The sequence below is a fragment of the Mesorhizobium sp. M1409 genome, from assembly GCF_040317535.1.
In the GTDB taxonomy this organism is placed as follows: domain Bacteria; phylum Pseudomonadota; class Alphaproteobacteria; order Rhizobiales; family Rhizobiaceae; genus Mesorhizobium.
The window spans coordinates 56961-99315 of record NZ_JAMYKV010000022.1 but is presented as its reverse complement, the minus strand read 5'-3'; the positions used below and the strand labels follow the sequence as shown (position 1 = coordinate 99315).

Genomic DNA, 42355 nt, shown 5'->3' with positions numbered 1-42355 from the left:
GAAATCCCCATAGCCATCGACTGTGGCCCGCGGGTTCCTTCCTCGGGGACTTTCGTACGCCTGCCGGCGCCCGAAACTCTTCACGATAGCGGAATGACGGCTTTAACGTTTGAAGAATGATTGCGGACGTTCAGCCCGACGGGACCAAGGTCTGCTCCCGGGTCTAGCCACCCCGTCTCAATGGCGTCCCGGACCGCCCGGTGGATCTGCGTCGCCAGTGGCGGGTGGCGGGGCAGCCACAGGGTGGACATTTCAGCGCACATGGAAAATGATCACGTTGCCATGCACAATACTGCAGTGCTCTGATCTCGACGAGAAGCCTGAGCGTAGAAGCGGATCAACCGACCTCCCGGGTCCAGCGAATGGGGGACGCAAATGGACAGCCCAAGGAATGGGCAATTGCATCGCGACGCGGGCGGGCGAACCTGTCGATCGGCCGGCTGGCTTGCCCGCGCCGCCGTGTCGGCGGCATTCCTGCTCGGCATGGCTTTCAGCAGCACAGCGTTTGCGCAGGACCAGCAGCTACCCGTGGTGACGGCGGCCAAGCCGGTGGTCCGTAAAATCGTCGAAGACGACGAGTTCGTCGGGCGCTTCGAAGCCGTCGACCAGGTCGCCGTCCGTTCGCGCGTCAGCGGCTATCTGGACAAGGTCAGCTTCCAGGACGGCGCACTGGTCAACAAGGGCGACCTGCTCTTCACCATCGACCAGCGTCCGTACCAGGCGGCTTATGATGCCGCAAAGTCGCAAGTTGACGTCGCCAAGAGTCTGCTCGAATTCTCCAAGATGCAGCTGGATCGCGCCGACGAACTCGCCAAGACCGGCAATATCTCAACCGCGACGGTCGACGACCGCCGGCGGGAATACCTTTCGGCGCAGGCGCAGATGCAGGGCGCGACGGCTGCGCTGACGACGGCCAGCCTGAACATGGAATTCACCGAGATCAAGGCGCCCTTGTCCGGCCGCATCGACCGCCGGCTGGTGTCGGTCGGCAACCTCGTGCAGCCGGATTCCACCTTGCTAACGACCATCGTTACGCGCGATCCGATCGACTTCTATTTCGACGTCGATGAGCGCCTGTATTTCAGCTACGCTCGCGACGCGAAGCAGCGTGGCGGCAGCATGCAGGAGGGCGCCGGCGGGCTCGAGGTGGTGGTTCGCGTCGCCGACCGCGCGGAGGCGGTATTCAAAGGCAAGCTCGATTTTGCCGAGAACCGGATCGACAACGCGACCGGCACCATGCGGGTGCGTGCAAGCTTTCCCAACGCCGACGGCATTCTCCAGCCAGGCATGTTCGGGCGCATCAACGTGCCGGGGTCGCTGCCGCATAGCGGCGTGCTGGTGCCCGACGAGGCGATCGGCGCCGATCAGGATCGGCGTATCGTGTTCCTGGTGGATGAGGCCGGGACGGTGTCGGCGAAGCCCGTGCGCACCGGCCCGCTTCTCGACGGCTACCGGGTGATCCGCGCGGGCCTGACCGGCGACGAGACGATCATCGTCAACGGGCTGATGCACGCCAGGCCCGGCACCAAGGTGAAGGCCGAGATGGTGACGTTGCCGCCCAAGGTCGAGACCGCCGGGTTGCAGCAATGAGGTTCGCACATTTCTTCGTCGACCGTCCGATCTTCGCATCGGTCGTTTCGATCGTCCTGCTGATCCTCGGCGGGATTGCTTATACCCAGCTGCCGGTCGCGCAATATCCCGAGATCGCGCCGCCGACCATCGTCGTTCGCGCGCAGTATCCGGGCGCCGACGCCGAGACGGTCGCAGCGACGGTGGCAACGCCGATCGAGCAGGAGATCAACGGCGTCGAGGGCATGCTCTACATGTCGTCCTATTCGTCGGGCGACGGGGCGATGGCGCTGACCATCACCTTCAAGCTGGGCACCGATCTCGACCAGGCGCAGGTGCTGGTGCAGAACCGCGTGTCGGTCGCCGAGCCGCGCCTGCCCGAAGAAGTCCGCCGCCTCGGCATCACCACCACCAAGAGCTCGCCCGACCTGATGATGGTCGTGCACATGCTGTCGCCCGACAATACCTACGACCAGCTCTACGTCTCGAACTACGCCCGCTCGCGGGTGCGCGACATACTGCTCAGACTAGATGGCGTCGGCGACCTCATCATCTTCGGCGAACGCGAATATTCGCTGCGCATCTGGCTCGATCCGGAAAAACTGTCCGCCCTGGGGATGACCTCGGGCGATGTGGTGCAGGCGCTGCGCGACCAGAACGTCCAGGTGTCGGGCGGCTCGATCGGTGCGCCACCGACCAACACCGGCACGGCGTTCCAATACACGGTCACCACGCAAGGCCGCTTCAACGACGCACGCGACTTCCGATACGTGATCGTCAAATCGACCGACGACGGCCGCCTGATCTCGCTGCAGGACGTGGCGCGCATCGAGCTCGGCGCCAAGGATTACGTCACCAACTCCTATCTCAACGGCAAACCGGCGGTGGCGCTCGCCATCTTCCAGCGGCCGGGCACCAATGCGCTCGCCGCAGCCGCGGAGATCCAGGACAAGATGAAGGAGCTTTCCCAAGACTTCCCGAAGGGATTGAGCTACGACATCGTCTACAATCCGACCGAGTTCGTCGCCGAGTCGATCCAGGAGGTCTACAAGACGATCCTCGAGGCGATGCTGCTGGTCATCATCGTCATCATCGTCTTCCTGCAATCGTGGCGCATGGCGATCGTGCCGATCGTGGCAATCCCGGTGTCGCTGATCGGCACGCTGGCGGTGCTTTACGCCGCCGGCTTCTCGCTCAACATGCTGACTCTGTTCGGCCTCGTTCTGGCGATCGGCATCGTCGTCGACGATGCGATCGTCGTGGTCGAAAACGTCGAGCGCAATATCGCCAGTGGGCTGGCGCCCAATCCGGCGTCGCACCTGACCATGGACGAAGTCGGAACGGCCGTCATCGCGATCTCGCTGGTGCTGATAGCCGTGTTCGTACCGACAGCCTTCATCCCCGGCATTTCCGGGCAGTTCTATCTGCAGTTTGCGATCACCATCGCGGTGTCGACGGCGATCTCGGCATTCAATTCGCTGACGCTTTCGCCGGCGCTGGCCGCACTACTGTTCAAGCCGCACCACGCCGCGGCGGCGCCGCCGCGCTTTTTCCTGGCGCGGTTCGGACGGGCGCTCGCCGACGGCTTCAATCGCGGCTTCGACAGGGTCGCCCACTGGTATTCGAGCATCGTCCGCGTGCTGGTCGGCTCGTGGATAACGATCGCCGCCATGCTGGCCGTTTTCGCGGCCCTCATCTACGCCACGGTCTACATGGTGCAGGCTGTGCCGCGCGGTTTCATTCCGTCGCTCGACCAGGGCTATGCGATCGTCGTCGTCCAGTTGCCGGATGGCGCCTCGCTGTCGAGGACCGACGCGGTCATCCAGCAGGCATCGCAGATCATCCAGAAAACGCCAGGCGTCGACTACGCAGTCGCCTTCGCCGGTTTCTCCGGCGCGACCTTCACCAACGCCAGCAACGCGGGTGTGATCTTCGCCAGGTTCAAGCCGTTTCACGAGCGACTGAAAGCCGGCCAGTCGGCGACCCAGGTCATCGGCAATCTGTTCGGCAGCCTGCAAAGCATCAAGGAAGCCTTCATTATCGCACTGCCGCCGCCGCCGATCCGCGGCGTCGGCAATGCCGGCGGCTTCAAGCTGCAGATCCAGGAGCGCAACAGCGCCGACATGCGGCAGATCCTGGCGCTTGCCTACGAAATCGCCGGCAAGGCCAACAAGACGCCGGGGCTGACGGGCGTGTTCACCACCTTCTCAGCGTCGAGCCCGCAATTCTTCCTGGCGATCGATCGCGACAAGGCGCGCATCCTGAATGTGCCGATCCCCAACATCTTCGAGACGCTGTCGATCAATTTGGGCACCGCCTACGTCAACGACTTCAACGCTTTCGGGCGCGTCTACCAGGTGCGGGCGCAGGCCGACCAGGCGTTCCGCCTCGATCGCGCCGACATCTTGAAACTGAAGGTGCGCTCGGCGACCGGCGCGCTGGTTCCGCTCGGCACATTGATCGAGATCCGCGACGTCACCGGCCCGGCGCTGGTCCAGCGCTACAACATGTACGTCTCGGTGCCGCTGCAGGGCAACGCCGCGCCCGGCGTTTCCACGGGTGACGCCCTGGCATTGATGGAAGGGATCACGGCAAAGACGCTGCCGGCCGGTACCTCCTATGAATGGACCGAGCTCGCCTATCAGGAGCGCAACACCGGCAATGCCGCTGTCTATATCTTCGGACTGTCGGTGCTGTTCGTGTTCCTGGCGCTGGCGGCGCAATATGAAAGCTGGGTGCTGCCGTTCGCCATTGTGCTGGTGGTGCCGCTCGGCGTGCTCGCGGCGCTGCTCGGCGTGTCGTTGCGAGGGCTGGACAACAACATCCTCGTGCAGATCGGCCTCATCGTGCTGACCGGGCTTGCCGCCAAGAACGCGATCCTGATCGTCGAATTCGCGCGGCAGGCGCAGGAACGCGGGCTGTCGGCTGCCGAGGCTGCCGTCGAAGCCTGCAGGCTCAGGCTGCGGCCGATCCTGATGACCGCCTTCTCGTTCATCCTCGGCGTCGTGCCGCTGATGATCGCAACGGGCCCGGGCGCAGAAATGCGCCAGTCGCTCGGCACCGCGGTGTTCTCCGGCATGCTCGGCGTCACCTTCGTCGGCCTGTTCCTGACGCCGGTGTTCTACGTCACGCTCAGGTCGCTGTTTTCACGGCGCATGCCCCGTGCCGAGGCCGAGCCTTCGGGGCCGGCAGAGGCGCCAACGGAGACGGCCGCCGAGTAGGGTTACGAATTCGCCGCGTCGGGCGCGGCTTATCACTCCAGAAAATCGGCGCGGCGCGGCAACGGCCACGATCTGCGCGACCTCGGCGTCGAGGTGCGGCGGAGACCCTGCTCGGTCTGATCCAGCCCAACAGCCGCATCCAGTTCAGCGAGACGATGCCGGGCGGCGAGGCCAATGCGATCTTTTATCTGGTCGACCAGGCGGGGCTTGAGGGCGCAACCGCGACCTCCGGAGTCCTCGCTTGCGATGTCTGCTTTCAGGACGCGGAGAAGCTGATCTCTACGGCCGAGATGGGGCGCAAAGCTGCCGCCATCTCTGCGGTGCCCACTTTTGTTCTGTAATGGCGGAAATTGGCGCGCCCGAAGAGATTCGAACTCCTGACCCCCAGATTCGTAGTCTGGTGCTCTATCCAGCTGAGCTACGGGCGCGCAACAGGCCATGCTTTCCATGACCCCGCGATCCGATCGTGAACGACCGGTCGCGACGAGACGTGTTCCCTAGCGACTGAATTTCGGAAAAGCAAGCCGATCCGGCAAAAGTTTTGCACAACTGCTTTCGCGAGTGCAGATTGAGGTGTGTTGAGATTCAGCTCAGGCCGAGTCGAAAACGGTGGGGTCCGAGAACCGGAGCGGAGCGTACTTTTGGTACGTGAGCACCGGAAGCGCAGGAAACCGCCGTTTGCAGGCCGGCCTCAGCTGAATATCAATATATCTCATGCCGGGCGGCGCAGGCCGTTGCTGCGCGCCTGGTCGAGCCGGACCGGCTGGTCGGGAATGGTGACCGCGAATGTGGTGCGCCCGCCAATGCTCTCGACCAGCTCCACCGTGCCGCCATGCGCCCGGATCAGTTCGTGCGCGATCGCCAGCCCAAGGCCGGTGCCGCCGCTGCGGGCCGAGCCGCGGAACGCCGCGAACAGGTTCTCCCGCGCCTTGGGCGGTAGGCCCGGTCCGGTGTCGCTGACGGCGATGCGGCTGACACTGCCCAGGCGCACGGCCGACACCGCCAGGCGCCGCACGAGGGCGCTCTCACTGTCTGCCGCCATCGCCTGCACGGAATTCCGGCACAAATTGGTGAGCACGCGGAACAGCTGATCGGAATCGGCGTCCACCTCGAAGGTCGGCTCGACGGAATTGACGAACTCGATGCCCTGCCCGATGTCGAGCAGGCCGTGCACGTCCTCGACCAGCTGGCGCAGCCTCAAGCGCCGGCGCGCCGGTGGCGGCTCCTGCGTGCGGCCATAGGCGAGCACGCCTTCTGAATAGGACACCGCTCGGTCGAGCGCGCGAAGCAGCTTCGGCGCGAAGGCCTGCACGGTCGGGTCCTTGACCAGGCGCAGGCGGTCCGACATTAGCTGCGCCGAGGCCAGGATGTTGCGCATGTCATGGTTGATCTTGGAGACGGCAAGGCCGAGGTCGGCAAGGTGCTTCTGCTCGGAGAGCATCTTTTGCAGGCGCTCCTGCATCTGCGACAGTTCGCGCTCGGCAACGCCGATCTCGTCGGCGCGGGCGGCCGGGTGGATGATGCGCCCGGGATCGTCGGGGGCTTCGGAAAACGACAGCATCGAGCGCGTCATCGTCCGGATCGGCCCGATCATGATCAGGTCGATCGCGGCATAGACCAGCATTGCGGTGAACAGTGAGATCAGCAGCGAGACGAAGGCGACATTGCGCGAATATCGCAGCATCGCATTGCGCAGGCTGTTGTCCGGCATGATCAGCTCGAACTCCTTGTCCGAGTCGCCGACAGGCCCGAAAACGCGCAGCATCCGATCGCCGCCGAAAAACAGCGTGTCGAGCGCGCCGGTCATGCCTTTGATCATGCCGATGCCGGCGATATCGATGTGTTCGTCGACCTTCGGCGGCATTTCGGCAACCACCAGCAGCCGCGAAACGCCGCCGTCGCGCACCGCGATCGCCTTGGCGCCGATCGCCATCAGCACGTCGTTCTGGGCGGCGCGTGACAAAGAGGTGGATTCGCCCTGCACCAGCACGATCGACACAGCCGCCGCCGTGCTCAGCCGCTCCTTCAGCCAGTTCAGCCGGTAGCTGGCGATCCAGGGCAGGAAGATCAGCACTTCCGCCAGCAGCACGAAGATGATGGTGAGCAGCAGCAGCTTGGTCGACAGGCCGCGCGACAGCGGCACCGTGCGCACGATGGTTGGCGCCGCCGTGCCGATCCCTTCCTGCGCTTGTGTGGTTTCGCTCATGCGGTCCATGTCTTCACAATCACTTGATCAACGCAGATTAGGCGATTACGGCTTTTTTGCCAATTTCATCCTTGCCGGAAACATAAACCGACTTGGACGACGCCGGGGTTTCGGTCCGACGACGCCGGATTGACTTCCAAAAGCCTTCTTTCTATAAGCCCGCACACGCTCGGGCCATTCGTCCCGGCGCGGTTTCGATCGCGCCAAAAACGGCCCGGCAAAGCTCCTGTTACACAGTGACAGAATCAAGAAGGGCCGCACCCCGCGGTATTAAAACAAATGAAGCGTACCTACCAACCGTCCAAACTCGTCCGCAAACGTCGGCACGGCTTTCGTGCCCGCATGGCCACCAAGGGTGGTCGCGGCGTCGTCGCAGCTCGCCGCAATCGCGGCCGCAAGCGGCTCAGCGCCTGAACGGAAGACGAGATCGTTGCCCGCAACCGGCAAGCCAGTGGGACCAAATCCCAAGCGGCTTCTGAAGCGCGCGGAATTCCTGGCCGTCCGTCGTGGCGAAAAGCGACGTGGGCGGCTTTTTCTCGTTGAGGTTCTCGACCGCGGTGACGGCCAGTCGCCGCGCGTCGGCTACACCGTCACCAAGAAGGTCGGCAATGCGGTTGTCCGCAACCGCGTCCGCCGGCGGCTGCGAGAAGCCGTGCGTACGCACGCGGTATGTGACATGGCGCCTGGCAATGACTATGTCATCGTCGGGCGCGAAGACGTGCTTACCATTCCGTTCGGCCAGTTGAAGGCCGAACTCTCCCGCCGACTGCGCGGAACACGATAGGCCAAAGGCTTTCGATGGAAAACAACCGGAACTTCTTCATCACCATCGCGCTGTCGGTGCTGATCCTGGCCGTATGGCAATATTTTTATGTGTTGCCGCGCGGCGAAGCCCAGCGCGAGGCGGCCCGCGTCGAACAGCAGCGCGTCGAGGAGCAGAAGAAGGCGGCCCAGGGCACCAATCCCGGCACTGACACCGGAACCCCCGCTGCTCCTGGCGCCATTCCGAACGCACCCGGCACAGATGCCGTGACGCCGGCCGGCCGCGAACAGGCGCTGGCCACGACGACCCGCGCCAAGATCGATACGCCGAGCCTCGAGGGTTCGATCAACCTGACCGGCGCCCGTCTCGACGACCTCAAGCTCAAGCACTACACCGAGACGGTCGACAAGAGCTCGCCCGAGATCAGCCTGCTCAACCCGGCGGCACTCCCCAATGGCTATTACGCCGAGATCGGCTTCGTCGGCAACGACAAGACCGGCGCGGTGCCTGGTCCCGAGACTGTATGGGCCGTCGACGGCAATGCGACGCTGACGCCGACGACGCCGGTCACGCTGACCTATTCGAACGACAAGGGCCTGACCTTCAAGCGCACCTTTTCCGTCGATACCAACTACATGTTCACGGTTTCCGACACGGTGCAGAATTCGGGCACGGCCGCGGTCTCGCTGTCCAATTACGGCCGCGTCACCCGTTTCGACAAGCCGCTCGTCGCCAGCACCTATGTGCTGCACGAGGGCTTGATAGGCTTCACCGGCACCGAAGGCCTGCAGGAACACAAATACGCGTCCATCGAGAAGGACAAGCAGGCCACGCCGGGCAAGTCGACCGACGGCTGGCTCGGCATCACCGACAAATACTGGGCGGTGACGCTGGTGCCGACGGAGAAGCAGCCGTTCCAGCCGCGCTACGCCTATTTCGAGGACGGCCGCCACCGGTACCAGTCCGACTTCCTGACCGACCCGATCAACGTCGATGCCGGTCAGTCGGCGACCGTGGAGAGCGAAATCTTCGCCGGCGCCAAGGAAGTCGGCAAGATCAATGCCTATGCGGAAGACCGCCACATCAAGCGGTTCGACCTGTTGATCGATTGGGGCTGGTTCCACTTCATCACCAAGCCGATGTTCTGGCTGATCGACACCCTCTACAAATTCTTCGGCAATTTCGGCTTGGCGATCCTCGCCACCACCGTCATCGTCAAGGCCATCTTCTTCCCGCTCGCCAACAAGTCCTATGCGTCGATGGCGAACATGAAAAAGGTGCAGCCCAAGATGCTCGAGATCCGCGAGAAATACGCGGACGACAAGATGAAGCAGCAGCAGGCGATGATGGAGCTGTACAAGACCGAGAAGATCAACCCGCTCGCCGGCTGCTGGCCGGTGGCGCTGCAGATCCCGGTCTTCTTCTCGCTCTACAAGGTGCTCTACATCACCATCGAGATGCGGCACGCGCCGTTCTTCGGCTGGATCCAGGATCTGGCGGCACCCGATCCGACCTCGATCTTCAACCTGTTCGGCCTCGTTCCGCTCACGCTGCCGCACATGCTGATGATCGGCGTCTGGCCGCTGATCATGGGCGTCACCATGTTCCTGCAGATGCGCATGAACCCGACGCCGCCGGACCCGACGCAGGCGGCCATCTTCACCTGGATGCCGGTCATCTTCACCTTCATGATGGCGGGTTTCCCGGCCGGCCTCGTCATCTACTGGGCCTGGAACAACACGCTGTCGATCCTCCAGCAAGGCGTGATCATGAAGCGCCAGGGCGCCAAGATCGAGCTGTGGGACAATCTGGTCGCGCTGTTCCGGAAGAAACCGTCACCGGCGGAATAGCGGGGGTGCCTTTGCGGGCTCAAGAAGCCTCGGGTTCACGCGCCCGGGGCTTTTTCATTGGTGGGACATCCCATTCCGACCGATTTCCAATATCCGGCGAAACTTTGGCGGCCGCGCCTCGAAACTGCGCATCGCCATTCCCCGCGGCATGCGCTTGGGCACGCCTTTGGGCAGGTGCCGACTGCTCGAGGAGATCGCTCCTTGATGGCGCTGTCATCGACCTTGGCCTGCGTGCCGCAGCAAATGAGCAGAGCCGCCATGGAAAGCTCGCTCGTCAGCCGATTGGTGCTATAGGGCGGATCACGCTATTTTGAATAGGCGCGTGCGAACTTCGCTCGGCGCCAGGCGGCCAATTCTTTGACGGACTTCGACATGGACGGACCCAACCCAGACATCAAGCACCCGATCCCGATGCATACCCGCGTCGGCTTCCTCAAGGCACTGGTGAACGCGCCGAACATCGAGATCGGCGATTACACCTATTACGACGACCCCGACGGGCCGGACAAATTCGCTGAAAAATGCGTCCTGCATCATTACCCGTTCATTGGCGACAAGCTCATCATCGGCAGGTTCTGCGCCATCGCCGAGGGTGCGCGCTTCATCATGAATGGCGCCAACCACGCAATGTCCGGCTTTTCGACCTACCCGTTCAACATTTTCGGCCATGGCTGGGAAAAGGGTTTTGACCCGGCGACCTGGTCGAAGGAGGTTCGTGGCGACACGATCGTCGGCAACGACGTCTGGATCGGCATGGAGGCGGTGATCCTGCCCGGGGTGGACCTCGGTCATGGCGCCATCATTGCCGCGAAATCGGTGGTCACGCACGACGCCCCGCCCTATGCAATCGTCGCCGGCAACCCGGCCAAGGTGGTGAAGATGCGTTTCGACGACCGCACGATCAGGCGGCTGCTGGCAGTGGCGTGGTGGGACTGGCCGGTGGATAAGATCAGCCGCAACCTCGACGCTATCCGGGGTGCCAATATTTCTCTTCTGGAGGCAGCAGCTTGAAAGCTCTGAACAGCAGCACGATCGGCACCGAACTGTTTACACGGGGATGGATATTCATTCGCGGCGTGCCGGCAATGAAATTCCTGCCGCCGGAAGGACCGCCGGAAATCGCTTTTGCCGGCCGCTCGAATGTCGGCAAGTCGTCGCTGATCAACGCGCTGGTCAACCAGAAGGGGCTGGCCCGGACCTCCAACACCCCGGGGCGCACGCAGGAGCTCAACTATTTCGTGCCGGATGGGTTTTCGGGCGAGGGTGCCGACCTGCCGCCCTTGGCGCTGGTCGACATGCCGGGCTACGGCTACGCCACCGCGCCGAAGGAGAAGGTAGACGAGTGGACCAAGCTGGTCTTCGACTATCTCAAGGGCCGCGTCACGCTGAAGCGGGTCTATGTGCTGATCGACGCCAGACACGGCATCAAGGCCAAGGACGATGAAGTGCTGTCGCTGCTCGACAAGGCGGCGGTGTCCTATCAGATCGTGCTGACCAAGACCGACAAGATCAAGGCTGCGGGCGTGCCGCGGCTGATCGAGGAGACGCTGGCAAAAATCAAGAAGCGGCCGGCGGCGTTTCCGTTCGTTCTGGCGACATCTTCGGAAAAGGCCGAGGGCCTCGAGGAATTGCAGGCCGCCATCGTGCTTGCCGCCAATGGCGGATAGAAACGGCTTTCCCGGGAAAGCCGCATAGCGCCTTCCCTTGGGAAATGCGCAGCAACAAAAAGCTAAGGCTTGGCCTCGATGGCAATCGTCTGATGGCCTTCTTCCGCCACGAGCCTTTCGGTGCCGTAAGCTTTCAGGAACATGCCGACGCCTGACCTGACGATGTGGTCGATTTCATCCTGGGTCGGGGCTTTGGTGCGGTAGGCGAAGATGCACTGGCGGAACAGACCGGCCAGGCACAATTCAGTGAACTGATAGGCGGCGAGATCGACATCGTCGATCCGCAGCAGGTCGCGCTCGATGGCGGCATTGAGAAAGGCCGCGACCTTGTCGTGACCGCGCTTGGGACCGCGTTCGTAAAAACGCGCGCCCATGTCGGGTATCCGGTCTGATGCGCCGATCACCGTGCGCTGTGCCTGGATGACCTTGGCCGAGGTGATCTTGAGGGCCAGCACCTTGCCGAACTTCACCAGCGTCTCGCGCAGGTCGTCGGATTTGTCCAGCACGTCGTACATGTTCTTGAAGATGGTGCCGCGCTCTTCCTCGATCAGCGCTTCGAACAGCTCTTCCTTGTTGGCGAAGTAGACATAAATCGTGCCCTTGGAGACTCCGGCCTCGCGGGTGATGTCGTTCATCGACGCCGCTTCGAAGCCCTTGTCGATGAAGACGCGCCGGGCGCCATCGATGATCTGACTACGCTTGACCGGGTCCTGCCCCGCCGCCGGGCGACCACGGCGCAAGCTGTCCAGCAGATCGCCACACTGGTCGGTTTCGACGTTGGGCGGAGTCTCGGCCATTAAGGTCACACCTCGAAAATAATTCGAACCGTCCGGTTCGATTGCACTTGATATGGTCTTCTTTACGCGCTATGTCAACGTCCTGATCGAACCGAACGGTTCAGTCCTATTACATTAGAGAGATGTCATGTCCTCGAACGCGTCAACATCAGCCGAAGTCCGTCCCTTCCCCAACGCCAAGGTCGCGCCGGCGACGGAGGCACCTGAAATACCTGTCCAGCCCGCGGTATCGCCGCCACCGGTAGAGGTTCCGGCCAAGAAGAAGCGCTCGGTGCGTTCCTTCCTGCTGCCCATCATCGGCGTCGCCTTGCCGGGCGCCGGCGCCTGGTACGGTTACGACTACTGGACCACGGGTCGCTTCATGATCTCGACGGACGACGCCTATGTCCAGGCCGACATGGCGTTCATCTCGCCCAAGATTTCCGGCTATGTCGATCAGGTCAAGGTCAGCGAGAACCAGCTGGTCAAGGCCGGCGAACCGCTGCTCGTCGTCGACGACGGCGACTACAAGATCGCCGTCGCCCAGGCCGAGGCGCAGATCGCCACATTGAGCAAGACGCTCGACCGTATCGACGCCCAGACCGACGCGGCGCGCGCCTCGCTGCAGCAGGCGCAGGCGCAGAAGGTCGCCGACCAGGCCTCCGCCGACAATGCGGCCAAGGTCGCGGCGCGCGCCTCGCAGCTGCTCAAGACGCATGTCGGCACGCAGGCGCAGCTGGACGACGCCCAGACGGCGGTTCAGCAGGCCGACGCAGCCCTTGTCGGCGCCGACGCGCAGATCGCCGCGGCGCAGGCCAATATTGGCGTGCTGCAGGCACAGCGCGCCGAATCGGCAAGCACGCTCGCATCCTTGCAGCTCAGCCACGACAAGGCCTTGCGGGATCTCTCCTTCACCGTGCTCAAGGCGCCTTATGACGGCGTCGTCGGCAACCGTTCCGTGGAGCAGGGCGATCTCGTCAGCCCCGGCCAGAAGCTTGCCGTCATCGTGCCGATGGACAAGCTCTACATCGTCGCCAACTTCAAGGAGACGCAGCTTGCCCGGCTGGTGCCGGGTGAGAAGGTCAAGATCTCGGTCGATGCGACCGACGGCGAGGATTTCGAGGGAACCGTCTCGTCGCTGGCGCCGGCTTCCGGTGCCGTGTTCTCGCTGCTGCCGCCCGAAAACGCCACCGGCAACTTCACCAAGGTCGTGCAGCGCGTTCCGGTCCGCATCGACGTACCCGCCGACGCACTGAAGAGTGGCAAGCTGCGCGCCGGCCTCAGCGTCGTCGTCGCCGTCGACAGCCGCACCGCCCCATCCGTGTCGGCGTCGGCGTCGGCGGCCGCGTCGAACTGAGCGGCTGCCGGGGAGCAATGCCATGGCAACCGCAACCCTGACAGCAGGAGCACCGCCGGCAAGGCCTGCTGTGCCCGACACCATCTCGACACGGCGCGTCATCGCCTTCCTGGCGATGGTGTTCGGCATGTTCATGGCCATCCTGGACATCCAGATCGTCTCCGCCTCGCTGGCCGAGATCCAGGCCGGCCTGAGCGCCAGTTCCGACGAAATCCCGTGGGTGCAGACCGCCTATTTGATCGCCGAGGTTGTGATGATCCCGCTGTCGGGCTTCCTCAGCCGGATGCTGTCGACGCGCGTGCTGTTCACGATTTCGGCGGCGGGTTTTACCGCTGCCAGCGCCCTTGCCGCGACCGCCACCAACATCGACCAGATGATCGTCTACCGCGCCGTCCAGGGCTTCATCGGCGGCGGCATGATCCCGAGCGTCTTCGCTGCCGCCTTCACCATCTTCCCGCCGTCGCGCCGCGCCGTCGTGTCGCCGATGATCGGCCTGGTGGCGACGCTGGCACCGACCATCGGCCCGACCGTCGGCGGCTATATCAGCCATGCCATGTCCTGGCATTGGCTCTTCCTGGTCAATGTCGTGCCCGGCATCCTGGTGACCACGGCGGCCTGGACGCTGATCGACTTCGACAAGCCCAATCTCAAGCTGTTCAGCAAGTTCGACTGGTGGGGCCTCGCCGGCATGGCGGCCTTCCTCGGCTGCATGGAATATGTGCTCGAGGAAGGCCCGAACAACGACTGGCTGCAGGACCAGGGCGTCTTCATCTGCGCCATCGTCATGACCATTGGCGGGGTGCTGTTCTTCTGGCGCGTGTTCACCGCCGAGGAGCCGATCGTCGATCTGAAGGCCTTCACCAATATCAACTTCGCCTTCGGCTCGCTGTTTTCCTTCGTCATCGGCATCGGCCTCTACGGCCTGACCTATTTGTACCCGGTGTTCCTCGGGCGCATCCGCGGCTACGATTCGATGATGATCGGCGAGGCGCTGTTCGTCAGCGGACTGGCCATGTTCTTCACTGCGCCGATCTCGGGCATCCTGTCGAACAAGATCGACCCGCGGCTGATGATGATGATCGGCTTCTTCGGCTTCGCCACCGGCACCTGGTGGATGACCCACCTGACCGCCGACTGGGATTTCTACGAGCTGCTCATCCCGCAGATCCTGCGTGGTTGTTCGATGATGCTGTGCATGGTGCCGATCAACAACATCGCGCTCGGCACGCTGCCGCCGGAGCGGTTGAAGAATGCGTCCGGCCTGTTCAACCTCACCCGCAACCTTGGTGGCGCCGTCGGCCTCGCCCTGATCAACACGGTGCTGATCGACCGCAATGCCTTCCACTACGCAAGGCTCTCCGAGCATGTGCAATGGGGCAGTGACGCCGCGCAGTCCAAGCTGCGGAACATGACGCTCAATTTCGAGCAGACCCCCGGCCTGAACGCGACAAATGCCGCGATCTCCAAGCTGTCGGGCATGGTCCATCAGCAGGCGGCGCTGCTGTCCTTCATGGACGTGTTCTTCATGCTGACAATGCTGTTTGCGACGCTCGGGCTGTTCACCATGCTGATCCGCAAGCCGGTCGCGGCTGGCGGCGGTGGAGGCGGCCACTGATACCAAACGTGGACATCGTTTCGGGAAGCTCCTCCAGTCCACGCCCGAAATGTCTGACCGCGCAAAAAACTCCGGGCCGCAAGCCCGGAGTTTTTTGTATTCCAGCGGATGGTCTCAGGCCGTGGCCGGCTTGAAGGTCAGCGCCACGCCGTTGATGCAGTGGCGCAGGCCGGTCGGCGCCGGGCCGTCGTCGAAGACGTGGCCGAGATGGCCGCCGCAGCGGCGGCAATGCACTTCGGTGCGGGTCATTCCAAGCGACCTGTCCACGGTCTTGCCGATGCCATTGGCGATCTCCTGCCAGAAGCTCGGCCAGCCGGTGCCGGAATCGAACTTCGTTTCCGATGGATAGACCGGCAGGTCGCAGCCGGCGCAGGCAAAGATGCCCTTGCGGTGTTCGTTGAGCAACGGGCTGGTGCCGGGATATTCCGTGCCTCCCTTGCGCAGCACGTCGAATGCGGCCGGCGACAGGATGGCTTTCCACTCGGCTTCGGTCTTGGTGACCTCGAACTTTTCGGCGGCCTGCGCGGCCTGCGGATTGCTCATGCGCAGCACCGTTGCCGCGGCCCCGACGACGCCGATGGCGGCGACACCGCTCAAAAGAAAGTCGCGACGGTTCATGACCAATTCCTCCTGTTGTCTCTTTGCCAAACTATACCGCCGTGCGGAAATCAAAAGCCGGTGACGGTGGCCCTCGAACGAACACCCCGCGCCGTTCCACATCTGGATGTGGACGGCGCGGAGCGCGCGGGTCGATTGCGGATCCCGGGAGCGGGATCATGCAATCGACGGAGGCCTTGCAGCCAGTTCGTCGGCTGCAAGTCCGTTGTTACATCTTGGGCAAAAGAACCTTGTCGATGACGTGGATGACGCCGTTGGACTGTTCGACATCGGCGATCGTCACATTGGCGACATTGCCGTTCTCGTCGGTGACGGTGACCTTGCCGCCGTCGACCTTGAGCGACAGCTCGCAGCCGCCAACAGTCTTGACCTTGTGGGTGCCGCCATCAGCCTTGGCCATCGAGGCGACGTCGGCTCCCATCGCCTTGGCGCCGATGACATGGCAGGTCAGGATTTTGGTGAGCTTGTCCTTGTTCTCGGGCTTGAGCAGCGTCTCGACCGTGCCGGCCGGAAGTGCCGCGAAGGCTTCGTTGGTCGGCGCGAACACCGTGAACGGACCGGCGCCCTGCAGCGTCTCGACCAGGCCGGCGGCCTTCACGGCGGCGACGAGCGTCGTGTGGTCCTTCGAGTTCACGGCGTTTTCGACGATGTTCTTGTTGGCATACATTGCGGCGCCGCCGACCGTCGGATTTTTGGCATAGGCGACGGTTGCAAGGGTGGAGACGGCGATCGTACCAGCGACCAAAAGGGTGGCGAATCTGCGCATGATGTAATACTCCTCGGGTTTTTCTCTTCCCATCTTTGGGACGAGAGGAGATACGGAACAGGAATGCGCAAGTTTCAGGAATATTGTGATTTTTTTATTTATCTAGCTGCCAGGTACATTTCCGAATGCAGCCGGTTTCCGACGAATATGCTCACTAAGGCATGCGCAGCAAAATGATAGACTTCAGGTAAGCTATTTGAGTTGGCAGACGCAAGAGCCGGTCAGATGCTCTTCAGATCGCCCGCGGCGACCACCGGTCCGGTCGGCTGACCGGTCGGCGAACCGCCAGACGGCTCGAGGCTGACCGCAAGCACCGCGCCCTGGGCGAGCTTCTGCTGGCTTGCCGCCGGGACGATGATGCGCGCCGTAGCACCTGCCGGAATGACACCCATCGACACCGGCGGGTTCTTGCCTTCGATCATCCACAGCTCGAAGTCCTTGCCGGCGGCGCGCTCACCGGAGACGTGCGACAGGCCGACCTCGTGATGCGCGGCGTCGTAGACGGCGAGATATTTGACATCGCTGCCTTCGGCGGCCAGTGAGGCGACGAGGCGCGGTTGCGCGAGCGGCGGGTTCAGGATGGGCACGGCAATGTAGATCGCGAGCGCTGCGACCGCCGCCGCGGCGAGGCCGCGCCAGAAGGCCAGACTGGACCACAATCCACTGCGCGGCTCGACGGATGTCGCAGCGCTGGACGCAAACAGCCTGCGGTCGATCGCCAGCTTGATCGAAGCCGGCGGCTCGATGTCCTGATAGGCGGCAGCAAGCGGCGAAAAATTGACCTCCCAGCCGTCGACAAGACGGGCGAAGTCGGCCTCGGCTTCAACGCGGCGTGAGGCGATCTGGCGTTCGTCGGCAGCCAGCACGCCGAGAACGTATTCGGCGGCGAGCAGGTCGTCGCCTCCACGTTCCGGTCCTGTGTCTTCTGCCAGCGTCATCTTTCCAGACATTCTCTGAGTTTCAACAGGCTGCGGCGCAGCCATGTACGCATCGTGTTCAGCGGCACGCCGTGACGCTGCGCCAGTTCGGCATAGCTTTCGCCCTTGAGATAAGCACCCCGGACGGCCGCCGCCCGGTCCTTCTCCAATTCATCGAGACAATGGTGGATGCGTTCGGATTCGTCTCCCGCCACCGCCATCGCTTCAGGCCCCGGCGCCGGATCGGCCACGTCGAGTGCGGCATCGATGTCGGCGACAGGCTTGCGCCGCGCTCGGATGCGATCGATCGCATGGTTGCGCGCGATCGCCACCAGCCAGGAGATCGGGCTCAGGTCGGAGACGGCAAAACGATCCGCCTTCGTCCATATCTTGACGAAGACTTCCTGTAGAGCTTCTTCCGCATCTCCCCGGTCGTTCAATACACGAAGGCAGACGCCGAAAAGTTTCGCGCTGGTCTGCCGGTAGAGCAGATCGAACGCGGCCCGATCCTTCATCGAAGTCCGGACGATCAGCTTGGTGATGTCCTGCGGCGTCATCGCAGGCAAATTAGGCAATTGCGATGTATTTGCAACGGCGGAAATAACCTTGTGCACGCCTAAGCTTTGCGTGTCGCCAGCCCGGATCCGCCCGTCGATTGCTAATGAAGTCGCCACTGGCTAGCTTGCTGTAATGGCGGGGAGCGCGCATGTCGGTTGAACAGATACTATGGTCGCAAGACGCAACCGGCCTCGCCGATCTGGTTCGCAAGGGCGAGGTCTCGCCCATCGAGCTGACCGAGGCCGCGATCGCCCGCGCCGAGGCCACCCGTCCCGACATCAACGCCACGGCCGAGCCGCTCTATGATGCCGCCCGCGCCCGCGCAAGGACCATCGACCGCTCGCTGCCGCTGGCCGGCGTCCCGTTCGCCATCAAGGACCTCGGCATCGCCATCAAGGGCGTATCGACGCATGGCGGCAGCCGCATTCCGGCATGGCTGGCCGACATCGATTCGGCGCTCACCGACCGCTATCTCGCCGCCGGGCTCATTCCGATCGTCACCTCGACGTCGCCGGAGCACGGGCTGCGGCTGATGACCGAGTCCAAGGCCTTTGGCATCACCTGCAATCCGTGGAACACCAGCCATACCAGCGGTGGCTCGTCGGGTGGTGCGGCGGCACTGGTCGCCGCGGGTGTCGTGCCGGTGGCGCACGCCTCGGATGGCGGCGGCTCGATCAGGGTGCCCGCCGCCTGCACCGGGCTTGTCGGCCTGAAGACGTCGCGCGGCCGCATACCGCTGACGCCCCTGGTGAGCGAAAGCTGGTACGGCATGGTGGTCGACCATGCGCTCACCCGTTCGGTGCGCGATAGCGCGTTGCTGCTCGACCTCACCCACGGTCCCGACCTTTTGTCGCCCTATGCCGCGCCGCCGCCGAAAGGCACGTTCACGGCGGCCGCGGCGCGCGATCCCGGCAAGCTCAGGCTGGCCGTGTACCGCAAATCGCCGCTTGGCCTGCCGATTTCGGATGAGACGCTCAAGGCGCTCGACACGGCGGTCGCGCTCGCCCTCGAAGGCGGCCATACGGTCGAGGAGATCGACCTGCCCTTCATAGGGCGCGATTTCCTCGCCGGCTTCTGCCGGACGGTTGCCTCGGCCGTCGCCGGCACGATGCGTGCGGAAGCGCTGCGCGTCGGCCGTTCCGTTACGGGTGACATCGAGCGGGCGACGCGCGTGCTCGGCAGGTTGGGCGAGATGGTATCGGCCGGCGAGACCTATGCCGACCTGCAGCGGCTGCATGCCGCTTCACGGCAGCTGATCTCGGAGACCGCGCTATATGATGCCGTGCTGATGCCGATCATTGCCCACCCGCCGCTCGCCTGCGGCGCCATGGATCCGAAAGGCGCCGACGAGCTCATCGAGAACCTGCTCGACAAGCTTCACCTGACGCGCTTGCTGAAGCTGAAGCCCTTCTTCGGCCAGCTGATGGACAAGAGCCTCTGGTTCACCCATTGGCCGGCGATCCAGAATGTCAGCGGCCAGCCGTCGATCGCACTGCCGGTCCATGTCACCGATGCCGGCCTGCCGCTCGGCATCCAGGCGGCGGGCCGCCCGGGCGACGAGGAGACGCTGCTGTCGCTCGCCGCGCAGATGGAGAAGATCTCGGGTTGGCTGGGCCGCAGGGCGCCGCTGAAGGTGCCGTCATGATGACGAGGTCGTGAGGCGCTCGAATATGACAGCAAAGCCATTTGCGGGCGGCGCCAATTCCCGCTAAGACGCCGCCGTCTTTACCGCTCTCCAGGGAACCAAGCCGATGACGGAAATAACCGCCACCGCCGAAATGCAGGCTGCCCTGCTGTCGCGGGCGCTGCCCTACATGCAGCGCTACGAGAACAAGACGGTCGTGGTGAAATATGGCGGCCATGCCATGGGCAATATCGAACTCGGCAAGGCGTTCGCCCGCGACATCGCGCTTCTGAAGCAATCCGGCGTCAACCCGATCGTCGTCCATGGCGGCGGTCCGCAGATCGGCGCCATGCTGGCCAAGATGGGCATCGAATCCAAGTTCGAGGGCGGCCTGCGCGTCACCGACCTGAAGACGGTCGAGATCGTCGAGATGGTGCTGGCCGGTTCGATCAACAAGGAGATCGTCGCCCTGATCAACGCCGAGGGCGAATGGGCGATCGGCCTGTGCGGCAAGGACGGCAACATGGTCTTTGCCGAAAAGGCCCGCAAGACCATGATCGATCCGGACTCCAACATAGAGCGTGTGCTCGATCTCGGCTTTGTCGGCGAGCCGGTCGAGGTCGACCGCACCTTGCTCGATCTTCTGGCGCGCTCCGAAATGATCCCGGTGCTGGCGCCGGTGGCACCCGGCCGCGACGGCCACACCTACAACATCAATGCCGATACCTTCGCCGGCGCCATTGCCGGCGCCTGCCAGGCGACGCGCCTGCTGTTCCTCACCGACGTGCCGGGCGTGCTCGACAAGAACAAGAAGCTGATCGACGAGCTGACCGTGGCCGAGGCCAAGGCGCTGATCAAGGACGGCACGGTCTCGGGCGGCATGATCCCCAAGGTCGAAACCTGCATCGAAGCGATCGAGCGCGGCGTCGAAGGCGTCGTCATCCTCAACGGCAAGACGCCGCATTCGGTGCTGCTCGAGCTGTTCACCGAACACGGCGCCGGCACGCTGATCGTGCCCTGAACGGCACGGACTGGAGACTCATTCGGCAGGAAGTTGCATGCCGGTACCGCGCTGCGGCGCGGGTTCAGCCGGCTTGCGCGCCGGGCGTCGAACGGTCATGGACTCCTCTTCGGTGTCCTGCGGCGCGCCCCAGAATTCAGCAAGCGTCGGGCCGTCTTTCACCCTGATGTCGCGGACCAGAAAACCCCACACCTCACGGAACCAGACGCGGCGGCCCATCTGCGTGTACCAGCGCATCGAGTGGCGCTGCTCGGGATCCTTGTGGAACAGGATGCGCGCCAGCGCCTTCGGCCGCGACTGCACCGCCAACTCGATCAGCTTGACGCTGAAGAACAGCATCCAAGGCTTCAGCCGCGTCATCAGCAGCACCTGATGCTTGTAGTCCCACAGCCGGGCGTCCCTTTGGATCACCTTGCGGTCCCGCGCGATCCTGAAGAACGGCGTCCAGCGATGCGGCGTCACATAAAGCGCCTGGATCTGGTCCGGGTCGTAGGCGATCAACTGGCGAAAGCCACGCCACAGGTCGCGAAACCCCTCCTCCTCGAAGCCGGCCACCCAGGTCGCCATCGACAGAATGCCGTTGAGGCGCAGCAGCCTTATCGCCTCGCGGTCGGATGAGGTGCTGCCGCCCTTGCGGATCAATTGAAGCGTCTGTTCGTCGGTGTTTTCCATGCCGAGCAGCCAGCGGATAACGCCGGCCTTGCGGTAGAGATGCAGGATGTCGGCATCGCGCACGATGTCGTCGGCGCGGGTCGAGCCGACGATCAGCACCGGTACGTTCTCGGCGATCAGGGCGTCGAGAAAGGCGCGCCAGGCCTTCTTCGAAACCGTCGGATTTTCGTCGGCGAGGTTGATCAGCTCGACGCCGTGCTGGCGGTGCAGCCAGGCGATCTCTTGCGCGAATTCGACGGGGTCGCGATGCCGCCAGCGGGTCCAGAAGCCGCGCTGGCCGCAATAGTTGCACAGATGCGGACAGCCGCGCGAGAACTGCATGACCACGGCACGCTTGCCGCCCCAATAGCTGTAGCGCCCGTGATCGATCAGCTCCCAGCCGACACGGTAGGCATCGAGCTCGGCAATGGTCATGGCCGGCTGCGTCGCGAAGGGACGGCGCAGATCGTCGCGATAGGCGATGCCGGCCACGCTCGCCGGCGGCTGGTGCATTTCCAGCGCCTCGACCAGCGCCACGACGGTCGCCTCGCCCTCGCCGCGCACGATGAAGTCGAAGACGTCCGTTTCAGCCAGGATGTCACGCCAGTGATAGGTCGGAAAGACGCCGCCATAGATGATGATGGTCGCCGGCTCGCGCTCCTTGATCATCTTTGCGATCAGCAAAACGGTCGGGTGCGCCGAGGTCGAGCCGGAATGGCCGATCAGGACGAAGTCGGGATGGTCTTCCAGGGCATCGCGAACGACCCTATCGAGCGGCATCGGCCCGAATTCAGCGTCGACGAGCCGCACCTGATGGCCGGCATCGATCAGCGGGCCGCCGAGCGCCAGCAGGCCGAGCGGCGGCAAGTGGTCGTCGGGCACGCGGCTGCCGATGGCGGTGTGCGGCGGATTGATCAGGACGATTTTCATGGCGGACCTCCTGGGCAGTTGGTCCGCGCAAACTGGCTGGCGATGTGGACACGCGCTTGGCCCGTTTCAGCAGTTTGCGTGCAGCTTTCCCGCAGGAATACGGAAGGCAGGCACCATCACCGCTTGAGGTGTGCGAGCGGCACGTGGCCGGGTCCCTTGATGTTTTGCAGCACGAGCTGGGTGTGGACGTCGCGCACGCCGTCGAGCCGCATCAGCCGGTGCATGACGAAGGCGTTGAGCTCGTCGACCGACGGCACCATGACATGCAGCAGGAAATCGTGGTCGCCGGTCATCGTCCAGCACGAGGACACCTCATCCATGCGCTGGACGGCGGCGATGAAACTTTCGGGCGAGCCGTCGCTGTGGCTGACAAGGCGCACCTGGATGAACACCTCGACCATCAGCCCGACCGCGCGGCGGCTGATCACCGCGGCAAAGCCCTTGATGATGCCTGCATCCTGCAGCGCCTCGAAACGCCGCGCGCACGGCGTCGTAGACAGGCCGATCTCTTGCGCCAGCTCGGACACAGGCTTGCGTCCGTCGCGTTGCAGGACGTCGAGCATCTTGATCTCGAAATCATCGAATTGAGGCATTTTCACTCCGTATTGGTTTTTTGTGAGGGAATATTATCCAGAATATCACGCTTAAGCGACCATCAAAACCGATTTGCCTCGGCAAATCCGGTTAATCTTTCAGACCATTCGCCATTCATGATTGCGAGGAGAAAAACCATGACGACGATGAGCGTTGCCGAATACGCCCGCGATTGCGCTGCCCAAGGCCTTCGCGGCGACTATTCGGTCTGCCGTGCCGATTTCACCGTGGCGCAGGGTTACGATTACAGCGCCGAGGAGCAGGCGGTGTGGCGCACGCTGTGCGACCGCCAGACCAAACTGACGCGCAAGCTCGCGCACCACTCCTATCTCGACGGCGTCGAGAAGCTCGGCCTGCTCGACCGCATCCCCGATTTCGAGGAGGTCAGCGCCAAGCTGCGCAAGCTGACCGGCTGGGAGATCGTTGCCGTGCCGGGTCTCATTCCCGCGGCCCCTTTCTTCGACCATCTCGCCAATCGCCGCTTCCCGGTCACCAACTGGCTGCGGACCAGGCAGGAACTCGACTACATCGTCGAGCCGGATATGTTCCACGACTTCTTCGGCCACGTGCCGGTGCTGTCGCAGCCGGTGTTTGCCGACTTCATGCAGATGTATGGCCGCAAGGCCGGCGACATCATTGCGCTGGGCGGCGACGAGATGATCACCCGGCTCTACTGGTACACGGCCGAATACGGCCTGATGCAGGAGGCCGGCCAGCCGCTGAAAGCCTTTGGCGCCGGCCTGATGTCGTCGTTCACCGAATTGCAATTCGCGGTCGACGGCAAGGACGCCCACCACGTGCCCTTCGACCTGGAAACGGTGATGCGCACCGGCTACGAGATCGACAAGTTCCAGCGCGCCTATTTCGTGCTGCCGTCGTTCGACGCCTTGCGCGATGCCTTCCAGACCGCCGACTTCGAGGCGATCGTCGCCCGCCGCAAGGGCCAGCCGGCACTCGATCCGGCGACGGTCTGACGCCTCAGCCGGCCTCGGCCTTCAGCCGCGCCAGCTGGGCGCGCTGCAGGTCGAGGGCGGCGTTGACGAAGCGCGATATCATCCGCCGCGACCATCACGGGCGCCGGCATTGTCCCTCAAATCCCAAAAAATTGCCGTGGAACCGTCAGACGGTGACCACCTTGCTCAGATGGTCGCCCAGCCGGCAGGCCAGTGCGGTGATCGTCGTCGTCGGATTGCATTGGCCCGATGTGCAGAACACCGAGGAGCCGCCGACATAGAGATTGTCCATGCCGTGTACCTTGCAATTGGCGTCGACGACACTCTTGATGACGTCCGTGCCCATACGTGTGCCGCCCATGTGGTGATGGCCCGCCGTCTCGTCATTGGTCGGGTAGTCCTGACCGTTGGCGATCCAGTCGGCAATGCGCACTCGGCCGAGATTCTTCTCGATCAGCGTCGTGCCGAACAGTCTGAGCCCTTCGAGCAGGGTGCGGCGTTCCACCTCCGATTTCTTCCAGTGCAACTCGATGCGCGGCACGCCGGTATGGTCGACATCGGTCTTCGACAGCTCGACCCGGTTGGAGACCAGCGGCGCCTGTTCCCAGGCGACATAGAGCTGCGCCGCGCAGCGCAGATTCTGGCTAAGCTTTGAAGACATCCATTCGGCCATGTTGGGTGCCGTGCAGGCGAGATCGGCGATCAGGTTCTTGACGCCGGGATACGGCGTTTCGATCAGCCTGATGCCGAAATTCATGATCCGCAGGCGCTCCATGGCGGCAAGCGTCGGCGAGAAGAAGGCCTCGTTGGCGGCATCGACCTCGAACGCACCATAATCGGCCAGGATGGCGTTGCCGCCCTCGAAGGTCGGGTGCTCCATCCAGTAACGGCCAAGCGTGGTCGCATTCGGCACGACGCCGCCGTTCGAGCGCTGGTTCGACCACAAAAGCAGCCGCGAATTCTCCAGTCCGCCCGTGCAGACAATGAAATAATCGGCGCTGAAGAAGCCGGCATCCTGCCCGTTCGACCACAGCCTGGCGCCGGTCACGCGTCGGCCGTTGCCGGCAAGTTCAGTGGCACAGGTGTTGAGCACCACGGCGATGTTGCTGGCTTTGTCGAGTTCGTCGCCGAATTTCTCGGCGAAGCGCACAGCCGGGCTCTTGATCAGCTGCACCCAGCGAATGTCGTCGGAGATCGGCATGTCCGGCCGGAGGGCCGGAAGGTCGAGAATAGCGCGCACTTCCGGCAGATAGGGCTCGATGTCGGCGCGGCGGATCGGCCAGCCCGTATCGGGCACCCAGGCCTTCGGCTCGAAATCCTGTTTGTCGAGCACGCGGCACCAGCCGGCCCAGTGGTTGGAACTGCCACCCATGAACCGCAGCCGGGTGATGTCGAGATCGAAATAGAAATCGCCGACCGTGGTGCCACGGTAGAAATCCTGCGACTCGTCGCTGAACTCACGCGAGCCGGCCTCCATCACCACCACCGGAATGCCGGCGGCGCCGAGCTTGCGAGCAATGGTTGTGCCGGCCGGGCCGGAGCCGAGGATGCAGACCTTGGGGGTGAAGTTCGCGGCGCGATACGCTGCGTAGCTGTCGAAGATCATGCCAGGTCGCTCCGCTTCAGGATCCAGCCATTGACCTCGACGATCTCGTTCGGGTCGGCCCGGGATGGATCGGCGCGGGATGGATCGGCATGCGAAGCATCGGCGTCAGGCAGCTTGCGGAACAGTGACAATGCGGGCAGTGCGATCATCAGCGCCTGCATGAGCGTGCGGCGTGATATTCTTTTGATGAAGAAACTCATGACCGGTCTCTTGGATGGGGGCCTCGGCTACGCATGGACGTTCCGGAACGACAGTTTCCCTGAGCGACACATGCATCGCTGCGGAAGCCAGTATCGTGCCAAGCTTCACTACAAAGCAGCGAAAACCCCGCGTAGACGGTGCAACCGAGTACAAACAGGGTTAGAATTTCCTTAACGGTCCAGCGTATCGGCCGCCTGATCAGGCCGCTTCGGAAATGTCCGTGTCGAGGATCGTCAAGTTGCGGCCCTGGTGCTTGGCCTGGTAGAGGCGCCGGTCGGCGGCGCGCATCAGATCCGATACGCTGACATCCTCGCCACAGACGGTGCCGCCGATGCTGACGGTGAGCGGAATGGTCCGCTCGTCGACGGGCCGGAAGCGGATCAGCTCGACTTCACGGCGAATGCGCTCGGCGATGCGCTTGGCCTCCTGCTCGGTGGCGCCGATCAGGAAGGTACCGAACTCCTCGCCGCCGATGCGGCCGAGCACATCGCCGCTGCGCACGCCGCGCTGGATCGCGCTGGCGATCAAAAGCAGCGCGTCATCGCCGGTCAGGTGGCCAAAATTATCGTTGATTTTCTTGAAGTGGTCGGCGTCGATGATCAGCAGCGCGCCGCGATCGGACTTGCGGCGCGAACTGTCGAGCGCGGCAAAGAAGCTTTCCCGGTTGAGCATGCCGGTCATGTCGTCGCGGCTCGCCTTTTCGGCGAGGCGGCGATGCGCGGCGGCGAGCTGGGCATGCGCGCGAGCTAGCTCGCGATGCGCGTTTTTCAGCCTGTCGCTTTGCCAGAAAGTGCTTGCGCTGGCGGCCCATGTCAGCACCAGCGGACAGAGCGTGGAGGTCAGCCAGATCGTGCGGTTGACCGGAAATCCCATCGCCGGAACGATGATCAGCGTCAAAAGGAGAGAGGCCGCCACAGAGGCGAAAGCAACGGCGGCGGATCTCAGAATTATGCTGTTCATCGCTTGCTCCCACAAGACCGTCTCTGTGCCAGCAAGCCCTGAAGGCCACCTTTCCCGGATGCATAAAATTTGAATCGTGAGGCAATTTACGCAACCTCAGCGAGCAGAAGTTGTGGATAAAGTCTCTTTCAGGCTGCCCGTTTCATGCCATAAGGAGCGCATGACCACGCTCCCCGACCCCGCCCGCTTCGCCCATGTCACCGATTGGGTGTTCGACCTCGACAACACGCTTTATCCGCATCATTCGAACCTGTTCTCGCAGATCGACGTCAAGATGACCGCCTATGTCGGCGAACTCCTGGCGCTGCCGCGCGACGACGCGCGCAAATTGCAGAAGGAACTCTACCGCGAATATGGCACGACGCTGAACGGGCTGATGACGCGCCACGGCATCGACCCCGACGATTTCCTCGAGAAGGTCCATGACATCGATTACTCATGGCTGGTGCCCGATCCCGTCCTCGGCACCGCCATCCGCCAGCTTCCGGGCCGCAAGTTCATCTTCACCAATGGCGACCGCAGGCATGCCGAACGCACCGCGCGCCAGCTCGGCATTCTCGACCATTTCGACGCCATCTTCGATATCGTCGCCGCGGGGCTCAATCCCAAGCCGGCACGCCAGACCTACGAGAAGTTCGCCGAACTTCATTCCGTCATCGGCCACAATGCGGTGATGTTCGAAGACCTTGCCCGCAATCTTGCGGTGCCGAAGTCGCTGGGCATGACCACGGTGCTTGTCGTGCCACGCAATTTCGAGCCGACCTTTTCGGAAATCTGGGAGCGCGACCCGGCCAACGAGGATGATGTCGATTTCGTCACCGACGATCTCGCGACGTTTCTCACGGCGATTGTGGAGGAGGGGGTAGGGAATTGAAGAATTGAAGAACTGACGAATTGGGGAATCGATCCGGAACGCAGAGACCGCAATCCCCCTCATTCCTCAATTCCCCAGTTCTCCGATTCCCAGCCCTATTCCCCTAACTTATAGAAGCGGCTGATGATCCCCCAGGCCTCGTCGGCGGTGTCGACGAAATCGATGATATCCTGGTCGCCGGGGCTGATCGTGCCTTGCTCGGCGAGGAAGTCGAGATCGATCGCCCGTTTCCAGAAGGATTTTCCGAACAGGATCACCGGCACGCGCTCCATGCGTCCGGTCTGGATCAGGGTCAGCGTCTCGAAGAACTCGTCCATCGTGCCGAAGCCGCCGGGGAATACCGCGACAGCCTTGGCGCGCATGACGAAATGCATCTTGCGGATGGCGAAATAGTGGAAGTTGAAGCAGAGCTCCGGCGTCACATAGATGTTCGGCGCCTGCTCGTGCGGCAGGACGATGTTGAGGCCGATCGACGGCGCGCCGACATCGTCGGCGCCGCGGTTTCCCGCTTCCATCACGCCGGGTCCGCCGCCGGTCACCACGACATATTCGCGGTAGTGTGATGTGGCCGAATGCTGCGAGCAGAGGCGGGCGAATTTGCGCGCCTCCTCGTAGTATTTGCTGTTTTCCTCGAGGTTCTTTCTCTGCGTTTCGTTCTTGGCCGCCCAGGCCTCGCCGCCGGGCTCGGGCAGGCGTGCGCCCCCAAACAGGATCACCGTCGAACGGATACCGCGCTCGGCCAGGATCATCTCAGGCTTCAAGAGTTCCAGCTGCAACCTGACCGCGCGCAATTCGCGCCGCGTCATGAAGTCTGGATCGTTCCAGGCGAGCCGGTATGTTTCGGCACGCGTCTGCGGCGTATCCGGCACGCTCTTCGACCGCTCCAGATCCTCGTCCGAATGCGGCAGCGGGGTCCACCCCGCCTTTTCCATAGGAGTCATAATTGCCTTACCCGTCCAAATTTTTCAGTTGCGCCGTCCCATGGCGCAGCCGCGATTGACCCTCATTGAGCCTTAACATAAGCAGGTTCCGCAAAAGTGTCCGACGGTTTGCGACAAGAACCTGCTACAGCAAAGACCCAGGCAGGCAAAGCCTGCCAGCGGTCCGCGCGCCTTTCAAAACAGGTTAAGGCGCAGCCCCTTAACAGCTTGGTAATGGAGCGAATTCATGTCGAAGCCCGATCTTGCGAGCCTCGAAAAGACCATTGAGACGGCCTTCGAGGAACGCGACACGATTTCGACGACGACGCGCGGCGAAGCGCGCGATGCCATCCAGTCGGCGCTCGACCTGCTCGACCGTGGCACCGTCCGCGTCGCCGAGCGGCAGGCCGACGGCAAATGGCATGTCAACCAGTGGCTGAAGAAGGCCGTGCTGTTGTCGTTCCGGCTCAACCCGATGGAAATCATCAAGGGCGGCCCGGGCGAGGCCGTGTGGTGGGACAAGGTGCCGTCGAAGTTCGATGGCTGGGGCGCCGTCGACTTCGAGAAGGCGGGCTTCCGTGCCGTGCCGTCGTCGATCGTGCGCCGTTCGGCCTATGTCGCGCCGGGCGCCGTGCTGATGCCGTCCTTCGTCAATGTCGGCGCCTATGTCGATACCGGCACCATGGTCGACACCTGGGCCTCGGTCGGCTCCTGCGCCCAAATCGGCAAGAACGTGCATCTGTCCGGCGGCGTCGGCATTGGCGGCGTGCTGGAGCCGATGCAGGCCGGCCCGACCATCATCGAGGACAATTGCTTCATCGGCGCGCGCTCTGAAGTGGTCGAGGGCTGCATCGTGCGCGAAGGCTCGGTGCTCGGCATGGGCGTCTTCATCGGCCAGTCGACCAAGATCGTCGACCGCGCCACCGGCGAGATTTTCTATGGCGAAGTGCCTCCGAATTCCGTCGTCGTCGCCGGCTCGCTGCCTGGCAAGCCGTTTCCGAACGGAGAGCCGGGTCCAAGCCTCTACTGCGCCGTCATCGTCAAGCGGGTCGACGCCAGGACCCGTTCCAAGACCTCGATCAACGAATTGCTGCGCGATTGATCTTTGCGCAAAGCGGGCGCACCTTCCGCCGGCGCGACAATCCGTCGCGCTGGTTCAACATGGAGGGGTGACATGGACTGGAAATATCTGCTGACGAGTTTCGACGGCCGCATCAACCGGGGCAAGTTCTGGGCCGCGATTGGAGTTTTCATCGTCATTGGCATCGTTGCCTTTATTCTCGATGCGATGCTTGGCACACGCATCACCACGGCCAGCGGCGCCCAGATCGGCATCGTCGGCATTCTCGTCGCTCTGGCCTCGATCTATTTCGCACTCGCAGTCTACGCCAAGCGCTGGCATGATCGCGGCAAGTCGGGCTGGTGGAGCCTGATCATGCTGGTGCCTTTCATCGGCCCGATCTGGTTTCTGGTGGAATGCGGCATTCTCGAAGGCGCCAGGGGCGCCAATCAATATGGACCGGATCCGCTTGCCTGACAGATCACTCACCTGGCTTTTCTTCAAAATATCGGGCCGCGTCAGCCGCGCGGCCTATTTTCTTGGCGGGTTGCTCGTCGCCATCATCCAGGCCTTCCCGCTCTATCGCTTCACGCTGGTGCCGGAGGGCTCGCCCGAGAGCAACATGTGGTCGTTCATCTTCTTTGTCGCCTTCATCGCCTCGCTGTGGTCGAACATCGCGCTGGCGGTTAAACGGCTGCACGACCTGGACAAGCCGGGAATTGCCGCGCTGATCCTGTTCGTGCCGGTGGTCTCGATCGTCGCCTTCCTTGTGTTGTGCCTGTTTCCAGGGCAGCCTGGGCCCAACCGCTATGGCCGGCGCACCAACGAGCCGGCGCAACACTGAGGACCGATCGGACATGCGCTACCGCACGCTTGATCCGAAACTGATCGTCGGGACCGCCGAGCGGCTGGAAGAGCGGATCGCCGACCGTTTCCCCGATGCGGGATTGCGTGGCGTCGCCGCCGAACTGGTCTCGCTGTCACGCGATCTGGCCAAGGCGGCCAAGGTGCTCGAAGCACCGATCTGGTGGCTGCGCGGGCTCATTGGCGCCGCCTTCGTCGCGGGTGTGCTGGTGTTCCTGTTCGTCGGTACCATATTGCCGATCGACCGCATTTCGGGAACCCACGATGCCCTGCAGTCGGTGCAAGGCATAGAGGCTTCGATCAACACCGTCATACTCGCTGTGTTGGGCTTACTTGCCCTGATCCGCACCGAGGAGCGTATCAAGCGCAAAAGAGTCTTTCGCCAGCTGCACGGCCTGCGTTCGCTGATCCATGTCATCGACATGCACCAGCTGACCAAGGATCCGGCGGCCCTTTCGGCCGATTTCAGGCCGACGGTGCATTCGCCGGCGCGCATCACCAATGCCGCCGACCTGGCGCGCTATCTCGACTATTGCTCCGAAATGCTGTCGATCACCGGCAAGATCGCCGCGCTGTTCGCGCAGTCGGTCAATGACGACATCGTCATCGACGGCGTCAACGACATCGAGAACCTGGCGTCCAACCTGTCGCGTAAAATCTGGCAGAAGATCACGTTGATCGACGGCCGGCCGGCGGTACAACAATCTGTTCCGGCGCCAGGCCCGGCGAGCCAAGCCGCTCCGATTCCGCCGCGCGCACCAGCGCGGTGATCCGCTTGACCATCGGCGCCGGCGTGCCGGCTTTATCCGCCAGCCGCAGGATCGCGCCCTGCAAGTCGTCGATCTCCGTCGGCCGGCCGCGCTGCAAATCGTCCCACATCGACGAGCGCGCCCGCGGGTCGATCGCCAGCATGCGCCGGGCCAGCAGTTTGAACAGCCAGTCCGGCAGCCTGAGCACCTTCGGCAGCAGGGATGGCCGCAAGCCGGCAATCCGCGCCGGCTCGATGCCGGATGCTTTTATCGCCTGCAGCGCCTCGTCGATCTGACGGGCCAGGATCAGCCGCCAGCCCCGATCGGCCAATTCGGTTGCCAGCGGCAAGTCCGACAGCGCCACCAGCGCGTTGTTCAAATTCATCAGCAGCTTGCCCCACAGCACGGCCTTCATGTCGCCATGGGCTTCGACCGCAAACCCTTCGACACCGAGCAGGCCGACCAGGCCGGCGTCGCCGTCTTCGACCATCACCTTGCCGTCGCTGGCGCGGTGAACGCGCAGCGGCAGTTCGCCATCCGGGGACTGCACGACATTGAACGGCACCATGCCGGCCAGCACCGTTCGCCCGGCTAGCCCGGCGCGCAGCCTTTCGGCATTGTCGACGCCATTCTGCAGGCTCACCACCACCGCATCCGGGTGGGCATGGGCCTTGATGAGGGTTGCCATATCCTGCGTCGCGCCGCTCTTGACCGTGACCAGGATCACGTCGGCCTGCGGCAGGGCAGCGGCCGGATCGGCGGTGACGGCAAGCGCCTCCGGCTTGATAGAGCGATCGCGGCCCTGGAGGTCGCTGACCCGCAACCCGCCCTGCCGCAACGCCGCATCGACACGCGGCCGGGCCAGCAGAATCACCCGGCGCCCGGAGAGCGCCAGGCAGCCGCCGGCATAGCAGCCGATGCTGCCGGCGCCGGCAATGACGATTCTTTTGTCCTGGTCTGCCATCCTGTCGCCCGCACCGGGTCGCAGCTATACGACATGAAAACCATAATATCGGCGGTATCGCCAGCCATGAGGCTGGCCCCTATGTCTGGCCGTGACAGGCCCTCCGCTTTCGACTATCGCTTTTGCCATGACGCTGCCGACCGATCCCGCCGAAAACCTCGCCGCCCTTATCCGTTGTGCTTCGGTAACGCCCAACGAGGGCGGCGCGCTGACCGCGCTGGAGGCGATGCTGAAGCCGCTCGGCTTCCTGGTCGATCGGCCGGTGTTTTCCGAAGACGGCACGCCCGATATCGAGAACCTCTATGCGCGACGGTCCGGCAACGGCCCGCATCTGATGTTCGCCGGCCACACCGACGTGGTGCCGGTCGGTGACGAAGCCGCCTGGACGCATCCGCCCTTCGCCGCCGAGATCGCCAATGGCGAGATGTATGGCCGTGGCGCGGTCGACATGAAGGGCGGCATTGCCTGTTTCATCGCCGCCGTGGCACGCCATGTCGAGACCAATGGCGGCCCGAAAGGATCGGTCTCGCTGCTGATCACCGGCGACGAGGAAGGCCCCGCCATCAACGGCACGGTCAAGCTGCTCGAATGGGCGGCTTCCAGGGGCGAGAAATGGGATGCCTCCCTTGTCGGCGAGCCGACCAACCCCGATACGCTCGGCGACATGATCAAGATCGGCCGGCGCGGCTCGATGTCCGGGGCCATATCAGTCAATGGCCGCCAGGGCCATGTCGCCTACCCGCAGCTTGCCGACAATCCGGTGCGCGGCTTGATGAGCCTGGTCGACGCCTTGCTGCATCCTGTGTTCGACAAGGGCACCAGGGATTTCCAGCCGACCAATCTGGAGATTACCTCCATCGATGTCGGCAATCCGGCCACCAATGTCATCGCGGCCAGGGCGACCGCGACCTTCAACATCCGCTTCAACGACACCTGGACGGCCGAGACCCTGCAGGCCGAGATCCACAACCGGCTCGACCAGGCGGCCAGGCGCAAGAAGTACCGGCAGGCCAAGAAGACTCCGGTCGACTATGAGCTCGTCTGGCGCGACAGGCCGAGCCATGTCTTCCTGACCCGCGACGACAAACTGATCGAAACGCTCTGCGGCTCGATCAAGTCGACGGTCGGCAAGGAGCCGACGTTGTCGACTTCCGGCGGCACGTCCGACGCGCGTTTCATCAAGGACTATTGCCCGGTGGTCGAGTTCGGGTTGGTCGGCAAGACCATGCACATGGTCGACGAGCGCGTCGCCATTGCCGATCTCGAAACGCTGACGCAAATCTATCAGCGCTTCATCGAAGACTGGTTCGGACAGGACTGAGCAACATGCTTTCGGCGGACGAAACCCAAGCTTCGCTGACGGGCGCCTGGCGGCTGATGCTCGGCAAGCCCGACGGATTGCGCCTGCTCGACCTGTCGGCCGATGGTTTCTGGAATTCGTTTTTCGCCATTGTCGTTGCGGCACCGGCGCTGATCGTCGGCTGGGTCGGCATCGCCAATGAGATCGGCGATCCCGACGCTTTCGTGGGGCGCTTCAGCATGCTGGTGCGTCTGGCGACGGTCGACATCGGCTCCTGGGTGCTGCCGCTGATCGTTCTGGCCCTGGTTGCGCCGCGCGCCGGGATTGGCGGCCGCTTCGTCCACTATGTCGTCGCCAGCAACTGGGCTTCGGCCATCACCGCCTGGCTGATGCTGCCCTCGGCGCTGATCAGACTCTTCCTCTCGTCCGCGAGCCAGGTTTCGAGCCTTGTGTCGCTGCTTTTGTTTGCCCTGTCGATGGTTCTGACCTGGCGCATGACCAACGCCACAATCGGCAGGGGCGCAGCGACCGGCACCGCCGTTTTCGTCGGCATGTTCATCGCCTCGCTGTTGGTGCTGTTCGGGCTGCAGACGCTGCTCGGCATCACCGTGCCGGACGATGTCGGGGCTCAGAGCCTTTCCGGGTTCGTCTCCGGGTAGTCGACCTCAGGATAATCGACGCCCCGATAATCGACGCCGATGAGAAACAGCCCGTCGGGTGGTGCCACCTGGCCGCAGGCGGCGCGGTCACGCGCCTCGAGCGCCGCTTTCATGTCGGCCGCGGTCCAGCCGCCGTCGCCGACGCGCTTGAGGGAACCGACCATCGAGCGCACCTGATTGTGCAGGAAGGAGCGCGCCGAGGCCCTTACCTCGATCACGTCATCTTGCCGGCTCACATCGAGCCGCTCCAGCGTCCTGATCGGGCTGTTCGCCTGGCACTGGGTCGAGCGGAAGGTGGTGAAGTCATGTCGCCCGAGCAGGACCTTTGCCGCTTCGTGCATGGCGACGGCGTCGAGCCGCTTCGGCACCCACCACACCTTGCCCTTGTCGAGCGCGGCCGGCGCGCGGCGGTTGAGGATGCGGTAGAGATAGTGGCGGCCGGTGGCCGAGAAGCGCGCGTCGAAACCGTCGGAGACGACCGTCGCCTTGAGGACGGCGATGCGCGCGCCGGCCGCCTGCAGATGGGCGTTGACGGCATCGCGCACCTTGTCGGTGGGCCACGCCTTGGCGAGGTCTACATGCGCCACCTGGGCGGTCGCATGCACGCCGGCATCGGTGCGGCCGGCGGCGCGCAGCCTGACCGCTTCGCCGCAGAATTTTTCGATCGCCTGCTCGATCGCCTGCTGCACCGAAGGCTGATCCGCCTGGTGCTGCCAGCCGGCAAACAGGCTGCCGTCATATTCGATGTCGAGGCGAAAACGCGGCAATTTGCACTCGCCTAGGCGGCGAGTGCCGAGCCGAAGGCCGAGGCGTAGACCAGTCTGCCGGCTTCCGGGGCATCGCCCCAGGCCAGTGCCTGCAGTGCCTCGCCCTGATACTCGCTCTCGAACTTTTCGGCGCGTGCATGGCTGTAGCCGAAACGGCTGTAATAGGCCGGATCGCCCAGCACCACGGCCAGCGTCTCGCCGCCATCCCGGAGACGGATATGTGCCTCGCGGATCAGCGCGCCGCCGATGCCGCTGCCATGGAACGAGGGCTCCACCGCCAGCGGTGCCAGCGCCACGGCCGCGAAGTTCTTGCCGCCGCTCTGGACGAACAGCCGGGAAAACAGGATATGGCCGACCACCTGGCCGTCGTCTTCCGCCACCAGTTCGGCAACGGCGTCGCCGCCGGTCACCAGCGCGTCGACCAGCCCGGCCTCCGCCTGCTGGCCGAAAGCGTGCTCCTCGACGAGGCGAATGGCCTCGCGATCTCGCGGCGTCGCCGCGCGTATCGACATCATGCTCATGAGAATTTCATTCCCTTTTCGATCTTGGCCCCGCGCAGGAATTCCGACGCGGCGGCGGGCCTTCCGCCCGCCCGTTGAACTTCGACCAGCCTGATCGCGCCTGTCCCGCAGGCGACAGTCAGCCGGTCATCGAGAATTCCTCCCGACTCGCCCAAATCTTCCGAAAGCGACAGGCCTTGCGGTAGCGTCGAGCGAAGCAGTTTCAGCCGTTCCGGGCGGCCGCCAATTCCTATCTCCGACCAGGCGCCGGGAAAGGGCGACAGGCCACGAATATGATTGTGGACCTCGCTCGCCGAGCGAGTCCAGTCCACGCGCGTCTCGGATTTATCGATTTTCTTGGCGTAGGTCACCCCATCCACAGCTTGTGGGGTAAATGTCAGGGTGTTCCTTTCCAGTCGCGCTAGCGCTTCCACCATCAGGGCTGCGCCGACACTCATCAACCGATCATGCAGATCGCCGGCAGTCATATCGGGTTCGATGGTACATTTTTCAACCATTCCGACCGGGCCAGTGTCCAGGCCCCCTTCCATGCGCATCACCATCATGCCGCTTTCCAAGTCACCGGCCATGATGGCGCGCTGGATCGGCGCGGCGCCGCGCCAGCGCGGCAGAAGCGAGGCATGGCCGTTGATGCAGCCAAGCCGGGTTGCGTCCAGAATCGCCTTCGGCAGCAGCAAGCCATAGGCGACGACCACGGCGACATCGGCGTGCAAGGCACGGAAGGCGGCCTGCTCGGCCTCGCTCTTGAGCGATGTGGGCGTGCGCGTCTCGATGCCCAGCCGCTCCGCCTCGCGCTGCACCGGCGACGGCGTCAGTTCCAGTCCGCGCCGTCCGGCGGCGCGCGGCGGTTGCGTATAGACGGCGGCGACATCGTGACCGGCCTCGGCAATGGCGTGCAGCGTCGGCACCGAAAACTCGGGCGTGCCCATGAAGATGACGCGAAGGGGCATTTTTCTTTCGATATCCTGTCTTCTGCTCGCGCCGTGAGCCGGCTCAGGCACCCGCTTCAAACGGGTTTATGATCTTCAGGTCAAGGCCGTCAAAGTCGCGGGCGACCAAGTTCGCTTTTCCTTTCCGCTTCGATTTTGTCCATGATCTCGGCGTATTCATCGCCAATTGCGCTTTCAGCGACGAAAGCCGAGCGAATTGTGTGCCGCCAGTTCGATTTCGCGTTTCAAAGGCTCGGGAATGTCTCTGATCAGGAAGTCGGCCATCGGCATCTCCATTTGGTGCTGTGCCGCCGACATCAGGCCTGGAGTGGACTCCAGCCCTATCCCACCAGCTTGCCCGGCGCCTTGTCCCTGGCGAGCTTCTTGAATTTCTTCACCACCATGTCGCGCTTCAGCTTCGAGATGTGGTCGATGAACAAGACACCATTGAGGTGGTCGATCTCGTGCTGCAGGCAGGTCGCCATCAGGCCCTCTGCCTCCAACTCCTGCAATTTGCCGTCGCGATCGAGATATTTGACTCGCACGGCGGACGGGCGTTCGACCTCGGCATAATAATCGGGGATCGACAGGCAGCCTTCCTCGTAGACGGACCGCGCATCGGCGCTCTCCAGGATTTCCGGGTTGATGAAGACGTGCGGCGCCGGCTCTTCGTCTTCCTTGGCGAGATCGATCACCAGCATGCGCAGCGGCTCGCCGATCTGGATTGCGGCCAGCCCGATGCCGGGGGCGTCATACATGGTCGCCAACATATCGTCGGCCAATTTGCGCAAAGGTGCGTCGACGCGCTCCACCGGCTTGGAAACCTGGCGCAGGATGGGGTCGGGAAGGATGATGAGCGGCTTGATCGGCATGGCGTTCCACCTAAGACCTCCAGCGAAAAGCGTCAACCGCCGGGCTTGAGGCTCGTTCACGTTTTGATCTGTGTCAGCCGTGCGAATCATCTATGCTGTCCACATGAATGATCTGACCACCATCCTTTCAGAACCTGTCGCCCGGCTTGGCGCCACCACGATCACGCTCGGCCATGCGCTGGCCTTCGGCGCCTTTCTGTTCCTCAGCCTGTTCGTGGCGCTCGTCATCGCGCTATGGCGATCGGCCAAGGCGCGCGCCGTCGCCGCGGCCGAAGCCGCCGACCATGCCCGCGATGCCGAAACAAGGATGGCCGGCATTCTGCAATCGCAGGCCGAGATGCAGGGCCGCATGGGCGCCATCGCCGAAGTGTTCGGGGCACGGCAGGCGGAATTGACGCAGTCGATCGGCCAGCGTCTCGATGCCATGACCGGCCGCCTCGGCCAGACCATGACCGAGCAGACCAAATCGACGCATGAAAGCCTGGCCAAATTGCAGGAGCGGCTGGCGATCATCGATGTCGCGCAAGGTAACATCCAGTCGCTCGCCGGCCAGGTCGTGCAGTTGCAGGCGATCCTCTCCAACAAGCAGACGCGCGGCGCCTTCGGCCAGTCGCGCATGGAGGCGATCGTCGCCGACGGCCTGCCGCATGGCGCCTATGAATTCCAGGCGACGCTGTCGAACGGCAGCCGGCCCGACTGTCTGGTGAAGATGCCGAACGGCGCCCCGTCGCTTGCCATCGACGCGAAGTTTCCGCTGGAAGCCTGGAATGCCATCCGCGCCGCAGACGGCGCCGACTTGCAGAAGGTCGCCTCGCAGGCCTTCCGCCGCGACATCGAGATCCATGTCCGCGATATATCGGAAAAATACCTGATCCAGGGCGAGACCCAGGACACCGCCTTCATGTTCGTGCCGTCGGAATCGGTGTTCGCCGAGATCCACGAGAATTTCGAGGCGATCGTCCACAAGGCGCATCGCGCCCGTGTCGTCATCGTCTCGCCGTCGCTGCTGATGCTGTCGATCCAGGTCATTCAGGCGATCCTCAAGGACGCCCGCATGCGCGAACAGGCGCACCTGATCCAGGGCGAGGTCATCCGGCTGATGGAGGACGTTGCGCGTGTCGACGAGCGTGTGCGCAAGCTGCAGGTCCATTTCGGCCAGTCGGCCAAGGATATCGACGACATCCTGGTTTCGACGTCGAAGGTCACCAAGCGCGGCCAGAAGATCGAGGCGCTGGAATTCGGGGCGCAACCCGACGGCGATGCCGCCGCGGACGCAGCGTCACGGGCTCCCGCTGCGAAGGTCGACGCGGGCCCCCGCGTCGCCGATTCGAAAACCGGACAGCTCAGACTAAGGGTCGTCGAAGGCGACGACTGAGCGACGGCGCCGGATCCGCCCCTACTGCTCTTCCGTGGTCGTCATACCCGGGAATTCCGGCAGCCAGGGCAGCGCCGAGCGATGCCAGCTCTGCCTTCTCGGGACCAACTGTTCACGTTGCCGCGCCGTGCCGACCCGGATGCCATAAACCTTCGGCCCGTCGCCAACCGATGTGGCGTAGAGATGCGAGCCGCACTCGCCGCAAAAGCCCTGCGCGCGCTTGGCGCCGCTCGATCCTGTCTTGATATAGACCTTTGGCGCACCCTTGGTGATCCGGTACTGGCCTTCCGGCGCGCCCACGGTCACGCGAAAAGCCGTTCCGGTCAGTTGCTGGCAATCGATGCAGTGGCAGATTCCGGTGTTCTCCGGGTCGACCTCCGCCTCGTAGGTGATGGCGCCACAATGGCAGCCGCCGTCGATTTTCATCGTCGTTCCTCCAAAGTCTCTTTGATCTTAGCAAGGCAAGACCGTGAGGCAATGGCGCGGCGCTAGTCCAGCGCCGGATCGGACGCGGTCTCGATCAGCTTGCTCCGCTTTTCCCATGTGCCGGTGGTCTGCGGCTTGACGAATAGCCGCGTGATCTCCGGCATCTCCTTTTTCAGCCGCGCCTCCAGGCGCTCGACGCAAGCTTCGATCTCCGGCGCCGTCAGATGATCCTCGAACTCGATACTCAGGCCGGCAACGATCTCCGCCGGCCCCATATGGACGGTCAGGACGCCGTTCGCCTGCCGCACCGCCGGATCCTGCTGGGCGATCGCCAGCACCTGTCTCTGCACTTCGGGCGACGCCGGCTCGCCGATCAGCAGGCCCTTGCTTTCGCGGGCCAGGAAAATCGCCGTCGCGCCAAGGATCAGCCCAATACCGATCGAGGCGGCGCCGTCGAGTTCCGGCTTCTTCAGCAGTTCGGCCGCCAGGATGCCGGCAAAGGCGACGATCAGGCCGAGCAGGGCGGCACTGTCCTCGAACAGCACGGTATAGACGCTCGGATCCTTGCTCGATTGCACTGCCCGCAGCCAGCCCTGCTCGCCCTTCTGCTTGCGGAACTCCTTTAGCGCCACCAGCCATGAGCTGCCTTCGAACAGGAAAGAGAGGCCCAGGACGATATAGTTCACCTTGACGTTGGCGACCGGTTCCGGCGCCATGATGTGGATCACGCCCTCGTAGAACGAGACCCCGGCGCCCACGGCAAAGACGAGAAGTGCGACGATGAAGCTCCAGAAATAGAGTTCGCGCCCGTGACCGAGCGGATGCGTGCGGTCAGCCGGACGGGCGGCGCGATGCATGCCGTAGAGCAGCAAGCCGCCATTGCCGGTATCGACCATCGAATGCACGCCTTCCGACAGCATCGCCGAGCTGCCGGTGAAGAAGGCGGCGGCAAACTTGGTCAACGCGATGGCGAGATTGCCGGCCAGCGCCGCGTAGATCACCCTTTTTGAGCCGCCATGCCCAGCCATGGTGTGTGTCCCGTTAGATAAGCACCCAGCCTAACGGCCAGACGGCAGAAGCTCCACAGGCATCACAACGCACGAACCGCGGGCTCATTCAAGGCTGGCGTCCGTCAAAGACATTGCTGGTTAGAGATTGGCTGGCGGAAGACGGGGCTAGTCGACGATCTCTTCGGTCCACACCTTGAAGGCGGCGAGCGTGCCCGGCCCGAAAATATGGGTCAGCGGCACGTCGGCGGCGTCACGGCCGGAGGCGATCAGGATGCGGCCGATGCGCGGCGCATTGTTGCGCGGGTCGAAGACATGCCAGCGGCCGCCCAGATAAACCTCCATCCAGGCGCAAAAATCCATGCTCGCCCATGGCTTCGGCATGCCGATGTCGCTGATGTAGCCGGTGCAATAGCGCGTCGGGATGTTGAGTGCCCGGCAGAAGGTGACGGCAAGATGGGCGTAGTCGCGGCACACGCCGCTCTGTTCGCGATAGGCCTCCGCGGCGGTGCGTGTCGGCCGCGCGTTGCCGTAGTTGAAGACGATATGATTGTGGACGAAGTCGCAGACCGCCTGGACGCGTGGAATGCCAAGCGGCGTATGCCCAAACAGTCGCCATGCCTCGCTCGCCAGAAGGTCGCTCTCGCAAAACCGGCTGGGCAGCAGAAACAGCAGTGTGTCCGCCGGCAGGTCGCGCACCTCGTGCTGCCAGGCCATCAGGTCGCCCATCTCGAAGGTGCCGGGATCGCGGATCACGGCATCGGTGCCGAAGGTGAAACGCCCGGGCGGCGCAACGAACCGGTTGCACCAGTTGCCGAAACTGTCGCGGTAGCTCTCTATCGGCACCGGCGGTTTGGAGATCAGGAAATCCGGCCGCTCGAGATCGGAGGCACGCGAATAGTGGACATTCAGCATTGCGATGAGCGGCGTTTCCTGAGGAAAGTCGAAGCTCATCTCGCAGCCGATGTGGATTCGCATTGTCGTCCTGACGGCCTGCCTGACGATCACCCGGCGACGGCACGGGTTGATGCTGCAGTGCGAAAATGACCATGGCACGGACCGCCAGGGTTTACGAGCAAATTAGAGCAATTCCAGGAAAAGTGTGAAGCGGTTTTCCCGGGAAAACGCATAGCGTTTTCCCTTGGGAATTGCGTCAAAACAAAGAGTTAGAGCTATTCACCGTTTCCAGGAAACGGTGAATAGTTCTAGAAACCGGTTGAAAGCGATCCGCTGACGGTGACGGCAGTCGCTAACCCCTTGCAGTCGGGCGGTTCTCTTGTTTCACTTCGCTTCCCGCAATCGGAGGAACGAATCATGGCTAAAGGTGCGATGAAGGCAGGCAAGGAAGCCCGCAAGCCGAAGAAGGACGCCAAGAAGCCCGCCCCGGCTCCGGCCCTCAAGGCGCCGCCGGTGAAAGCGATGAAGCTCAAGGACAAGTAGGTCCGGCCAATTCGCTTCGGAATGGGATTTGCGACCGGCAACGGTGTGCCGGTCGTCGTTGATCGAGCGCCCGAAATTCTTATTTTGGCATGGCGGGGACGACCTCGCGCCTTCCCCGAAATCCGGTCGGGACGACCCGTCATTGGTCATCGGACTCCGAAAGATACTTTTCGGTCCGATGCCATGATGGAGCGTTGTCGATGTCTTGGATTTTTCTCTTTCTTGCCGGCCTGTTCGAGATCGGCTGGGCAATCGGCCTCAAATACACCGATGGCTTCTCGAAGCTGGTGCCGACCGTGCTGACCGTTGCCTCGATGATCGTCAGCCTCACGCTGCTCGGCCTGGCGCTGAAGGCACTGCCCGTCGGCACCGCCTATGCGGTATGGACCGGCATCGGCACCGTCGGCACGGCACTGCTCGGCATCTGGCTGCTCGGCGAGCCGGCCACCGCGATCAGGCTGGCCTGCATCGCGCTCATTGTCTGCGGCATCATGGGATTGAAGTTCGCCGCCTGACCATAGCGGCGGACAAGCACGTTCAGGGCCGCTGCGAGGCGACCCTGACCTTGAATTTGATGCTTGCCGCGAGGCTAGCGGGCGGAGAAGCCCGGAGGCGTCCTGCCGGTGCGCTGCTTGCGCGCCGCGTAGCGTGCGTCGCGCTTGGCCTTGCGTTCGGCTTCGTCGGCCAGAAAACGCGCGATGCGCTCGTTCTCTTCGGATTCCCGAATCTTGGCCTCGGCCTGCGCAGCTTCCTCGGCGGCGATACGTGCCGCCTCGGCAGCTGCCTCGCGCTCGGCCTTCTCGACCGCTTCGCGTGCCAGCTTTTCCTGCTTCAGCCGTGCCTTTTCAGCCTCGCGGATTTCGCGGGCCTCGAGGATCGCCTTGCGTTCGGCCTGCCGCGCCAGCACCGCGGGATCATCCGCCGCCGGCTTTGCCTTGAAGCGCTCGAGGAGCGCCTTCTTTGCCTCGTTTGCGGCGTTACGCCGCTCGAAAACGTCTTTTTCCCTGTAGATAGCCAAGTCCACTTCCCTGAAGTCAATTCGCGACGCTTACATACGCGCGAAAACCGAGAGTTCAAGCGCCAAAACGGCATGGCAGCCATGAAATTGTTGGCTGTTGCAGCCGGGAGACGCCTTTTCGGCCGAAACCGACATGCACTGTTCACCGTCCGCCCCTCTGGCGGCGAGGCCGGTCGGTCGCTACGTC

The 42355-nt window shown here is 63.4% G+C and carries 44 protein-coding genes and 1 tRNA gene; 23 read left to right on the top strand and 22 right to left on the bottom strand.

The features are described from left to right. Window positions 1–483: 483 nt before the first annotated feature. The 3 genes from NKG99_RS18535 (at window position 484) to NKG99_RS18525 (ending at window position 5131) form a co-directional block, all read left to right on the top strand. Complete coding sequence (locus NKG99_RS18535) at window positions 484–1590, top strand: efflux RND transporter periplasmic adaptor subunit (protein WP_352870137.1); 1107 nt, start codon at window positions 484–486, stop codon at window positions 1588–1590. After that, on the top strand, window positions 1587–4790 hold the full coding sequence (locus tag NKG99_RS18530; protein ID WP_352870132.1) for an efflux RND transporter permease subunit: 3204 nt from the start codon (window positions 1587–1589) through the stop codon (window positions 4788–4790). The genes NKG99_RS18535 and NKG99_RS18530 overlap by 4 nt, the downstream gene beginning before the upstream one ends. A 155-nt stretch (window positions 4791–4945) precedes the next feature. Beyond that, a complete protein-coding gene (locus tag NKG99_RS18525) occupies window positions 4946–5131 on the top strand; it encodes a hypothetical protein (protein WP_352870131.1) in 186 nt (61 codons plus the stop codon). Window positions 5132–5141: 10 nt separating this feature from the next. Here NKG99_RS18525 and NKG99_RS18520 read toward each other — a convergent pair. Further along, window positions 5142–5218: transfer RNA gene (locus NKG99_RS18520), tRNA-Arg, on the bottom strand. A gap of 284 nt (window positions 5219–5502) precedes the next feature. Next, on the bottom strand, window positions 5503–6996 hold the full coding sequence (locus tag NKG99_RS18515; RefSeq protein ID WP_352870130.1) for an ATP-binding protein: 1494 nt from the start codon (window positions 6994–6996) through the stop codon (window positions 5503–5505). A 279-nt stretch (window positions 6997–7275) separates the two neighbouring features. Between NKG99_RS18515 and rpmH the strand changes: the two genes are divergently transcribed. The 5 genes from rpmH to yihA all read left to right on the top strand — a co-directional run bounded on the left by rpmH (window position 7276) and on the right by yihA (window position 11276). Then, on the top strand, window positions 7276–7410 hold the full coding sequence (rpmH, locus tag NKG99_RS18510; RefSeq protein ID WP_008833937.1) for a 50S ribosomal protein L34: 135 nt from the start codon (window positions 7276–7278) through the stop codon (window positions 7408–7410). A 16-nt stretch (window positions 7411–7426) separates the two neighbouring features. Then, window positions 7427–7780, top strand: a complete 354-nt coding sequence (gene rnpA, locus NKG99_RS18505) for a ribonuclease P protein component (RefSeq protein WP_352870129.1) — start codon at window positions 7427–7429, stop codon at window positions 7778–7780. Window positions 7781–7794: 14 nt separating this feature from the next. Then, a complete protein-coding gene (gene yidC, locus NKG99_RS18500; RefSeq protein WP_352870128.1) occupies window positions 7795–9609 on the top strand; it encodes a membrane protein insertase YidC in 1815 nt (604 codons plus the stop codon). A gap of 372 nt (window positions 9610–9981) precedes the next feature. Continuing rightward, window positions 9982–10620 (top strand): CatB-related O-acetyltransferase, encoded by a 639-nt coding sequence (locus NKG99_RS18495; protein ID WP_352870127.1) that lies wholly within the window; start codon window positions 9982–9984, stop codon window positions 10618–10620. Beyond that, complete coding sequence (yihA, locus tag NKG99_RS18490; RefSeq protein WP_352870126.1) at window positions 10617–11276, top strand: ribosome biogenesis GTP-binding protein YihA/YsxC; 660 nt, start codon at window positions 10617–10619, stop codon at window positions 11274–11276. Before NKG99_RS18495 ends, yihA begins: the two co-directional genes overlap by 4 nt. A gap of 62 nt (window positions 11277–11338) precedes the next feature. Here yihA and NKG99_RS18485 read toward each other — a convergent pair whose 3' ends face one another. Beyond that, window positions 11339–12073, bottom strand: coding sequence for a TetR/AcrR family transcriptional regulator (locus NKG99_RS18485; protein ID WP_352870125.1), 735 nt, complete (start codon window positions 12071–12073; stop codon window positions 11339–11341). A 127-nt stretch (window positions 12074–12200) separates the two neighbouring features. Between NKG99_RS18485 and NKG99_RS18480 the strand changes: the two genes are divergently transcribed. Together NKG99_RS18480 and NKG99_RS18475 are read left to right on the top strand one after the other, a co-directional pair. Further along, the gene (locus NKG99_RS18480) at window positions 12201–13409 is read left to right on the top strand and encodes an HlyD family secretion protein (protein ID WP_352870124.1); all 1209 of its coding nucleotides are present in this window, start codon (window positions 12201–12203) and stop codon (window positions 13407–13409) included. Window positions 13410–13431: 22 nt separating this feature from the next. Continuing rightward, window positions 13432–15024 (top strand): DHA2 family efflux MFS transporter permease subunit, encoded by a 1593-nt coding sequence (locus NKG99_RS18475; protein ID WP_352870123.1) that lies wholly within the window; start codon window positions 13432–13434, stop codon window positions 15022–15024. 114 nt (window positions 15025–15138) lie between these two features. Here the strand turns inward: NKG99_RS18475 and msrB are convergent, their stop codons facing one another. The 4 genes from msrB to NKG99_RS18455 all read right to left on the bottom strand — a co-directional run bounded on the left by msrB (window position 15139) and on the right by NKG99_RS18455 (window position 17882). Next, window positions 15139–15642 carry a peptide-methionine (R)-S-oxide reductase MsrB gene (gene msrB, locus NKG99_RS18470; RefSeq protein WP_352870122.1) on the bottom strand — a complete coding sequence of 168 codons (504 nt, stop codon included), beginning with the start codon at window positions 15640–15642 and terminating at the stop codon, window positions 15139–15141. Window positions 15643–15850: 208 nt separating this feature from the next. Continuing rightward, window positions 15851–16408 carry a fasciclin domain-containing protein gene (locus NKG99_RS18465; protein ID WP_352870121.1) on the bottom strand — a complete coding sequence of 186 codons (558 nt, stop codon included), beginning with the start codon at window positions 16406–16408 and terminating at the stop codon, window positions 15851–15853. 221 nt (window positions 16409–16629) lie between these two features. Further along, window positions 16630–17346 carry an anti-sigma factor gene (locus NKG99_RS18460; RefSeq protein ID WP_352870136.1) on the bottom strand — a complete coding sequence of 239 codons (717 nt, stop codon included), beginning with the start codon at window positions 17344–17346 and terminating at the stop codon, window positions 16630–16632. Then, the gene (locus tag NKG99_RS18455) at window positions 17343–17882 is read right to left on the bottom strand and encodes a sigma-70 family RNA polymerase sigma factor (protein ID WP_352870135.1); all 540 of its coding nucleotides are present in this window, start codon (window positions 17880–17882) and stop codon (window positions 17343–17345) included. The genes NKG99_RS18460 and NKG99_RS18455 overlap by 4 nt, the downstream gene beginning before the upstream one ends. Window positions 17883–18031: 149 nt before the next feature. Here NKG99_RS18455 and NKG99_RS18450 point away from each other — a divergent pair, with 149 nt between their 5' ends. Together NKG99_RS18450 and argB are read left to right on the top strand one after the other, a co-directional pair. Continuing rightward, the gene (locus tag NKG99_RS18450; protein ID WP_352870120.1) at window positions 18032–19528 is read left to right on the top strand and encodes an amidase; all 1497 of its coding nucleotides are present in this window, start codon (window positions 18032–18034) and stop codon (window positions 19526–19528) included. Window positions 19529–19634: 106 nt separating this feature from the next. After that, entirely contained in the window at window positions 19635–20528 is an 894-nt protein-coding gene (gene argB, locus NKG99_RS18445; protein WP_352870119.1) for an acetylglutamate kinase, read from the top strand. A gap of 18 nt (window positions 20529–20546) precedes the next feature. Here argB and bchE read toward each other — a convergent pair whose 3' ends face one another. Then, window positions 20547–22109: a magnesium-protoporphyrin IX monomethyl ester anaerobic oxidative cyclase gene (gene bchE, locus NKG99_RS18440; RefSeq protein ID WP_352870118.1), complete on the bottom strand. Its 1563-nt coding sequence runs from the start codon at window positions 22107–22109 to the stop codon at window positions 20547–20549. Window positions 22110–22225: 116 nt separating this feature from the next. Next, window positions 22226–22702 (bottom strand): Lrp/AsnC family transcriptional regulator, encoded by a 477-nt coding sequence (locus tag NKG99_RS18435; protein ID WP_013891868.1) that lies wholly within the window; start codon window positions 22700–22702, stop codon window positions 22226–22228. A gap of 138 nt (window positions 22703–22840) precedes the next feature. On the opposite strand from NKG99_RS18435, the gene phhA reads away from it, so the two are divergent. Further along, window positions 22841–23677 (top strand): phenylalanine 4-monooxygenase, encoded by an 837-nt coding sequence (gene phhA, locus NKG99_RS18430; protein WP_352870117.1) that lies wholly within the window; start codon window positions 22841–22843, stop codon window positions 23675–23677. 145 nt (window positions 23678–23822) lie between these two features. On the opposite strand, the gene NKG99_RS18425 is transcribed toward phhA, so the two are convergent. From NKG99_RS18425 to NKG99_RS18415, 3 genes are all read right to left on the bottom strand, one after another. Beyond that, on the bottom strand, window positions 23823–25262 hold the full coding sequence (locus NKG99_RS18425; RefSeq protein WP_352870116.1) for a GMC oxidoreductase: 1440 nt from the start codon (window positions 25260–25262) through the stop codon (window positions 23823–23825). After that, complete coding sequence (locus tag NKG99_RS18420) at window positions 25259–25462, bottom strand: hypothetical protein (RefSeq protein WP_352870115.1); 204 nt, start codon at window positions 25460–25462, stop codon at window positions 25259–25261. Before NKG99_RS18420 ends, NKG99_RS18425 begins: the two co-directional genes overlap by 4 nt. A 199-nt stretch (window positions 25463–25661) precedes the next feature. Then, complete coding sequence (locus tag NKG99_RS18415) at window positions 25662–26423, bottom strand: GGDEF domain-containing protein (protein WP_352870114.1); 762 nt, start codon at window positions 26421–26423, stop codon at window positions 25662–25664. A gap of 160 nt (window positions 26424–26583) precedes the next feature. On the opposite strand from NKG99_RS18415, the gene NKG99_RS18410 reads away from it, so the two are divergent. Continuing rightward, the gene (locus NKG99_RS18410) at window positions 26584–27297 is read left to right on the top strand and encodes a pyrimidine 5'-nucleotidase (RefSeq protein ID WP_352870113.1); all 714 of its coding nucleotides are present in this window, start codon (window positions 26584–26586) and stop codon (window positions 27295–27297) included. A 95-nt stretch (window positions 27298–27392) separates the two neighbouring features. Here the strand turns inward: NKG99_RS18410 and NKG99_RS18405 are convergent, their stop codons facing one another. Next, entirely contained in the window at window positions 27393–28238 is an 846-nt protein-coding gene (locus tag NKG99_RS18405) for an LOG family protein (RefSeq protein WP_352870112.1), read from the bottom strand. A 226-nt stretch (window positions 28239–28464) separates the two neighbouring features. Between NKG99_RS18405 and dapD the strand changes: the two genes are divergently transcribed. The 4 genes from dapD to NKG99_RS18385 all read left to right on the top strand — a co-directional run bounded on the left by dapD (window position 28465) and on the right by NKG99_RS18385 (window position 30911). Then, complete coding sequence (gene dapD, locus NKG99_RS18400; protein WP_352870111.1) at window positions 28465–29319, top strand: 2,3,4,5-tetrahydropyridine-2,6-dicarboxylate N-succinyltransferase; 855 nt, start codon at window positions 28465–28467, stop codon at window positions 29317–29319. A gap of 72 nt (window positions 29320–29391) precedes the next feature. Next, window positions 29392–29754, top strand: a complete 363-nt coding sequence (locus NKG99_RS18395) for a DUF805 domain-containing protein (protein WP_352870110.1) — start codon at window positions 29392–29394, stop codon at window positions 29752–29754. Continuing rightward, complete coding sequence (locus tag NKG99_RS18390) at window positions 29747–30121, top strand: DUF805 domain-containing protein (RefSeq protein WP_352870109.1); 375 nt, start codon at window positions 29747–29749, stop codon at window positions 30119–30121. The genes NKG99_RS18395 and NKG99_RS18390 overlap by 8 nt, the downstream gene beginning before the upstream one ends. Before the next feature lie 13 nt (window positions 30122–30134). Further along, complete coding sequence (locus tag NKG99_RS18385; RefSeq protein WP_352870108.1) at window positions 30135–30911, top strand: hypothetical protein; 777 nt, start codon at window positions 30135–30137, stop codon at window positions 30909–30911. Here the strand turns inward: NKG99_RS18385 and NKG99_RS18380 are convergent. After that, entirely contained in the window at window positions 30811–31854 is a 1044-nt protein-coding gene (locus NKG99_RS18380; protein WP_352870107.1) for a 2-dehydropantoate 2-reductase, read from the bottom strand. The two genes, NKG99_RS18385 and NKG99_RS18380, sit on opposite strands and share 101 nt — an antisense overlap. A gap of 127 nt (window positions 31855–31981) precedes the next feature. Here NKG99_RS18380 and dapE point away from each other — a divergent pair, with 127 nt between their 5' ends. Both dapE and NKG99_RS18370 read left to right on the top strand, forming a co-directional pair. Continuing rightward, the gene (gene dapE / locus NKG99_RS18375; RefSeq protein ID WP_352870106.1) at window positions 31982–33175 is read left to right on the top strand and encodes a succinyl-diaminopimelate desuccinylase; all 1194 of its coding nucleotides are present in this window, start codon (window positions 31982–31984) and stop codon (window positions 33173–33175) included. A gap of 5 nt (window positions 33176–33180) precedes the next feature. After that, window positions 33181–33813, top strand: a complete 633-nt coding sequence (locus tag NKG99_RS18370) for a transporter (protein WP_352870105.1) — start codon at window positions 33181–33183, stop codon at window positions 33811–33813. Here NKG99_RS18370 and truA read toward each other — a convergent pair. The 4 genes from truA to def form a co-directional block, all read right to left on the bottom strand. Further along, complete coding sequence (gene truA / locus NKG99_RS18365) at window positions 33783–34580, bottom strand: tRNA pseudouridine(38-40) synthase TruA (protein WP_352870104.1); 798 nt, start codon at window positions 34578–34580, stop codon at window positions 33783–33785. The genes NKG99_RS18370 and truA overlap by 31 nt on opposite strands. 11 nt (window positions 34581–34591) lie before the next feature. Next, a complete protein-coding gene (locus tag NKG99_RS18360) occupies window positions 34592–35101 on the bottom strand; it encodes a GNAT family N-acetyltransferase (RefSeq protein WP_352870103.1) in 510 nt (169 codons plus the stop codon). Continuing rightward, window positions 35098–36051: a methionyl-tRNA formyltransferase gene (gene fmt / locus NKG99_RS18355; RefSeq protein ID WP_352870102.1), complete on the bottom strand. Its 954-nt coding sequence runs from the start codon at window positions 36049–36051 to the stop codon at window positions 35098–35100. Before fmt ends, NKG99_RS18360 begins: the two co-directional genes overlap by 4 nt. A gap of 320 nt (window positions 36052–36371) precedes the next feature. Further along, complete coding sequence (gene def, locus NKG99_RS18350) at window positions 36372–36902, bottom strand: peptide deformylase (protein ID WP_352870101.1); 531 nt, start codon at window positions 36900–36902, stop codon at window positions 36372–36374. Between the two features lie 103 nt (window positions 36903–37005). On the opposite strand from def, the gene NKG99_RS18345 reads away from it, so the two are divergent. Next, on the top strand, window positions 37006–38277 hold the full coding sequence (locus tag NKG99_RS18345) for a DNA recombination protein RmuC (RefSeq protein ID WP_352870100.1): 1272 nt from the start codon (window positions 37006–37008) through the stop codon (window positions 38275–38277). Window positions 38278–38298: 21 nt separating this feature from the next. On the opposite strand, the gene NKG99_RS18340 is transcribed toward NKG99_RS18345, so the two are convergent. From NKG99_RS18340 to NKG99_RS18330, 3 genes are all read right to left on the bottom strand, one after another. Then, entirely contained in the window at window positions 38299–38703 is a 405-nt protein-coding gene (locus NKG99_RS18340; RefSeq protein ID WP_352870099.1) for a GFA family protein, read from the bottom strand. A 62-nt stretch (window positions 38704–38765) separates the two neighbouring features. Then, window positions 38766–39731 carry a cation diffusion facilitator family transporter gene (locus tag NKG99_RS18335; RefSeq protein WP_352870098.1) on the bottom strand — a complete coding sequence of 322 codons (966 nt, stop codon included), beginning with the start codon at window positions 39729–39731 and terminating at the stop codon, window positions 38766–38768. A gap of 147 nt (window positions 39732–39878) precedes the next feature. Further along, a complete protein-coding gene (locus NKG99_RS18330) occupies window positions 39879–40688 on the bottom strand; it encodes a transglutaminase-like domain-containing protein (RefSeq protein WP_352870097.1) in 810 nt (269 codons plus the stop codon). 336 nt (window positions 40689–41024) lie between these two features. Here NKG99_RS18330 and NKG99_RS18325 point away from each other — a divergent pair, with 336 nt between their 5' ends. Together NKG99_RS18325 and sugE are read left to right on the top strand one after the other, a co-directional pair. Continuing rightward, window positions 41025–41150, top strand: coding sequence for a hypothetical protein (locus NKG99_RS18325; RefSeq protein ID WP_013528464.1), 126 nt, complete (start codon window positions 41025–41027; stop codon window positions 41148–41150). 200 nt (window positions 41151–41350) lie between these two features. Continuing rightward, window positions 41351–41665, top strand: coding sequence for a quaternary ammonium compound efflux SMR transporter SugE (gene sugE / locus NKG99_RS18320; RefSeq protein WP_352870096.1), 315 nt, complete (start codon window positions 41351–41353; stop codon window positions 41663–41665). A gap of 74 nt (window positions 41666–41739) precedes the next feature. On the opposite strand, the gene NKG99_RS18315 is transcribed toward sugE, so the two are convergent. Beyond that, window positions 41740–42168: a DUF6481 family protein gene (locus tag NKG99_RS18315; RefSeq protein ID WP_109667244.1), complete on the bottom strand. Its 429-nt coding sequence runs from the start codon at window positions 42166–42168 to the stop codon at window positions 41740–41742. Between the last annotated feature and the right edge of the window lie 187 nt (window positions 42169–42355).

Coding starts and splice junctions, on each gene's coding strand:
- NKG99_RS18535 (WP_352870137.1), top strand. CDS start 484: ATGGCTTTCAGCAGCACAGCGTTTGCGCAGGACCAGCAGCTACCCGTG.
- NKG99_RS18530 (WP_352870132.1), top strand. CDS start 1,587: ATGAGGTTCGCACATTTCTTCGTCGACCGTCCGATCTTCGCATCGGTC.
- NKG99_RS18525 (WP_352870131.1), top strand. CDS start 4,946: ATGCCGGGCGGCGAGGCCAATGCGATCTTTTATCTGGTCGACCAGGCG.
- NKG99_RS18515 (WP_352870130.1), bottom strand. CDS start 6,996: ATGAGCGAAACCACACAAGCGCAGGAAGGGATCGGCACGGCGGCGCCA.
- rpmH (WP_008833937.1), top strand. CDS start 7,276: ATGAAGCGTACCTACCAACCGTCCAAACTCGTCCGCAAACGTCGGCAC.
- yidC (WP_352870128.1), top strand. CDS start 7,795: ATGGAAAACAACCGGAACTTCTTCATCACCATCGCGCTGTCGGTGCTG.
- NKG99_RS18495 (WP_352870127.1), top strand. CDS start 9,982: ATGGACGGACCCAACCCAGACATCAAGCACCCGATCCCGATGCATACC.
- NKG99_RS18485 (WP_352870125.1), bottom strand. CDS start 12,073: ATGGCCGAGACTCCGCCCAACGTCGAAACCGACCAGTGTGGCGATCTG.
- NKG99_RS18480 (WP_352870124.1), top strand. CDS start 12,201: ATGTCCTCGAACGCGTCAACATCAGCCGAAGTCCGTCCCTTCCCCAAC.
- NKG99_RS18475 (WP_352870123.1), top strand. CDS start 13,432: ATGGCAACCGCAACCCTGACAGCAGGAGCACCGCCGGCAAGGCCTGCT.
- msrB (WP_352870122.1), bottom strand. CDS start 15,642: ATGAACCGTCGCGACTTTCTTTTGAGCGGTGTCGCCGCCATCGGCGTC.
- NKG99_RS18465 (WP_352870121.1), bottom strand. CDS start 16,408: ATGCGCAGATTCGCCACCCTTTTGGTCGCTGGTACGATCGCCGTCTCC.
- NKG99_RS18460 (WP_352870136.1), bottom strand. CDS start 17,346: ATGACGCTGGCAGAAGACACAGGACCGGAACGTGGAGGCGACGACCTG.
- NKG99_RS18455 (WP_352870135.1), bottom strand. CDS start 17,882: ATGACGCCGCAGGACATCACCAAGCTGATCGTCCGGACTTCGATGAAG.
- NKG99_RS18450 (WP_352870120.1), top strand. CDS start 18,032: ATGTCGGTTGAACAGATACTATGGTCGCAAGACGCAACCGGCCTCGCC.
- argB (WP_352870119.1), top strand. CDS start 19,635: ATGACGGAAATAACCGCCACCGCCGAAATGCAGGCTGCCCTGCTGTCG.
- bchE (WP_352870118.1), bottom strand. CDS start 22,109: ATGAAAATCGTCCTGATCAATCCGCCGCACACCGCCATCGGCAGCCGC.
- NKG99_RS18435 (WP_013891868.1), bottom strand. CDS start 22,702: ATGCCTCAATTCGATGATTTCGAGATCAAGATGCTCGACGTCCTGCAA.
- phhA (WP_352870117.1), top strand. CDS start 22,841: ATGACGACGATGAGCGTTGCCGAATACGCCCGCGATTGCGCTGCCCAA.
- NKG99_RS18425 (WP_352870116.1), bottom strand. CDS start 25,262: ATGATCTTCGACAGCTACGCAGCGTATCGCGCCGCGAACTTCACCCCC.
- NKG99_RS18420 (WP_352870115.1), bottom strand. CDS start 25,462: ATGAGTTTCTTCATCAAAAGAATATCACGCCGCACGCTCATGCAGGCG.
- NKG99_RS18415 (WP_352870114.1), bottom strand. CDS start 26,423: ATGAACAGCATAATTCTGAGATCCGCCGCCGTTGCTTTCGCCTCTGTG.
- NKG99_RS18410 (WP_352870113.1), top strand. CDS start 26,584: ATGACCACGCTCCCCGACCCCGCCCGCTTCGCCCATGTCACCGATTGG.
- NKG99_RS18405 (WP_352870112.1), bottom strand. CDS start 28,238: ATGACTCCTATGGAAAAGGCGGGGTGGACCCCGCTGCCGCATTCGGAC.
- dapD (WP_352870111.1), top strand. CDS start 28,465: ATGTCGAAGCCCGATCTTGCGAGCCTCGAAAAGACCATTGAGACGGCC.
- NKG99_RS18395 (WP_352870110.1), top strand. CDS start 29,392: ATGGACTGGAAATATCTGCTGACGAGTTTCGACGGCCGCATCAACCGG.
- NKG99_RS18385 (WP_352870108.1), top strand. CDS start 30,135: ATGCGCTACCGCACGCTTGATCCGAAACTGATCGTCGGGACCGCCGAG.
- NKG99_RS18380 (WP_352870107.1), bottom strand. CDS start 31,854: ATGGCAGACCAGGACAAAAGAATCGTCATTGCCGGCGCCGGCAGCATC.
- dapE (WP_352870106.1), top strand. CDS start 31,982: ATGACGCTGCCGACCGATCCCGCCGAAAACCTCGCCGCCCTTATCCGT.
- NKG99_RS18370 (WP_352870105.1), top strand. CDS start 33,181: ATGCTTTCGGCGGACGAAACCCAAGCTTCGCTGACGGGCGCCTGGCGG.
- NKG99_RS18360 (WP_352870103.1), bottom strand. CDS start 35,101: ATGAGCATGATGTCGATACGCGCGGCGACGCCGCGAGATCGCGAGGCC.
- fmt (WP_352870102.1), bottom strand. CDS start 36,051: ATGCCCCTTCGCGTCATCTTCATGGGCACGCCCGAGTTTTCGGTGCCG.
- def (WP_352870101.1), bottom strand. CDS start 36,902: ATGCCGATCAAGCCGCTCATCATCCTTCCCGACCCCATCCTGCGCCAG.
- NKG99_RS18345 (WP_352870100.1), top strand. CDS start 37,006: ATGAATGATCTGACCACCATCCTTTCAGAACCTGTCGCCCGGCTTGGC.
- NKG99_RS18340 (WP_352870099.1), bottom strand. CDS start 38,703: ATGAAAATCGACGGCGGCTGCCATTGTGGCGCCATCACCTACGAGGCG.
- NKG99_RS18335 (WP_352870098.1), bottom strand. CDS start 39,731: ATGGCTGGGCATGGCGGCTCAAAAAGGGTGATCTACGCGGCGCTGGCC.
- NKG99_RS18330 (WP_352870097.1), bottom strand. CDS start 40,688: ATGCGAATCCACATCGGCTGCGAGATGAGCTTCGACTTTCCTCAGGAA.
- NKG99_RS18325 (WP_013528464.1), top strand. CDS start 41,025: ATGGCTAAAGGTGCGATGAAGGCAGGCAAGGAAGCCCGCAAGCCGAAG.
- sugE (WP_352870096.1), top strand. CDS start 41,351: ATGTCTTGGATTTTTCTCTTTCTTGCCGGCCTGTTCGAGATCGGCTGG.